We start from the raw sequence: 57,671 nt of genomic DNA on the forward strand, positions 1-57,671 counted from the left end.
CTCCGCCGGGCCCCCCCCCCCCGCCCCCCCCGCCCCGCGGGCCGGGGGCCGGCCCGCCGGGATGGTGGTGCGCGCCGCCTACTTGGCGGGGTCCACCTGGAAGGCCTTCGCCAGGTCGTCGAGGACCACGTCCGCGCCCTGGAGGGAGACCGAGGTCATCCAGATGGCGTCGTCGACCTCGTGGACCTGGTTCTTCTGGACCGCGTTCAGGCGCTGCCACAGCGGGTTGGCGACGAACTTCTTCTTGCGCTCCTCACCGCCCGAGAAGGAGGTCATGAAGATGTGGTCCGCATCGGCCTGCTGGATCTGCTCCTCGCTGATCTCGATGTTGAACTTCACCTCGTCGCGCTGGTTCTCCGGCCGCGTCAGACCCATGTCGTTCAGGATGATGCCGCTGAAGGTCTTGGGCAGGTAGATGCGCGTCGGACCGTCGACGAAGCGGACGACCGAGAAGGTGGGCTTGCCGTTGGCGCCGCCGCCCTTGGCGTTGATCGCGTCGCCGACCTTCTTGGCGCGGGTCTGGTACGCCGTCAGCTTGGCGGAGGCCTTGTCCTCCTGGCCCAGCGCCTGGCCGAGGAAGGTGATGTTCTCCTTCCAGATCGGGCCGGTGGTCTTGACGAACACGGTCGGCGCGATCTGGCTCAGCCGGTCGTAGAAGTCCGCGTGACGGACCGTCGCGGAGACGATGAGGTCGGGCTTGAGGGCCGCGATCGCCTCCAGGTTGGGGCTGTCGAGCGGGCCGACGTCCTTGGTCTCCTTCACCGCGTCACCGAGGTAGGGCGGGAAGCCCTTCTGGTCGCGGTACGACCCGATGCCGCCGACCAGCGGCGCGTCGAGGGCGACGACCGCCTCGACCAAGCTGTTGTCCAGCGCCACCACGCGCTTGGGCTTGGCCTTGATCCCGGTGGTGCCCTTGTCGTGGGTGATGGTGCGCGGGAAGCCCGCCGACTCGGCGGCGCCGGGCTTCGCCGACTCGGCAGCCGGCTTCTTGTCGTCGCCGGCGCCACCACAGGCGGCCAGCGAGAGGGCCAGGGCTGCCGTGAGAACGGCAGCGGCGATCCGGCCCGGCCGGCGACGCTGAGTGCAGGTGTTCATCAGTTTCGGTTCTCCATGGGAACATTCGTTCTTAGGTAAGGCTAGCCTGAGTAAGCGCATGGTGAACAGTAGCGGCTCTCCGTGGCCAAATCCAGACGGGGGCGGCGGGGTGATTCGGTTAGGCATCCCTTACCTTATGTAAGTGTCTCTTAAGCCCGTCACCGCCGGCGTCACCGCGGTCCCCGCGCCAACTGTCCCGCCACCCCGTCGAGTTCTCTCCCGCACCCTGGTGCTCACAGCCCTGCTCGCCACCGTGGCCGCCATGGTCTGCGCCTCTCTGGCGATCGGCACCAAGGCCGTACCCCTCTCCGACGTGCTGGCCGCGATAGCGGGCAGCGACGCGGGCGACGCCGTCGTGGTCCGCGAACTGCGCATGCCCCGCACCTTCCTGGGACTCCTGGTCGGCCTGTCGCTCGGCGCCGCGGGAGCAGTGGCCCAGGACATCACCCGCAACCCGCTCGGCGACCCCGGTCTGATCGGCATCAGCGCCGGCGGCTCGTTCGCGGTCGCCGCGAGCATCGGCATCCTGGGGCTGACCAGTTCGTACCAGTACATCTGGTTCGCCTTCCTGGGCGGGGCGTTGGCCGGACTCATCGCCTACGCCGTCGGCGGCACCGGCTACGGCGGCGCCACCCCCGCCAAACTCGCCCTGGCCGGCGCGGCCGTGACCGTACTGCTCGACGCGGGCACCAACACCCTCGTCCTGCTCGACGTGCGCACCCTCGACCAGTACCGCTTCTGGGCCGTGGGCTCACTGGCCGGCCGCGACGCGCAACTCGGCATGGAACTGCTTCCGTTCGTCGTCATCGGACTCGCCCTCGCCCTCGGCCTCAGCGGCCGGCTCAACGCCCTCGCCCTCGGCGACGACGTGGCCAGCTCACTCGGCACGCCGGTCAAGTCCACCCGCGCCCTGGGCGCGCTCGCGGTGGTCCTCCTCACCGGCGCGGCCGTCGCCGCGGCCGGTCCCGTGACCTTCATCGGCCTGGTGGTCCCCCACGTCGTACGGGCCTTCACCGGACCCGACGCGCGCTGGCTGGTGCCGTGTTCCGCGCTCGGCGGAGCATCGCTGATGCTCGCCGCCGACGTCGTGGGCCGCATGGTGGCCAGGCCCGGCGAACTGGAGGCGGGCGTGGTCACCGCGCTGCTCGGCGCACCGTTCCTGGCGCTCCTGGTCAAGCGCGGCAAGCTCAAGGAGCACACCCGATGACCATGACGAGCCCTCACAAGACCGAACGCCGACTGAGCTTCGAGGCCGGACCCGTCGGTGTGGCCGTACGGCCCCGGGTGGCACTCATGGTGCTCGCCCTCGTCCTGGCGGGCTTCGCGGGCCTGATCGCCTCCGTCTCGCTAGGCACGTACGCGATCCCGGTCGGCGAAGTACTGGGCGCGGTGCTGGGCACCGGCTCCGGCGCCGCAGACCTGATCGTCCACCAGCTCCGCCTGCCGCGCGCCCTGACCGCACTGCTGGTGGGAGCCGCGTTCGGACTGGCCGGCGCCGTGTTCCAGGCCGTCACCCGCAACCCGCTCGCCAGCCCGGACCTGATCGGCATCGCGGCCGGCTCCGGGGCCGGCGCCGTGAGCGCCATCCTCATCGGCGGAGTCACCGCCGCAGGCGCCGGCACCTTCGCGGCCGTCCCGTTCGGGGCCCTCGCCGGGGCCCTGCTGACCTCGGTGGCCATCTACCTGCTGGCGTACCGGGACGGCACCATCACCGGCTACCGCTTCGTCCTCGTCGGCCTCGCGGCGAACGGTGCGCTCATCGCGCTGACCCGCTGGATGCTGGCCCGCGCCGACATCGACCAGGCGTCCCGCGCCATGGTCTGGCTGACCGGCAGCCTCAACGGGCGCGGCTACGAACACGTCCAGTGGGCCGGACTCGCGCTGGCCGTGCTCCTACCGCTGACCCTGGCGCTCGCCCGCCCGTACCAACTGCTCCAGTACGACGACGACACGGCGCGCAGCCTCGGCATCCCGCTGAAGCACGCGCGGATCGCGCTGCTGGTCCTCGCCACCTGCCTCACCGCACTGGCGACGTCGGCGGCCGGGCCGATCGCCTTCATCGCCCTCGGGGCCCCGCAGATCGCGCGGCGGCTCACCGGCACCGCCGGCATCCCGCTGGTCACCAGCGCCCTGACGGGCGCCGTGCTGCTCATCCTCGCCGACCTCGGCGCGCGGCTCGTCCTCGCCCCGACCGAACTGCCCGTCGGCGTGCTCACCGGCGCCATCGGCGCTCCGTACCTGCTGCTACTCCTCGCCCGTACCAACCGGGCCGGAAAGGGAGGCTGACATGACCGCCCCGCTGACCGAGACCCAGCCCACCGGCCTCGCGCCCACCGCCATCCACGCGACCGCCCTGCGGCTCGGCTACGGCGACCGGATCGTCTCCGAGGACCTCGACCTCACCATTCCGGCCGGAAAGGTGACGGCGCTCGTCGGCCCGAACGCCTGCGGGAAGTCCACCGCCCTGCGGGCCCTGGCCCGGCTGCTCAAGCCCGCCGGCGGCGCCGTCCACCTGGACGGCGAGGACATCGCAGGCCTGTCCGCACGGGAGTTCGCCCTGCGGCTCGCCCTGCTCCCGCAGACCCCCAGCGCACCCGACGGAATCTCCGTACGCGACCTCGTGGCCCGCGGCCGCACCCCGCACCAGCGGTGGTGGCGCCAGTGGTCCTCCTCCGACGAGGCCGCGGTGGACGCCGCCCTCGCGGCCACGGGATCGGCGGATCTGGCGACCCGGTCCATCGACGAGCTGTCGGGCGGCCAGCGCCAGCGCGTGTGGATCGCGATGGCCCTGGCCCAGCACACGCCTGCCCTGCTGCTGGACGAGCCGACGACCTACCTCGATCTCGCCCACCAGGTCGACGTCCTCGAACTCGTCGCGGACCTCAACCGCAACGAGGGGCGCACCGTGGTGATGGTCCTGCACGAGCTCAACCTCGCCTGCCGCTACGCCGGCCACCTCATCGCCATGCGCGACGGCCGGGTGATCGCCGCCGGCCCGCCGTCCGAGATCGTCACCCCGGACCTCGTCCACGAGGTCTTCGGACTCCGAGCGGCCGTCATCGAATGCCCGGTGGCCGGCACCCCCCTGGTCATCCCGATGGGCGGCCGCCGCGGCGAGATCGCCTGACACCAGGGGAAGCCGGGGGCGCCGTGGCCAGGAGGAAGCTCCCCACGGTCCCCGCACCTCCCGGCCCGTCTCCGCCTCCGGGACCGCCCGGGGCGGAGCGGCTGCCCGCACGGAGACGGATCCCTCCGGTCGGGCAGCTCACGGCTCGCAGCTCTACGGGGACGGTTCCCACTCCTCGGGCCCCGCACCCCGCCACTCCACGAAGTCCGGATCGGTCAGATCCAGGTCCTCGACGTCGTCCAGCCCGGCCGCGGCGAGGAAGACCCGGATGTCCGCGGGCCGGTGCGCGACTCCGATGGCGACGCCGTCGTAGCGGATCCGACGCCAGCCGTTCTCATCGGGCGGGTACACGACCAGCTTCGGATGGGGGGTCATGAGCCCAGCCTCGGGCCGTCCCCCCGCTTCCGCACCTCGCACCACCCGTCCGTGTGGATCCGCAGCCGCGCGGCAGTACGTCGCCGTCGGTGCGGTGCGGGAGGCGCTGGTCCGGGCGGGGGGTCTCCTGTGTGTCCGTTCCCGGAATCGGGGTCTTCCTCGGCGGGGGCTCCATGGTGGTCTTCGTGACCGGCTGGTGCCGGGTGCCCGTACGCCACGGTGGAGGAGACGTACATGGATGCGATCGTGCTGCTGCGCGAGGACCACAAGACGGTCGAGAAGCTGTTCAAACGGTTCGAGAAGACCGGTGACGACGACCTCACCGAGCGGCGGGCGATCGCCGACGAGGTGATCGAAGAGTTGACCGTGCATGCCTGGATCGAGGAGCAGGTCTTCTACCCCGCCGCTCGCGAGGCTGCTCCCGAGACCACCGATCACATCCTCGAAAGCATCGAGGAGCACCATGCCGTCGTGTGGATGCTCTCCGAACTCAAGAACATGGATCCCTCGGACGAACGCTTCAAAGCCAAGATGAGCGTCTTGACCGAGAACGTGCGCCACCACGTCGAGGAGGAGGAGCAGGAGTGGTTCCCCGACGTCCGCAAAGCCATGGGGCGCAAGCGGCTCACCGAGCTCGGCGAGCAGCTCGAAGCGGAGAAGGAGAACGCTCCGCGTGATCCTCTTGCCGTACCGAGCGCGGCCGGCCGGTGACAGACGCCCTCCGGTTCCGGATCCGGCTCCGCAGGCTCCGTCCACGAGCGAACCGAGGTCTTGCGTGAGCAGCCCGATCAGCCTCGCGGAGGGCTGCCTCGATGCCCTCCAACACTTCAGGGAGACGCGGGAGATCAATACCGTGATCCTCCGTTTCGCGGATTCCCCCGGAGTCCTGGTGCCGGAGGTGGAAGGCAACCTGACCCATGACGAGCTCGTTCGCGCCCTGCCCGCGGACGAGGCGCGCCTGGTCGTCTACGAGCTCCCCTTCGCCACCCCGGAAGGTGCCCGCAGGCACCAGCAACTGCTGATCCTCTGGACGCCGCCGGGCGCCGGCGGCCAGGAAGAGGCCTACACGGCCGGCTACAGCGCCCTCCAGGAGCACCTGTCGGACGTCCACGTCCACGTCAAGGCCGGACAGGCGGATCAGCTGGAGTACCAAAGGCTCGTCGCCCTCGCCGGGTGAGGGCCCGGAAGGACACGCACCGGCCGCCGGCCGTAGCCGGCGGCCGGTCACTGCCCCGTCCTCGTGCCTCGCCCCGCGGCCGCGCCCGGCACCTCCTCCCGCCCCGCCGGACCGGTTGCGCGTGGCATGATCACGTCGGATCATGATCGTTGCCGAGGGGGAGAACATGACCGAACAGCCGAAGACCGCCCGCAGGTCCCTGCTCACCGGGGCCGTGGCCGGACTGGCCGCCGGCGCCGCCGTGATGACCACCGGGGGGACCGCCGCCGCGGCGGCCGCGGGCGCACCCGACTGGTTCGACGTGAAGGCGTACGGGGCGATCGGCGACGGCGCGGCGGACGACGCCCCCGCGATCCAGCGGGCACTGGACGCCGCGGCCGCCGCGGGTGGCGGCACCGTCTACTTCCCCGTCGGGAAGTACCTGGTCAAGCCCGCCGCCGGGCAGCCCGCCCTGGCCGTCAAGGCCGACGGCATCCGCCTCGCCGGCGCCGGCGCCAAGGCATCCACCCTGATCAAGGGCGGCGACGGCATCCTGCTGCGGATGTCCGGCACCGGAACCTCCGGTTCTACGGGCTCCACCCACCGCCGATACTGCGCGGTGGAGAACCTCGGCTTCAACGGCAACCGCAAGACCGGCCTGCTGCTGGAGCTCTACTACAACAACAACTCCTACTTCCGGGACGTCTTCATGTCGTCCAACAACGACACGTGCATCGACGCCGTCGAATTCTGGGACTCCCGCTTCTACAACCTCGTCATCGAGGACAGCACGGGCACCACGGGCAGCACCGCCCAGCCCAACATCTGGCTGCGCAACGCCTCCTCCGCCACCGCGGGCGCCTGGGGCTACAGCCAGGACAACATCAACCAGATCCACTTCACCGGCTGCCGCATCGAGGCCTTCGGCACCGGCGCGCTGTGGATCGGGCAGGGCGCCGTCACGTCCAACAACCCCAACGGCGTCTACATCACGGACTGCAAGTTCGAGACCTCCCGGATGCAAGGAGGCCCGCACCTGAAGACCGACGCCGGCTGCAAGCACGTCTACGCGACGAACATCTACTGCTTCGCCGGCGACTTCGCGGCCGGCACCCCGGCCACCGCACGCAACATCATCAGCTGGGCGGCGAGTTCCAGCGCCCTGGAGAACGTGGTCATCGCCAACAAGGCGGGCAAGGCCACCGTCAACGCGGGCGTTTCCCTCTACTCGGGCCCCGGCTCGACGGCGGTGCTGCGCAACGTCGTGGGCCTGTACGGCACCGCGCCGACCGGCACCCACATCTACTACGAGCAGTCGTCCACCGGCGACTTCCGGGTGGAGAACAGCTACGGCAGCAGCGGCGCCCAGGCGACGGGCACGATCCCGGTCAAGAACGCCCCGAACCCGCCGCTGCGGCTGGTCCCGGGCCCCGTCAACGACGCCTCCTTCACCCGCCCGCCGCTGGACGGTACGACGGCCGTGGACTCGGTCAACAAGCGGCTGTACGTCCGGGTCGGCGGCCAGTGGCTCTGGTCGGCCCTCAACAGCTGATCGTCCAGCCGGTCGCTCCGGCAGACGGACCGGCCGCTCACACCGGCCGCTCACACGGGCCGCTCACACCGGCCGCTCACACCGGCCGACACCTCGCCGGGCGCACCGGCCCGATCACCGGTCGGTGCGCCCGGAGCCGCGGGGCCTCCGGGGGGATTTCGGGCCGGTGGCCGCCGCCGCACCGGCGAGTACGACGGCAGGACGACTCCCCGTCGTAGGCTGGATCCGCACGCGAGGGAGATGAGGCTGAGGTGGCCGAGACGATGGTGGCCGAGGTGCTGGCCGAGCTGGCCGAGCTCGAGGACCCGAAGGCACGCGCGGTGAACGAGAGACACGGTGACGATCACGGTGTGAACCTCACCAAGCTGCGCGCGCTCGCCAAGCGGCTGAAGACGCAGCACGAACTCGCGTGCCGGCTCTGGGAGACGAAAGACACCGCGGCGCGGCTCCTGGCGATCCTGATCTGCCGCCCGAAGGCCTTCACGCGTGACGAGTTGGACGGCATGCTGCGCGATGCGCGCACCCCGAAGGTGCACGACTGGCTCGTGAACTACGTGGTGAAGAAGAGCCCGCACTCCGAGGAACTGCGCCTGGCCTGGTCCGCCGATCCGGATCCGGTGGTCGCGAGCGCCGGCTGGGCGCTCACCACCGAGCGCGTGGCGAAGAAGCCCGAGGGACTCGACCTCCCCGGACTGCTCGACGTCATCGAGGCGGAGATGAAGGACGCCCCGGACCGCCTGCAGTGGGCGATGAACCACTGCCTGGCCCAGATCGGGATCGAGCACGCGGAGCACCGTACCCGTGCTGTCGACATCGGTGAGCGACTGCGGGTGCTCGAGGACTACCCGACCCCTCCGGGCTGCACGTCTCCGTTCGCGCCCCTCTGGATCGCCGAGATGGTGCGCCGACAGCACGACCGGTAGGAAGGTTGGCGCTCGCGCTGGCGCTCGCGCCTGTGCCGCTACCTCCGCCGGACCGGGCTGCACCCCAGGCGGCTGGTAACCGGCCCGCCGTGCCCGGTGGGGTCGGCGCGGGTTGCCAGGACACCTCGGAGTCGCGGGACTAGCCTGAAAGAGGAACCCTCCTCGTGAAAGGTGGCGGGGCTCATGAAGATGCGGCGCAGCGGTGTGCTGGTGGCCGCGACGGCGGTGCTCGGGGCACTGGCCGGCCCGGCGGCCTCCGCGGACGACATCGATCCCAGGAAGATCTACGAACGGGCGGCGCCGGCGACCGTTCTCGTCACGGGGAAGTACGCGGAGGGAACCGGCTTCGTGTACGACGCGGACAAGGGACTCATCGCCACCGCGGCCCACGTGGTGCAGGGCGAGCCCTCTTTGAAGGTGGCGGTCGGGGACCAGCCGCCGGCACCCGCCCGTCTGGTCGGGATCGACCCCTGCGAGGACCTGGCCGTACTGGCCTTCACTTCCGTGCCGCCCGATCTCAAGGCCCTGGAGTTCGCCGAGAGCAAGGACGTCCAGACGGCCGACACCGTCATCGCGCTCGGCTACCCGGCAGCGCTCGGCGACGCCAGTCACAAGGTCGTCTACACGGCCGGCTCGGTGCAGAACTCGAACGTCGTGAACTCCGAACCGTCGACATCGCTGCCTCGCTACCCCGCCACGATCCAGCATTCCGCGACCGTGAACCCCGGCAACTCGGGCGGCCCGCTGCTCAACAGCGACGGCAAGGTCGTCGGGATCAACGCGCTGGCCTCCGTCGGCGAGACGCAGGGGCAGTTCTACGCCATCACCAGCGACCACGCCCGGCCGTTGCTCGACACCCTCGACGACGGCGTGGCGCAGAACGACCCCGGCTGGAACCTCATAGGGCTGGACGACCCGGAACTCAGCTCCTACTTCCTCAAGGAGAAGGACCAGGCGGAGGCGGCGACGGCCCAGAAGAAGCTGCTCGACGACGGGGTGACCGGGGTGTTCGTCGTCGAGTCCCGGACGAACTCGCCGGCGTCGAAGGCCAAGCTGGGCACCGGGGACGTGGTGACCGCCATGAAGGACACTCCGGTGACCTCGGTGGCCGACGTCTGCGACATCCTCCAGTCCTCCTCCGCGGGTGAGAAGATCCCGCTGGAGGGCGTGTACTCCCTCAACGCCGACGGAACCGAGACCAAGTTCGGTGCAGCCTGGTCGGCCGACCTCCTCCTGGACAAGGCCACCAGCGCCCCCGGCGGGTAAGGGCGGCTGCCCGCGCGCTGGCCCTGCGGTGCCCGCGCCTGGGCCGAGCAGACCCGCGCGGAACTGCGCGCCACCGGTCAGGCACCCGCCCCGGAACCGGCGGCCGCCGCGCTGGCCGGCCTGACACCGCAACAACTGCGCATCGCACGGTGCGTGTCCGAGGGCGCCGCCAACCAGGTGGCCCTGCGCCTCTGTGTCAGCCCCCGCACCGTCGACCACCACCTGCGCAACGTCTTCGCCCTGCTCGGGGTCCGCTCCCGAACGGAGCTCTCCCTGCTGGTCCACCGCACGGACCGCGCCGACACACGGCCCTGAGCCGCCAAGGACCGTACCGCCGGGCATGACAGCCCCGCCGAGGCGTCCTCTAAAGTAGGCCCACCGACTGATCCGCGAGGTCCGAACGGGCGGACAACGGCCAGGGAGGCAGGGGGAATCGGTGGAGTCGTTGCGGCCCGGTGACCCGCCGGAGATCGGCGGGTACCGCCTGCTGGCACGGCTGGGCGAGGGAGGCATGGGCGAGGTCTTCCTGGCCCGGACGGCATCCGGCCGGCCGCTGGCCCTCAAGACCGTGCACCGGGACCTGAGCCGGGATCCGCAGTTCGCCGACCGCTTCGCGCGGGAGATACGCGCCAACGACCGTGTGCGTTCCGCGTGGACGGTCTCGGTCGTGGATTTCAGTGCTCCGGGAGCGTCCCCGCAGTGGCTGGCGACGGAGTACGTCGCCGCGCCGTCGCTGGGCGACTGGGTGCACCGGCAGGGACCGCTGGCCGCGCCGGCCCTGTGGTGCCTGGCGCGGGAGCTGTCGGCCGCGCTCGTGGCGGTACGGGCGGCGGGTGTGGTCCACCGCGACATCAAGCCCGCGAACGTCCTGCTCGGCCGTGAGCGGCCCTTCCTCATCGACTTCGGCATCGCCCGTGCCGTGCGCGACCCTCGCCACACCCGGACGGGCGCGGTCATCGGCACGCCCGGCTTCCTCGCGCCGGAGCAGGCGACCGGTGCCGTGGCCGCGGCGCCGGCGGACGTGTTCTCGCTCGCCGCGGTACTCGTGTACGCGGCGACCGGCCGCAGTCCCTTCCTGGCCCGCGGCGAGGAACTGGGGCTTCCGGGCCTCCTGTACCGGATCGTTCACGACGAGCCCCTCCTCGACGGGGTTCCGGAGGGGCTCCTTTCCCTGGTGGGGGAGTGCCTCGCCAAGGAACCGGACCGCCGCCCGACCGCCGAGGAGGTGCTGGCGCGGGTCGGCGCCGAGGGCGGGGAGTGGAGCGGGGCGCTGCCGCCGGCCCTGATGGACGAGGTGGGCCGCCGGGAGGCCGAACTGCGCCGGACCTGTGCCGCGTCCCAGCCGCCCGCCCGACCCGTAGCCCCGCCGTGGCCGCCCGCCGCGCCGGCTCCCACGGCGCCGACGCCTCCTCAGGCGGCTCCGGGGACGGCGCTGCCCCGCCCCGTGCCGGCCGGGCGGCGACGTACCCCCCTGGTGGTGGGCGCGGCCGCCGCCGTCCTCGCCACTGCCGTCACGCTCGCGATCAAGCTTCCCGGAGGTGGATCCGAGGGCGGTGCGGGGGACCGGACCGCTGCCCCGTCCGCGCCGTCGCTGCCGGAGGCGTGGGTCGGTACGTGGACCGGCGTCGGGCCCGGGACGCCGGGCGCGGACGGCGTGACGCGGGCCAGGACGGGCGAGTTCTCCGTCACGGTCACGCTGACGGCAGGATCGGTCGGCGACCTCGTCGGCCGGCAGGTCAGCGAGGTGAAGGAGGTCGCCGGCGGGCGGAACCTGGGGTGCACGGAGGCCCTCGAACTCCGGCAGATGAGCGGGGGCAGAGCGGTCTTCGCGGCGGTGACCAGCCATCCGACCGACCGCGAGGCCACCTTCGACTGCCCGCAGGGCAACCTCTACGTGCTGACCATGGCGCAGTCGGACCGGCTGGCGCTGGAGACGGAGGGGGCCCAGTCGGCGGGCGCCCCCGAGGCCCTGACCCGCAGTCGCTGAGCTCCGGCCGGCCGCCCGGGGAGCCCCGGCCCAGCCGCCCGGCCGGCCGGACGACCCGCGGCGGTGGAGCCCGAACACCTCGCGCGCAGGAACCGCGCCGCGTGAGCCGCGTCTCAACCCGGCGGTGGCGCTTGTCTATGCAACGAGTTGCATAGAAGGATCGGGGCATGGCACTAGAGCACGCGATCCTCGTCTCTCTCCTGGAGAAGCCGGGCTCCGGCTATGAGCTGGCCCGGCGGTTCGACCGGTCCATCGGCTACTTCTGGACCGCGACCCACCAGCAGATCTACCGCGTGCTCAAGCGGATGGAGGGCGACGGCTGGGTGGACGTCCTCGAAGTGGCGCAGCAGGCGAGGCCGGACAAGAAGGAGTACTCCGTCGCCCCGGCCGGCCGCTCCGCGCTCTCCGCGTGGCTCCACGAGCCGATCCAGCCCGACAGCGTCCGGCACGAGCTCGCCGTGAAGATCCGCGGCGCGGCCTTCGACGACGCGGCCGCGCTCATCCTCGAGGTGGAGCGGCACCACCGGGCGCACGCGGACCGGCTCGCGCACTATCTGGCGGGCGAACTGCGCGACTTCACCGGTGTGGACGCTCCCGTGGCGGACGACGCCGGCCGCGAGCTCCAGCACGTGGTGCTCCGCGGCGGCATCGCCTACGAGCGGATGACGCTCGCCTGGCTCCAGGACGTGCTCGACACGCTCCACCGGCTCGCCGAGCGCTGAACCGGCGGATCCCGGGCCGGACGGGGTGCCGGGCCGCCCCGCCACCGCCCCGGGGTCGACGCCGGCGTACGCGGCGGCGCACGCACGCACGCCTCGACCCTCCAGCCCCCCCACGCCTCCTCCTTCCCCCACACCTCCTCCCCGACCCGAACCGCACTTCGAAAGGCGAGCCCCATGACCGACCCCCTGCTCTTCAACCCGCGCACCTACGACCCCGCGCACTTCGACCCCGAGACCCGCAGGCTGCTGCGCGCCACCGTCGACTGGTTCGAGGACCGGGGCAAGCGCAGGCTGCTGGAGGACTACCGTTCCCGGGCCTGGCTCGCGGACTTCCTCGCGTTCTCCGCGAAGGAGGGGCTCTTCGCCACCTTCCTGACCCCGGTCTCCGCGGCCGGCCAGGACGAGCCGGACAAGCGCTGGGACACCGCGCGGATCGCCGCCCTGAACGAGATCTTCGGGTTCTACGGCCTGGACTACTGGTACGCGTGGCAGGTCACGGTCCTCGGACTCGGTCCCGTCTGGCAGAGCGACAACGCGGCCGCCCGCGACCGCGCCGCCGAACTCCTCGCCGAGGGAGAGGTGTTCGCGTTCGGCCTGTCCGAGAAGACCCACGGCGCGGACATCTACTCGACCGACATGCTGCTGGAGCCCGACGGCGACGGCGGCTTCCGGGCCACCGGCTCCAAGTACTACATCGGAAACGGCAACGCCGCCGGACTCGTCTCCGTCTTCGGCCGCCGCACCGACGTCGAGGGCCCCGACGGATACGTGTTCTTCGCGGCCGACAGCCGCCACCCCGCGTACGGGCTGGTGAAGAACGTCGTCGACTCGTCCAAGTACGTGAGCGAGTTCCGCCTCACCGACTACCCGGTGACCGCCGCCGACGTGCTGCACACCGGCCGCGCCGCCTTCGACGCCGCCCTCAACACCGTCAACGTCGGCAAGTTCAACCTCTGCACCGCGTCGATCGGCATCTGCGAGCACGCGATGTACGAGGCCGTCACCCACGCGCAGAACCGCATCCTCTACGGCCGTCCCGTCACCGCCTTCCCGCACGTGCGCCGCGAGCTGACCGACGCCTACGTACGCCTGGTCGGAATGAAGCTGTTCAGCGACCGCGCCGTCGACTACTTCCGCTCCGCCGGCCCCGACGACCGCCGCTACCTGCTGTTCAACCCGATGACCAAGATGAAGGTGACCACGGAGGGCGAGAAGGTCATCGACCTCATGTGGGACGTCATCGCGGCCAAGGGCTTCGAGAAGGACACCTACTTCGCACAGGCGGCCGTCGAGATCCGAGGGCTGCCGAAGCTGGAGGGCACCGTCCACGTCAATCTCGCCCTGATCCTCAAGTTCATGCAGAACCACCTGCTGGAGCCGGTCGAGTACGCACCCGTCCCGACCCGACTCGACGCGGCCGACGACGCCTTCCTCTTCCGCCAGGGCCCGGCCCGCGGTCTGGGCTCCGTACGGTTCCACGACTGGCGCACCGCCTACGACGCCTACGCCGCCGTGCCGAACGTGGGACGCTTCCGCGAACAGGCCGACGCCCTGTGCGAGTTCGTCGCCACGGCTGCCCCGGACGAGGCACAGAGCCGCGACCTCGACCTCCTGCTGGCCGTGGGCCAGTTGTTCGCGCTCGTCGTCCACGGCCAGCTCATCCTGGAGCAGGCCCGCCTGTCCGGCCTGGACGAGGACGTGCTCGACGAACTCTTCGGTGCCCTCGTCCGCGACTTCTCCGCGCACGCGGTCGAGCTCCACGGAAAGGACTCCGCCACCGCCGTCCAGCAGGACTGGGCGCTCGGCGCCGTTCGCCGGCCGGTCGTCGACACCGAGCGCGCGGCCCGCGTCTGGTCGCGGGTGGAGGCCCTGGCCGGAGCCTACGAGATGGCGCCCTGAGCGTCAGAGCGGTGACGCGGTGACGCGGTGACGTGCGCCCCACTGCCGTGGGGCCGCGCATCATCCGGCCGTGACGGGCCAGAAGCCCACTCATGAGACGAAGTTGCGGTTCCTCGGTGCGCGGAGCCCGGCCGCTCCTGCTCCTGCTCCTTCCCGCCCAGGCGGCCCTCATGGTCTGCCTGGGCGGGCTGGTCACGGGGCCGGCCGCCCGGCTCTGGCCGCTGTCGGCGGAGGGCGCGGCCGGCCGGGCCCTGGTGGAGCGCCGCGGCGCGGCCGCCACCGACATCACACAGTGGCTCTCCGTACTGGCCGGCACGGAGGTGGTCGTCGGCGTGACCCTGGTCTGCGTCACGGCCCTGCTCGTGCTTCCCCGCGTCCCACTGCGGACCGAGGCGCTGTTCCTCGCGACCACGGTCGCCGCGCAGTCGGCGGTGTTCCTGGTGGTCACGGCCATCGTGGACCGTCCGCGCCCCGGTGTTCCCCGCCTGGACGCCGCGCCGCCCACATCCAGCTTCCCCTCCGGGCACGTCGGGGCGTCCCTCGCGCTCTACGGAGGACTGGCCGTCATCGCCGTGCTGCGCATGCGCGGCCCCTGGCGCTACGCCGTCGCCGGATCCCTGCTGCTGATCCCGCCGGTCGTCGCACTGTCGCGGATGTACCGGGGCATGCACTACCCCAGCGACGTGGCAGGCGGTCTGCTCAACGGCGCGGCGACCCTGCTGATCACCGGGTTCGCGCTGCTCTGCACCCGGGAATCCGCTCCGGAACCCGCCCGCACGGAGCGGCCCGGCCGGGCGCCCGCCTCCCGCACCCACGGGCCGGCCATCGTGGTGCGCCACCCGCACGGATGCCCGGACGAACTCGCCGACCGGCTCCGGGCCGTGCTCCGCGACCACGGCCACCTGGACCTCCGGTGGATCCTTACCTCCGCCGAACGCCCCTGCGGCACCCTGGCCGAGGAGCTCCCCACCGTCCGCCCCGCCCTCGTGGTGGTGTGCGGAGGCGACGGCACCCTGCGCGCCTGCGCCGACGTCCTGGCCGGCACCCGCGTCCCCCTGGCCGTCGTGCCCTGCGGCACGGGGAACCTCCTCGCCCGGAACCTGGGTCTTCCCATGGACCCGGCCGCCGCCCTGGACGAGTCCCTGGCCGGCGACTGCTTCGGGATCGACGTCGGCCGGATCCGCGGCGACGGCCTCCCGCCGACGCGCTTCACCGTCATGGCGGGCGCCGGATTCGACGCCGCGATGGTCCGGGACACCTCTCCGCGGCTCAAGTCGCGCATGGGGTGGGCCGCCTACGTCCTGTCCGCCCTGCGACACCTGCGCGATCCCGGGGTACGGCTGACGGTCCGCGTCGACGGGGGCCGCCCCCGGCGGCGCCGTGCCCGCATGGTCGTCATCGGGAACGTCGGCGCCCTCCAGGGCGGCCTGCCGCTCCTGCCCGCGGCCCGGCCGGACAGCGGACGCCTGGAAGTGGTGCTGTTCGATCCGCGCGGCGCCGCCGGATGGCTCGCCGCGGCCGGGCACCTTGCCGCACGCCTGCTGTCCCGCCGCACGCCGACCGCGTCCGAGCCGGCCGCCTCCGCCGGGGCCGGGGCCTCGGCCGCGCGCAGCGAAGCGGGTGGCGTCCTGGAGTACTTCAGCGTCACGCGCGTCGACATCCGCTGCGCCGTCGCGCAGCCGCGCGAGCTCGACGGTGATGCCGTGAGCGACGGTGTCCGCCTCATCGCGGAGATCGAACCGGGCGCTCTGCGGGTCCGCCTGCCCCGCGCGCCCGGAGCACCCGACGCCCCCCGGCCGGCAGGTGCACCCGCAGAGCGCACCGCGCGCCTCCCGGCGGCTGACGGCCCGGCTTCCTGAGACACGGCCCGGCACCGCTTTCGGCACGTCGGCCGACACCGAACGCTTCGTAGGATCCACCAGAAGGCAGGAACACGATGGGCACCGCGCGACGGGTACCGCAACGGCACGACGTGCGCGGCGGGGAGCTCTCCGCCGACGAGGCGTGGACCGCGCTGCGCCGCTACGGCGGCTGGAGCCTGGCGCGCGACTCCTTCGTGCGCTTCCGCTACGCCGACGGTTTCAGCCACGCCCGCGCGCTCGCCCTGCAGACGGTCCTGTCCATCGTCCCGCTGGCCATCGCCGCCGTCGGCCTGTCCGGCGTCCTGCACACCGAGGACGTGGGTCGCGTGGCCGAGCTCACCATCCGCGGGCTCACCAGCGGCCCCGGCCAGGCCGTCGTGGACGACGCCCTGAGCGAGAGCAGACGCCACGCCGGCGACGGCGGCCAGGCCGCCCTGTGGCTCGGCCTGCTGTTCGCCCTCGTCAACGTCATCACCGGCCTCTGCCAGGTCGAACGGGGCGCCAACCGCATCTACGGCAACGAACGCGACCGGCCCTTCCTCGCCAAGTACACCCGCGGCCTGGTGATGGCGGCCCTCGCGGGATTCCCGCTGGGACTCAGCTTCACCCTCACCGTGCTGGGCACCCACCTGACCCGCGCGCTGGCCGAGGTGTACCAACTCTCCGCCACTACCGTACGGACCTGGGAAATCCTGCGCTGGCCCGTCGGAGTGCTGTTCGCCGTCCTCGCCACGAGCGCGATCTTCCGGCTCTCCCCGCGCAGGCGCCAACCCGGCTACACCTGGCTGGCCTTCGGGGCCGTCGTCCACCTGGTGCTGTGGAACCTCGCGACCTGGGGACTGAGCCTGTACATCGGCGAGAGCAGCTCGTTCACCAGCGTCTACGGGCCGCTCAGCGCGATCGTGTCGCTGCTGCTCTGGTCCTACCTCACCTCGATGGCGCTCTTCCTGGGCCTATCGTTCGCCGCGCAACTGGAGGCCGTGAGGGCCGGAGTGAGGGAGCCGGTCACGGACGACCCCGGCGTCTGACCGCCCGGCCCGGGCTCCTCGGCCCCGGCGGCCCGGTGCCCGACACCGCACACGAAGGGAAAACGCACCATGGCACGGCCCACGCAAGGCCATCGGCACCCTCCGGAAGGTCCGCGGGGCCGCCTACGGTGCCTGCTGCCGCGGCACTTCGGACCCGACGCCACCTTCGGCGCGAGACTCGTGCTCGCCGCGGGCGCGACGGCCGTGACATCCGTGCCCTTCGCCCTCGCCCTCGTCCTCGTGGAGTCCCAGTGGGCTCCGCTGCGGCACCTGGACCGGACCGCGGCCGACAGCCTCCACAGCACCGCGCTCGCCCACCCGGACTGGGTGCGCTTCCTCGACGTCCTCTCGAGCTTCGTGTGGGATCCGGTGACCATGCGCCTCCTGGTGGCCGTGCTCGTGGCCTGGCTCGCGAGCCGTCGCGCCTGGCGCCTGGCGGCCTGGGCCTGCGCCACGGCGGTCGCGGGCGGACTGATCGGGCTCCTGGCCAAGAGCGCGGTCGAGCGGGCGCGCCCCCATCTGCCGGACCCCGTGGCCCACGCGCCCGGCTTCTCCTTCCCCTCAGGCCACGCGATGACGGCGACCACCTCGTGCGCCGTCCTGCTGCTGGTCCTGCTGCCCGTGGTGCCGCGGGCGTGGCGCCCGCTGCCGTGGGCGCTCGCGCTCGTCACGGTGGTGGGTGTCGGCTACACCCGGGTCGCCTTGGGGGTCCACTGGGTCAGCGACGTCGTGGGCGGCTGGCTGCTGGGCCTCGCGGTGGTCACCGCGACGACGCTGGCCTTCGAGGCCTGGCGGGCCGACACCGGACGGCGCCGCACGACGGTGAGCGAGGGCCTCGAACCGGAACTCACCGAACCCGAGCCCGAAGCGCCTCCGGCCGGCGCCGGGGAAGCGGCGGATCCCCGGGCGCGCGGCCGGACCGGCTCCGGGGGAGGGGCATGAGCCCCGCAGGCGGGTCCCGCCCCGAGCACGGCCCCCCGGCCTCGAACCCGGCCGTTTCCCGTTGCCCGTCGGCCAGGTACCGGTGAAATCGAGCCGATGGCGGCGGCATCGCGTCCCGGCGGGGGAGGACCGCCGCATCAGGGGCAGGCGCGTCCAGGGCCTCGCGGGGCGCGGTCGCGGCCGAAGGGCCGGTGCGCCCTCCTCGCGGGCAAAGACCCGACGTACGACTTCCGACTTCCGAAGGAGAAACGTCATGCTGATCACCGTCAGTCGCTCGGGGGGCTTCGCCGGCGTGGACAAGGTGCAGAAGATCGACACCTCCGCGCGGCGGGACGCCGAACAGTGGGAGGACCTCGCGCGGCGCGTCCTGCCGCCGGTCGCGGACGGCTACCACTACCGGATCACGGTCGACGACCACGTACTCGAACTCGACGAGACGAACCTGACCGGTGCCCAGCGGGAACTGGTCCGCGCGGTCCTCGGCGAAGGAGGCTGACCCCCCGGACCGCCGCGCGACGAGGCCACCACCGGCCACGCCGGGTGGTCGCGGGGGCCCTGCCCGACGGCGCACGGGCGTCCACGGGCCCTCCGTGGAAAATGTGCTCCGGGACCGTTTGAGTCGCCGGAGAACGGCCATACGAGTGACGTGGGGATCCGCGACGGTGAGCGGCGCGGGGTCCCCCAGCGGCCCCGAGCCGCGTGGTGGCATCCCCCCGCCATCACGCGGCCGGGACTCGCGGCACGCCCTTGGCGGCCGGGTACGGGAAGGTCACGCGGACGGGACCCCATCTGCCGCTGCCGCTCTCAGCAGCGGCGGCGGTCCTGCGTGAGCGTCCCCTGCACGGTCGCCACCGTGCGGTCGTAGCACCCGCCCGGCACCCCGCGGTAGCGGGCGGAGGTCGTGGCGACCGCGTGCCGCTGGTCGCGCGGGACGTTCGCCGTGTAGCTCGCGTCACCCCCCAAACGCCCTCACTCGCGAACCCGCAGGTCGGACCCCCAGACCGGGGGCACCCGTGGGGTTCCTCTGGTACGTCACCCCCGGCCCCCGCGCCTTCGACGTCCAGCCGATCCGCTACGACCTCACCCCGTACGCCGCCCTCCTCAACGACGGGCGGCCCCACAGCATCGAGGTCGCCGTCGCCGGCGTACCGGCAGGGCAGACCGGCTGGAGCACCCGCGCCAATCTGCTGCTCTGGCAGGACGCGGCCCGAGAGGTCGTCACCGGCTCCCTCACCCGCCACGAGCAGAGCGATCCGGCCGACTCCTCGCACTGGACGCCCGCCGCACCCGGCGCCGAACACCGACTGGACACCGAGGGCGGCCACCGGCTGAGTGTCGCGGGATACCTCGACACCTCGCACGGTCGGGTCACCACCACCGTCACCCGCGCCGTGCACAACACCTCCGTCCACCGCTGGACCGAAGAGGAGGACCGTGACGGACTGACCGCCACCTGGACCGACGAGGAGAACGTGACCGCCCGGGACTTGGAACTCCCGACGTTTCCGCAGGTGGCCCGGGGTTTCCCGGCAGTGAGGTGGGGCTCATGTGCCCCAGCCTGCCCGATACCCGACGAGGCGTCAGTTTCTCGGGATCTGCGTCTGTGGGTGTTCCCGCGCCCGCAGCCGCGCTGTCCCCGGTTGCCCGGACGCAAGAAGTCCGACCACCCCCGAAACAGGGCGTGCCCGCCATCACGGGCCGCGGTCGGACCTTCTTTGCGATGAGTGACCCCACCAGGCACCTCTCACCCTTCCCCGGGTTTGAAGTGCTGCCTGCGCCGAGTCTCACCTCCTGCGGGACCGCCCACCGGAGCACGACCTCCCGTGGAGTTGAGCTCTCAGACCGCTATGCCGCCATCGTCGGGGACCAGTGCAGGGACGGAGAGCGGACTGGCCGCCAGTCCGGTGGCCAGTCCGTCGCAGTTCCGGTCGACCCGTCTCTGCCCCTCGGGTCAGTCAGCGATGTCGACGCCGTATCCGCGTGCCATGACGGCGAGGTCGTGGTCGTAGCCCTGGCCGACGGCTCGGAAGCGCCAGACCGGGCCTCGTCGGTAGAGCTCGGCGAGGATCATCGTCCCTTCCGTGGTGGCGGCGTCCAGGGTCGCCTGTGCCAGGCGCGTGGCGTCGGCTCCCGGTGCCAAGGTGATCTGGACCGGCCCGATATCGCCGAAGGTCGCGGCGCCGTCCATGGCGGCGGCTACGACCACCTTCCGGGCCACCGGCGGCATGGCGGCGAGATCGATGGCGATGGTCTGCTCAGTGGGCCCGTCGCTGAGGAGCTTGACCGCGCCGTCGGGACTCTCCGGAGCGCCCCAGAAGAGGAAGTCCTCGTCGCGCGCTACTTGTTCGTCGCCGTCGGTGATGAATGCGACGAGGTCGATTTCGCAGCTCGTCTGCTGCGCCCAGGTGGCCGACACGTTCCACTGGGCCGGCGGGGTGCCGTTGGTGCTGGGGAGGTCGACGACACCGCCCCGCGGTAGCACTCGGGGCATCGAAGCCACGTGGGTCTCGGATGTGGCTGGTGCCGCGCCTGTAGGGGCGGTCAGCCAGGGGGCTTGGTGGACGGGCAGGCGCAGTGAAGTGATCCGAGGCATGCGCCGGTCCTGCTCGCCGTCGGCGAGCAGGACGACGTCGGTGACACTGGCGGAGAGGTTGACGGCAGCGGCTCCGCCCAGAGCCACGACACGCGTCCTGGCCTCGGAGGCGTCGTGGTGCGTACCACCCAGGAGCAGGACCCGCCGTCCGGTCAGCCAACGGCCCTGAGGGGCGGGACCGTCTTGACCTGGGGCCGAAGACTCCGGATCGATCTGGGCCGGAACGGAGTTGGGTGCGGAGGCGGAGGCGGAGGCGGCGGCCGGCCGGGTGGCCGCGCCTTCGGCGTCGTGGGGGAGGCCCGGCCGTACATCGTTCAGCAGGGTGAGGAAGGCCTTCTCGTCGAGGAGCGGGACGCCCGCCTCGACTGCTCGTCGTGCCTTCACGGACGCGGACACCTGATCGTTGGTCACGAGCGCGCTCGTGGGGCGCCTCCCGGTTGATGCGTCGGCTCGGTTTCTCCCCGCAGGTGCCCGCGCGGCGGGTCGCCGAACGCGGCGAGCAGGCTGTGACCGTGTGGAAGGAGGCGACCTGGGCGGAGGTAAAAAACCCCGGGCGGCCTGCGGGGGCTACATCTGCTTCGAGGATGAAGCCGACTTCACCCGACGGCCGCCGCGGGGACGGACCTGGGGCCGGCGAGGACGCACCCCGGTCGTGACCGTCAGTGGACGGCGCTCGGGACGGCTCTCGGTGGCCGGCCTGATCGCGATGCGACCAGGCTTCCGGACCCGGCTCTGCCACCGTCTGCGAACTCATCCCGCGGGCAAAGGCAAGCGTCGCAGCATGGGCGAGCGGGACTTCATCGCTCTGATCGACGGCGTCCACCAACTCGTCAGGGCACCGATCGTGCTGGTCTGGGACCGGCTCAACACCCATGCTTCGCGCAGGATGCGGGACCTCGTGGCCGAGCGTGAGTGTCTGACGGTGTTCCTGCTGCCCGCCTACTCACCCGACGTGAACCCCGTCGAGCGGGTATGGGCCCACGTCAAACGCAGCCTGGCCAACCTCACCGTCATAGCACTCGACCGACTCGAAACCCTCGTCCGCAACCGCCTCAAACGCCTCCAGTACCGACCCCACACCATCGACGGCTTCATAGCCGGCACCGGCCTGACCCTCGATACACCCGCATCACACTGACAAGCCGAAGTCGGTAGGCAGTTCAACCGCGACAACCAGGTCAATGACCATGCCCACCAGAACTCTGTTCCGCCGACGGGACAGAGGAGACCTACACCTACTTCGACGGTGTCATCCGGGCGGTACACGCCGACGGAACCCGCTGCCCCCGCACCGGCAAAGGCTGCCACACCCAGCGCCCGCCAGACCCACGCCGTCCGGGACGCACGGAGTACGTGGCGACCTGCCGCCGCTGCAAGTGGGAGAGCTAGTGTCTTTCGTACGCCAAGCCGCGGGCGGAATCGATGGCGCATGCCCGGGAGTGCGACGACCCCCAGCCGTACAGGATGACCGCACAGGACGTCGACGCATACGTCAGGATGCGGTGCGATCCCCACATGACGGCTGACCTCGGCGGACCGCTGCCACGCGAGGGCATGGCGGAGAAGGTCCGGCGAGACGTCCGCAGAGCGGCGGCGGACCGCGACTGGATTAAGATGATCAGGCCTGATCCAGCCACGCCCGAAGTCGTGGCGGGAACAGTAACCCTGTGGTCCCACGAAGCCGAGGACGGGTGCCGGTCGCACCCCGAACCTGCGCCTGTTCGCGCTGTACGCCGACGTGCTGGACACATGACGAGCTCGGCCGCCAGGGAGCGCTCGGTCCCGGGCGGGCCAGGGCAGCAGAGGGACCGGTTCCGTGGCGGGAGTTCGTTCAGAAGGGGATTGCTCGTGACTGAGGTGTATGACGGCCCGGAGCAGTGCGTGGACAGGTCGCCGTTCGTCGGGAGGACCGCAGAGCTCGGTCGGCTCTACTCGGTGCTGGAGCGGCTGGGGGAGGGCGGTCCGGCGGTGGTCGATGTCACGGGTGAGGCCGGTATCGGCAAGAGCCGGCTGCTGGCGGAGTTCTGCGCGCGGGCCCGCCGCCGTGGGGTGACCGTGCTGCGTGGCCGGGCTACGGAGTACGAGCGGCACAGCCCCTTCCGGCCGTTCGCCGATGCCTTCGCCGACCTGGATGAGCGAGCCCTGCGGGCTTTTCCGGTACTGGCCGAGCTCTCCCCGGCCCTGCGAGGCGTGATGGAAGGGCCGGGCGGGCCGGATGCCGGTGACCGGTTCGGCCTGTACCAGGCGACGGCGGCCGTGCTGGGCCGTCTCGGCGGCGCGGGGCTGGTGGTGGTGCTGGACGACTTGCACTGGGCGGACCCGGCGTCGCTGGAGCTTGTGGACCATCTGGTTCGGCACCCGGCCCCGGCGCCGTTACTCTTCGTCATTTCACGCCGTAACCGTCAGGCGTCACCCTCGCTCGCCACCGCGCTGGCCCGTGGCATGGACACCGGGACGGTGCTGCGGCTCGCTCTGGGGCCGCTCGGCGAACGCGACTGCGTCGATGGACTGGCCTCTGACCTGCCCGGGCAGCAGGCAGCCGAGCTCTACTCGGCGAGCGAGGGCAACCCGCTGTACTTCCTCGCTCTCCTCCAGGCGCATCGCGGAGCCCGGATGCCTCGGACGCACTGCGCATCGCAGGCATCTGTCGCGTTCGGCGGACCGGATGGCCTGCCTGCCGATCTCAAAGCGCTGCTGCTCGACGAACTCTCGCCGCTGAGCCCACTGGAGCGCCGGACCGTCGAGGCGGCAGCCGTCCTTGGCGACCACACCACTCCCGAGCTGATCAGCGCGCTCACCGGTTTCGAGGTCGGCGACATCGTCGCGGCCCTGCGCGAGGTGATGCGGCGCGACCTGGTGCGGCCGGGGCAGGGGGGAGGCGGGCTGGTGCTGCGTCACCCGCTGATCCGGGCGCTGGTCCACGAGAGCATCGACCCGTGGCGGCGCCAGGAGTTCCACCGCCGGACGGCGGCGGAGCTGGAACGGGCCGGTGCGTCCGCCGTCGAGCGGGCACACCACCTCGAACAGTCGCTGACCCGCTGGGACCCGCAGGCGGCCGCCGTGCTGATCACCGCCGCCCAGCAGACCGCCGCGACCGCTCCGGCGATCTCCGCCTACTGGCTGCAGGTCGTGCTGCGACTCCTGCCGGACACCCCGAAACAGAGGTCCAGGCGCCGCGAACTGATGCTGCTGCGCGCCCAGGCGCTCGGCGAGACCGGTGAACTCGGAGAAAGCCGGAACCTGCTGCATCAGGTGCTGGACCTCCCAGGTCCGGACACCGACGCCGTCCGCACGTCCGCCGTGGCGCTCTGCGCCCTGATGGAGTGCCGACTCGGACGCTACCCGGAGAGCGACGCGCTGCTGCGCCGCGAACTCGCCCGGGCGCCGGGACGCCCGGTGGCCCAGACGGTCGAACTGCGCCTGCAACTGGTCTACTGCGCTTTGGCCGCCGCCCGCTTTCCCGAGGTGCGCGCGGAGATCAGCCAGGCTCTGGCGACGGCACGTTCCCTCGGCGACGACACCCGCGAGATGCGAGCCCTGGCGCTGGCCGCCATGGGCGAGGCGTACGAGGGCGGCATGGCCGCGGCCCGCACGTTCGCCGAACCCGCGGCCCGACTGGCGGACGCGATGACCGACAACGACCTCGCGGGCCTGTGCGAATCCCTGTCCAGGCTGGCCTGGACGGAAGTGTTTCTGGAGAACTACACCAACGCGGAACGGCACGCCGACCGGGGACTGGAGATCGCCCGGCGCACCGGTCAGCTCTACCTGTTGCCACAGTTGTTGCTGTGCAAGGCCCACGTCCACCTCAACACCTGCCGGGTCACGACCGCGTTGGAACTGGCCGACGAGGCCGAGCCCATCACACGGGCCCTGGGCAGCAGCGAACTGCTCGCCTTCACCTTGGCGTTCAGATCCCAGATCCTGCTGCAGGCGCGCCCTCCGGGCGATCGGGACGCATTGGCCGTCGCCGAGGAAGCCGTGGCCGCGGCCGGAACGAGCGACAGCTGGTGGGCATCACTGGCCTGGTCCATGCTCGCCCAGGCCGCGTATCTCGCCGGTGATCCGCAGCGGGTACGGAAAGTCCTGCTGCACGCGGGCGTTTGCGGAAGGGACCTGCGTCGGCTCCAGCCCTCGGTACGGTGCTACTTCCTGGAACTGCTCACCGCCGCCGCCCTCGCCACCGGCGACGTGGAAGAAGCCGAACACTGGGCTGAGCGCGCCCACGAGGAAGCCGAACGGCTCGGCCTTCCGGCCCAGCGCGGAGCAGCGTCGCGCAGCCACGCCCAGATCGCGGCACACCGAGATGACAAGGCCATGGCGGCCCGGCTGTTCGCCGAAGCCGCGGCGCACAGCGCCCGGTCCGGGGCGGCGCTCCGGGAGGCGCAATCCCTGTTGCTCGGTGCTCCCTTCATGAAGGCCTCCGGAGACGGCCCGCGCGCGGCCGCCATGTGGCACCGGGGCTCCCACCTGGCCTCGGCGGGCGGAGCACGATTGTTGGCCGGCCTGGCAGAACTGGTACGCCCGGCGGTGTTCGAGGGCCCGACCGCACTGGCGGCACCGGTCGACGTGCTGGCCACGTTGACCCCGCGCGAGCGGGAGATCGCCGAGCTGGTCGCCAAAGGCCTCACCAGCCAGGCGATCGCCAGCGAGCTCTACCTCAGCCGGCGCACGGTCGAGAGCCACCTCGCCCGGATCTACCGCAAGACGGCAGTGTCGTCCCGCGCCGCGCTGGCATCCCTGACGGCCCGCGGCAGGCGGTCGGACAACACGCCGGTTCAGCCAACCGCCTGATTGCGTATGCATGTTGCGTAGTACTACCGATGTACCCGGCAACCGGGGTCGGGAGACTTCTGGATGTCCGCATCCGTGGCGATGCGGTGCCCTCTACTCGGAAAGAGCACTCCTCATGCGCGTTCCGTTGCGATTGTCCAGGTGCACGGCCGCCTGTCTGGTGGGCAGGGTCCGAGAGGTGTCCGTCAGAGCAGGCGCGCCCAGGTGAGCAGCAGAAGGGGCTACATGGCTTCCATGCCGCGTCCGGTGGCCCCGCCGGCAGACCGGGAGCGGGAGTCGCAACGTCTGCGGAGCGCGGTCCAGGCCTGTGTCGAGGGCCGGTCGACGGTCGTCGAAGTCACCGGCGACCCCGGACTGGGCAAGACCAGGCTCCTGGCGGAACTTGCCGCGCGAGCACGGGAGAGCGGGCTGGCCGTGCTGTCCGGCCGGGCCTCGGAATACGAGCGGGACTACCCCTTCGGGGTCGTGGCCGAGGCGTTGCGTTCCCGTCTCGAAGCCCCGGAGCGGCTCGCCGAGGCGGCTGTGGACGACCGGACGCGGGAATTGCTGGAGTTGGCGTTCGCCCATCCCTCGAAACGCGACCCCTCCTGCGGCTCGGTGCCGCCTGTCGTCGAACGGTTCCGGCTGTTCGGCGCGGTGGCCCGGCTGCTGGAGGGCACAAGCCGGGCCGGGGGTGTTCTCCTGTGCCTCGACGATCTTCACTGGGCCGACGAGGGCTCGCTGGAGCTGCTGCGCCATCTGCTGCGGTATCCTCCTCAGGTCCCCGTGATCCTGGCCTGTGCCTACCGGCCGCGCCAGGCACGGCCGAGGCTGCTGACGTGCCTGTCGCAGACCGCTGACGGCTACCGCGCCGAACGACTGCGGCTCACACCGCTCGACCGGAGGGCGGCAGACGAACTGCTCGGCACGTCAATGCCACAGCAACGGCGAGCCGCGCTGTACGCCGCCAGCGGCGGCAACCCCCTCTACCTGGAAGTACTCGCCCGGTTGACGGTGCGGCCCCAGGAAGGGGACGCGGCGCGCTTCGCCGACCTGCCGCGCTCGCTGCGGGCCGCGCTGGTGAGGGAAGTGGCCCTGCTCACGCCACCACAGCTCACCGTGCTCAGGGCGGCCGCCGTACTCGGCGACCCGTTCCAGCCGGCGCTGCTCGCGACGGTCGCGGACCTGCCGCCGGTGACGGCTCTGGCGGCACTGGACACCCTTGCCCGGATGGACCTCGTCCGCCCCGGCGGATCAGGCCGGATGCTGGAGTTCCGGCACCCGCTCCTGCGGGAGGTGATATCCGGTGACTCGCCGCCGGGCTGGTGGCTGGCGGCACAGGGCAGAGCAGACCGGGCGCTGCGCGTCGCAGGGGCCGGCCCGGTGGAGCGGGCGCCCCACGTCGTGCGGTCGGCCGAGCCTGGCGACCTGGACGCGGTCCGGCTGCTGTGCGAGGCGTCCGAGCACGTCATGTACTCCGTCCCCGCGACCGCCGCGTCCTGGCTGCGGGCCGCGCTTCAGCTGCTGAAACCCACCGCCACATCGGGTGAGCCGAGGTTCGACGTACTGCTGGCGCTGGCGCGGGCCCTGGGGCTCACCGGCGATCTCGCCGGCTTCCGGGAGGCACTCGGTGAGGCGATGGAGCTGCTGCCGTCCGGCCGGCGCGGGCGACGGGTGGAAGTGGTCGTCCTGCAGGCGCAGATGGAACGCATCCTGGGCAGTGTCGGCGAGGCCCGCGCCGTGCTGGAGGCGGAGCTGTCGGCGTGGCCCGAGACCAGTGCCGTCGCCAACCCCCTGCGGCTGGAGCTGGCCACCGTACGGATGATCCAGCGCGCGTACGACGAGTCTGCCGCGCACCTGGACACGGCGTCACACCACGCTGCGCGCACCGGTGACCGCGGGACTCGCACCGCCGCAGCCGCGTGCCGGGCCCTGGGCGCGGCCTACGGCGGCGAGACCGTGGCTCTGTTGGCGCATGCCACCCGGGCCGCGACGGCTGTGGACGCGATGGAGGACGAGGAACTGACCGCTCTCCTCGACCCGCTGAGCCAGCTCGGCTGGGCCGAACTGCTCGCCGGGCGCTACGACGACAGCGTCCGCCACATCGGCCGCGGTGTCCGGATCGCCCGGCGTACCGGGCAGAGCCATGTCCTGCCGTACCTCCTGCTCGGTCACACGTGGGCGGTCCGTGAGGTGGGCCAACTCACGGAGGCGGTCGAATCGGCGGAGGCAGCCGAGGAGATGGCGCACCTGCTGGGGAAGCCCGACCTGGTCGGCTACGCGGTGGGGTTGCGCGCGAAAGCGATCATGCTGCGGGACGATCCGGCGTCCGCCGCACCGCTCGCCGAGCGCGCCCTGCGGACCGTCCGGGCCCGCGGCCGTCTGTGGGCGCTGACCGCCGGAGTGCTCGCCACCATACGTTTCGAGCAGGGGCGGCTGGACGACTGCGTCACGCTGATGCAGGACGTCGTGGACCGGCCCCTGCACTGCGGGCCGACGCACTCCGTGAAGGCGGGTTGGTACAGCACCGCCGCACAGGCCGAGGCCGCGCGCGGCCGATCGGCGGCCGCGCACGCCTGGGCGCAACGAGCCGAGGAAGCAGCCGGGGCCGTGGGGCTGCGAGGGCAGCTGGGACACGCGGCGGTCGCCCGGGCGTGCGCCCTGGGTACGGGCGGCGTGGATGCCGCCGTGGAGCTCCTCGTCTCCGCGTCGGCGGACTTCCACTCCACCGGACAGGTCCTGGAAGAGGTCCGGGTCAGGCTGTCGCTCACCCATGTGCTGTCCCTGGCGGGAAGCCTGGACGAAGCGGTGGAGAACGCCGGGCGTGCCAAGCAGACCGCGGCGCAGTACGGCGCCCGTCACCTGTACACGCAGGCGGTCAACGCCCAGCGACGGATCGGTGCGCTGGGCCCGCGCGCGCGGGCCGCTGCGACCTCCGTGCTCTCGCGGCGGGAGCGCGCGGTCGCCGAGATGGCTGGCCGGGGCCTGTCGAACCGGGACATCGCGGAGCTGATGTTCGTGTCGGTCAAGACGGTCGAGGCCCACCTGACCCGTGCCTTCCGCAAACTCGAGGTCGGCAACAGGTGGGCACTGTCCCAGGTCTTCGGCACCGCGGGCGCCGCTCAGGACGGACCGACAGCAGCTACGCCCGCGTCCAGTCAGAGCGGGCCACGACCAGCGGCGGTCACTTCGGCCACACCTACGCCAAAGGCTTCCACCAGAACACGGGGCTCGGCAACGTTTCCGTCCGGCACGAGCTGAACGAGTCGCCCCCCGCTGGAGTCGAGGTCATTTCTGAGGCCGTCATGGTGGCGGTCCGCTCTCCGGGGCGCCCATTCATGGCGGGCACACCCATACCCGACCCCCTTCCCCGACGTCTGGCGTGCGGCCATCCACCCATCGACGCACGGAGGTCGTTCATGGCCCTGCCCAGGACAACACCGCCACGCAGGCGGACTCGCTCGCCGCACTGGCCCTGGGCGCATCGCCGGCCCTGCTGCTGGAGAACCACCCCGAGTTGTACGACGGAGGAGTCGACGGGGAAGGGACGCTGTGGAGCGCGGCGGGCCCGAACCTGTTCACCTTCCTGCCGCCCGCCCTGCGCCACTCCCCGGTCTACGCGGGGGCGGGCCCGCCGCCGACCACGCGCGTGACGCGATGCACCGTGCGGGCTTCCCCGCCGGCACGGAGTTCCTGTGGCCGTTCCACCACCAGGTCTACTGGGACCTCACCCAGCGCATCTACCGCGAGGAGCTCGATCCCGGCTTCGACGGCCCGGCAGAAGCCGGCACGCCCTTCTGCGCACCGGGTACGCCTGCCTGCGACACCGACTACGACTACGCCGCCCGCCCCGCCGAAGTCCGCCGGGACGTGCAGCGCATCGCGCTGACCGGCCGTATCGGCAAGCCTCCGACGTCTACGCCCGCACGGTCCAGGCAGCGGGGCGCGGCAGCTTGTACCGCTACTACCGCATCGAGGACGGCACCCACACTGACGCCCTCGTCGACAGCTTCCCCGACCACCTCCGCCCTCTCCTGCCGTGCCGCCGCTCGGCCTTCACCGCCCCGGAGGGCCGGCTCACCGGCCACCGCCCGCCCGCGAACCACACCGTGACCAGGTCCGAAGAAGCCGATCCCGCAGCCCTGCTCACCCGCTGCGGCCTCGTACGGCTCCTGCGGAGGGCGCCCGTACCAGCTCCAGCGGATCGGCGGTGATGCCGAAGCGCCGGCGCAGTACCTGCCTCGCGGCGTACAGCCCGCACATGCCGTGGACGGCTGGGCCCGGTGGGGTCGACGCCGAGCACAGGTACACCCCGGGGAGCGGGGTGGCGTACGGATCCCGGCCCGGAACCGGGCGCATCGCCGTCTGCCACAGGGACAGCGCACCTCCTGTGATGTCACCGCCGACGTAGTTGGGGTTGTGCTCCGCCAGTCCGGCGGCGGGGAGGACCTGGCGGGCGAGCACGAGGTCCCGGAATCCCGGCGCGAAACGTTCCAGCTGCGCGGTCACCGCTTCCCCCATGTCCAGGCGTGATCCGTGCGGAACGTGCGCGTAGGTATAGAGGGTGTGGCGGCCGGCCGGTGCACGCGTCGGGTCGACGACGCCGGGCTGGACGGCGAGCACGTAGGGACGCTCGGGGTGTCGGCCCGCGGCGACCTCGCGTTCGACGGCGACCGCCTCCTCGCGGGTGCCCACCAGGTGCAGCGTGCCCGCGAGCTCGCATCCGGACGCCTTCCACGGCACCGGTCCGGACAGCGCGAAGTCGACCTTGCACACGGCCGCGCCGTACCGGTATGCCTGCAGGCGGCGGGCGTACCGGCCGGGGAGCGCGTCCCCGGCGATGCGCAGCAGCCCGGCCGGGGTCAGGTCCAGCAGGACCGCGCGTGCCCGCGGCAGCTCGGAGAGGGACTCTATGTGCCGCCCGGTGACGATCCGCCCACCGCGGCGGCGCAGTTCGGCGGCCATCGCGTCCACGATGGTCTGGCTGCCGCCCAAGGGGATCGGCCAGCCCACCGCGTGTCCCAGGGCCGCCAGGACCAGCCCTACCCCCGCCGGCACGGGGGCGCGCGGTGGGGCTATGGCGTGCGCACTCACTCCGGTGAGCAGCGCGGGTGCGAGGGATCCGCCGAAGCGTGCCCCCCACAGGGGTGAGCCCTGCTCCGCGATGCGCAGGGCGAGACGGGCCGCCGTGACGAGGTCCGGCGGGGGGCTGCGCAGGTCCGACATGGCGGCGCCGGTCAGCCCCTGCCAGCGGTCCACCAGCGGTCCGAGGAGCGAACGCCAGGCCGGTCCGTCCCGTCCGAGCCCGTCGACCGTGCGCTCCAGGTCCCGCCAGGCGAGCCCCGCCCTGCCCCCGTCGAGCGGGTGGGCGTACGACACCGCGGGACTCAGCATCCGGACCCCGTGCGCCGCGAGGTCGAAGGCGCGGAAGAACGGCGAGGCCAGGCCCATGGGATGCGCGGCGGAGCACACATCGTGGCGGAAGCCGGGCAGAGTCAGCTCAGCGGTGCGGGCGCCGCCGCCGATGGTGGGCGCGGCCTCGTACACCATGACCTCCAGCCCGGCTCCAGCGAGGACGATGGCGGCGGCCAGGCCGTTGGGACCGGCGCCGACGACGACGGCGTCCACCTCCCCGTCGGACCCCTCCCAGGTCCGCCCCTCATACCGAGAGCTCACGCTCCCGCCGCCACGGTGCGGCCGTCCACGGAAGCAGCCCCCCCTGGGTCCCCGCCGTCGGAGCCGGCACCGGTACGCTCGAACGGCGAGAGGAACACGTAGTCCGGTTCGTGGGTCTGGTCATGCCCGGTGTGCCTGGCGATCAGGAACTGGAAGCCCTGCGGGGGCTCGTGGCCGGCGTGGGTGTCCCGCACGGTCAGCCCTACGAGGTCCCGCAGCACCCGGTACGCGGGGAACAACGTCAGATCCAGGTCCGGTTTGGACATCAGCGTGATCAGCTCGGAGCACACGTCGAAGAGCGCCTTCTCCCGGCGCCGTCGCGGGAACCACAGGAGCTGGGACCAGGCTCGCGGCGCGATCTGCGTGGTCTCTTCCCAGGGCGTCTGCGTGTCGTCCGCCGTCAGGACGCGGTGCAGGACGTGGAAGTCGTGCTGGGCGGGCTCGGGGGCGAAGAACTTCCAGTTCGGTATGAACAGTCCGCTCCTGTCATGGCTGCGTACGCGGTCGAATCCGCTGTGCGGATGCTGGCCCGCGGTGGTCGCACCGAGCCACACCGCGAGCCCGCCGAGTACCAGCAGGGTGAGAGCCCCGCGCGGCTCCGCCCGTACCGCACCGCTGTCAACTCGTACGGACATGGGAATCCCCCTTCTTCTCGGTCCTCGCAGCGTCCTCGCCGAGGTTCGCGACGAAGTCCGACACCAGCTTGACGACGTACTGGGCGGTGTCCCGGTCCGTGAGCACAGAGTCGTGGTCGGCGCCGTCGATGATGTGATGCGCGGCGTGCGGAGCCGCTTCGGCCAGCTCGGCGTGGAGCTCCGCCTGGACCGGGTCCTGGGCGGCTGTGTGTCCGGCCGTCATGACCAGCAGGGGGACACCGCAGTCCGGCACTGTCCCCTCGAAGGAATCGAACTCCTCCTGCACGGACCGCCATTCGCGGCGCCCTGCCACCCACATCCGCGAGTCGCGGTAGTGCGCCGTCAGCAGGATCCGTACCTCCTCCGGCAGTCGGTCGACCCAGCGGGGGTTGCTGAGCAGTCCACCCATGCCCAGCCTCAGCGAGGTGGCGACGGACGCGAGTGAGCCGCTGAACATCTCCTTGCCCTGTGCCTGGCGGGACGAGCGCTGCAGCGCGGCGGGATGGCTCGAGTCGAGCAGAGCGGCCCCCAGGAGCTGGTCCGGGAGCCGGCCGGCCGCCTTCAGTGCCAGGTAGCCGCCCAGTGAGTGGCCGGCCAGGACGACCGGGCGGTCACCTGCCGTGTGCCTCATCAGGTCGACGAGGTCGTCCACGGCGGTGTCGAGGCTGTACGCCTTGTCCTTGGGCCCGCTATAGGTGCTGCGGCCGTAGCCCGCCCGGTGGTAGGTCACGACGGTGAACTGCTCCGAGAGCCCCCGCACGATCCACTCCCAGTGCTCGGAGGTCGCGACGAGGCCGTTCTCAAGGATGACCACCGGTCGTGTGCCGTCGTCCGCCGCGGCGCTGTCCGGACCGGTGCGCCGGTACGAGAGCGTGTTGCCCGAACCGGCGGTGAACTCCTGCTCATCACCCCGGCCCCGCAGCACCCTGCGGCTCTGGCGGACCTTCTCCACTTGGAGGGCGCCCAGCGCGGCGGCCAGCAGCCCGAGCGCGAGCACCGGGAGGGCGTCGTCGCGCCGCTCCACCCGGCCGTCCGCCGCGGTGCGCTCACGCGGCCCGGCGGCGTACAGCACGGCCGGGTGCATGGAGACGAACGACCACAGGAACCGGCCGAGCCCCATCACCCGGGCGTTGGCGAGGTGAAAGACAGCCGCCGAGCCCAGCATCAGCGGCGCCGCCCGCCCCTTCGCGAGGAACACGGCCGGGAAGGCACACTCCAGGGCAAGCACACCGGCACACAGGGCGTGCGCGGCACGCGGGTGACGGCGCACCAGTTCCCAGGCGGTGCGGTCTCCGTAGGTCAGGGTCCGCATCACCCCGGGCAGTGCCCGGCCGCTGCGCCAGTTGGCACTGGTCATCTTGACCCAGCCGGACACGGCATAGGAAAGCGTCGACTGCAGGGCGACGAACCACAGACAGGCGTCCACGAGCTGCGGGTTCCGCTCGCCCGCCCGGGCGACCGTAGCGACGGACTGGACCAGGAAGGACACCTGGTCGGAACCGTCGGTCCCGTAGTGGTTGAGCGGGTACAGGACGAGGGAGGTACCCGACAGCACGGCGTTCGCCGCCACGCGTGCCGGGCGGGGCGACGGGGCCAGCAGCGTCGCCGCCGCGCCCACCCTGACGACATGCAGAGCGCGGGTGACGTGCGGACGGGCGGCCAGGTCGAGCACCTTGCGGAGCACCGGCGACCACGTCGAGAAGGAGGCCTCCCGGTTGACCTCCCAGTTGTTCAGCCCGCCGCGTCTGCGGTCCCGCTCCGTCGTCAGATACTCCAGGCTCGCCACGAGGTGCGTCGCCGCGCTCAGCCGCTCGCTGAGCGACAGGGCCGTGGCCCGGCTCACGGACGGCGGCGACAGGACGGCACGCATCAGCTTCGGCCATCGCGTCATGAGGGGAGTCCTTTCTTTCTCGGTCTTCTTCGTGTCTCACGGAAGCCGTGCGCGCTCCCCGGCTCCCGCCTCACCGGCAGCGCGACGGTGTGCGTCGGGACGGTGATGGCGTCGGGACGGTGGGGCCGGGTGCGCACACGGCTCCCGGTCTGAGGCTGTGGACCTCAGCCGAGCAGTTGGTGCGAGACGAGTTCGGCGTACAGGGAGTCGTCGCGCATCAGCGCGGCATGGGTGCCGACGGACCGCAGACAGCCGTCCTGGATCACGGCGATGCGGGCGGCCGAGCGCACGGTCGACAGACGATGGGCGACGACGACCACCGTCGTCCGGGCGGACAGCTCAGCGATCACCTCGCGCAGTGCCGCCTCGTTGACGGCGTCGAGCTGTGAGGTTGCCTCATCGAGGAGAAGCAGGCGCGGGCGGCGCAGCAGAGCCCTGGCGATGGCGATGCGCTGGCGTTCGCCGCCGGACAGTGAGCTGCCGTGGTGGTCGATCTTGGCGTCGAGGTTGCCGCCGAGGCGTTCGAACAGCGGCAGGAGCCTCGTGGTCTTCAGAGCCGAGCGCAGCTCCTCGTCGGTCGCGGCGGGGGCGGCGTAGGCGAGGTTGTCGCGCAGCGTGCCCGCCATCACCGGGGCGTCCTGCTCCACATAGCCGATGCCGGCGCGCAGGGCGTTCAGGTTCCAGTCGCGCAGGTCGCACCCGTCGAGCAGGACGCGGCCCCGGTCCGGTTCGTAGAAGCGCTCCATGAGGCTCAGCGCGGTGGTCTTGCCGGCTCCGGAAGGGCCCACGAGGGCGGTGAGGCCGGTGGCGGGGATCCTGAGGGAGAAGCGGTCCAGAGCGGGGGTCGTCCGGCCGGGGTAGGTGAACGACACGTTCTCGAAGACCAGGGAGGCTGCGCCATCGTCGGCGTACGCCGGTGAAAGCGCCTCGTCCACGGGCTCGGTGGGCAGCTGGGTGACCTCGGCCAAGCGCTGCACGGCGGCGCGGGCGGCCTGGAAGTAGGTGCCGACGTTGGTCAGCGACATGACCGGCTGGGCGAGGTAGAGCACGTACAGCAGGAAAGCGGTGAGCGTGGCGACGGAGATGGCGCCGCTGCTGACCCGCGCCCCGCCCACGCCGAGCACGACGAGGAAGGCCACCTGCATCGCAAGCCCGGCGGCGGTGCCCGCCACGGAGCCCCAGCGTGCGAGCAAGACACCCTCGTCGTACGCGTCCCGCGCCGCCATGTCGACACGCTCCGCCTCGACCTCCTCCGCCCCGGAAGCCTTGACCGTCGTGAAAGCGCTCAGCGCACGCTCCAGGGCCGCGCCCATCAGGCCGACCGACTCCTGCGCTCGCAGCGCGGCGCGCCGGATGATGGGCAGGATGACGCCGACCACGGCTCCGAGCAGCACGATCACACCCACGGTGACGGCGAGCAGCACGGCGTCGACGATCGCCATCATCACCAGCGTGCCGATGATCATCACTACACCGGTGAGGGCCTGCACCAGGGTCTGCGTGACGACCTGCCGCAGCAGCGAGGTGTCGCCCGCTGCCCGGGCGAGCAGATCACCCGGCGCCTGGCCGCTCATGGCCCGCATGGGCAGGCGCAGTATGTGACGCACCAGCCCACGGCGCCCGGCCAGCACCACGCGCTCGGCGGCACGCAACAGCAGGAAGTTGCCGAGGGCCAGAGCCACCGAGGCCACCAGTACCAAGGCGGTCAGCTTCAGCAACCCGGGCGCCACCTGACTGCCCCGCGCGTACGCGGTGAGTACGTCCCTCACCTCCAGCGGCTGGAGCAGGCCGAGTACCCCCGCCCCCACCAGCAGGAGACTCGCGAGCGCGATCTCCCGCCAGTGCGGGCGCACGTATCCCCGGAAGGCCATGAGCGTCTCCCGCAAGGACAGCTCGTCGCCCTGATCGGCGACGCCGGCGGAGGCTTCCGCGCCCGTCTCCGGCTCGTCCGTGATCGTCTCCGTGTTCGAAACCTCGGTGCTCAGCGAAGTACTTGCCATGGTGGCGTCCTCACCGCTCTTGTTCTGAGGTCGCGGAACCGGCCTGGCCGCCCGCGCGCCGGTACACACAGACGGTCATGGGCTCGGCGCCGGTGAAGGGTGACCCCTGCCAGTCCCCGTAGCGCGCCTCCAGGCGCAGTCCCGCGCGTCGGGCGTACGCGTCGATCTCTTCCGGTGTCGTCAGTCTGCTGGTCTCGGACGCGAGCCGGGTGCGGCCGTCCTCGTGCCAGATGTGCGACAGGTGCCAGATCCGCTGCGCGGGGATGATCAGGGAGTACGACTGGAGGCCGGCGTCCTCCCCGCAGGGGATGAAGAAGTTCTCGCGGAGGCGCCCTTCGTGCATCCCGTCCACGAAGGCCGGGTTGTGCGTCTCGATGACCACGGCACCGCCGGGGGCCAGGGCCTCCGAGCACGTCTCCAGCACCTGCTGCTGCTCCGCGGGGTCGAGGAGCATCGACAGTGTTCCGCAGACGCAGAACACCAGTCCGTGCTTCCGCTCGCTCCTGTAGGTCCGGATGTCGCCGTGCACCGCGGTGACCGGCCTGGGCTCGCGCGCCAGGACGCTGCGCAGCACCTCCAGCATCTCCGGGGAGGAGTCGACACCGACCACCTCACCGGCGTGGTCCGCCAGCGGCAGGGCGATTCGTCCTGTGCCGACGCCGAGTTCCAGCGCCGGCGTACCGTCTCCGGGGTGGAGGCCGGCGAGCCATTTCGCCGTGTCGTCGCCCGGCGGAAAAATCCGGTCGTAGAAATCAGCGAACTGCCGCCCGTAACCGAGGTCCTGAATGTCGCTCATACCGCCCGCTCGATAGACGATTGTGGAGATCGCGCAGCAGGGCGAACTCCTTCTGTTGACGAACACGGGAAGACACACCAGCAGTGGTGCGCCTTCCCGTCGCACTTCAGCGGTTCGCGGGGAGCTACGAGGGCTGGGTCCCGCCCACAGCCCGGGCCCCGACGGCGACACCGGCGGTGAACACGCCGACGAGCTGGGCCCCGACCGCCACTCCGGCGGCGACGGCAACCACGGTGGCGGGGGTCGCGAGGACCGGTGCCAGGTCACCCATCTGCCGGGCCCGGTCGGCCCTCAGCGGGAACTCGGCCAGTTCCCCACTGGAATTCACATGCTCGGTCAGTACAGACATGACAGCTCCAGACTTCGTGTCGTGGTGGTTCAAGAAACGGGCCGGGCCGCAGGGGGCAGCTCGACACTCGGTAGCACCTTCAGCGGTTCCCGGGGCCTATGAGGGTTGGGTCCCGCCCACGGCCCGGGCCCCGACGGCGACACCGGCGGTGAAGACGACGGCGCTGAGGGCCACCCCGGCAGCGACGGCGGCGGGGGTGGCCATGGCGGGAGCCAGCTCCGACAAATGGCGGCCCTCGTCCACTGCCGTCAACTCGCCGAACAGCGTCGGTGATTCGTCGTTGACGCGAACAGAGACATGGGTCATGGGGATGTCCTTTCCTGGGTGGGGTGGCTAGGGGATGCTCCGCTGCCTGATGGGCGTTGCACTCGCGCCCAGGCCGCTCGCGGGCCCCGTCGCGGTTCCGCCACGGGATCTCCCCTGCGCACGTCAGCAGTCTGCGTACCGCCGGACCACGGCAGCATTGGGGAAACCCCTAGGGTTCCTGCGACGAGGGGGGCCTGCCCGCCCGGCCGGCGTCCGTCGTGGGCCGGCCGTCCGTCGTGAGCCGGCGTCGCCTACCGGCATCCTTGAGGGCCACGTCCCGACATGTCGCGTCGACCCCCGCGGGCGGGCCGTGGCCCGGCAGCCGTTGCCAGGAGTTATTGCGGCCCACCGGGCCGAGCAGACCACGAACGTAATCCCGCATTCGGCCTCGCGGCTCGACACGCGAGCAGCGGTGCCCGAACTGCAGGAAGAGTTCTTCCAGTTCCTGGTCCCACTCGTTGGCGGGCACGTCATCAATCACACCGAGTGGCTGTCCAGCCCGATGTCACTACACACCGCGGCCACCCGTTCGCGGGACGGGGCCCACGCGAACCCGTCCCGCTTCCGGAACCACCCCGCTACACTCCCCACACCCAGGCCGTTGACCAGGCAAAACATCAAAGTCCGGCTGGAGTATTGGAACCGGGTGGTGTCTCCCGCGCGTAGTGGTGCCTGCCGTCGACTTCGATCACGATCCGAACACCGCCGGGCAGGAGAAGCAGGAAGTCCATTCGCTCCCGCGCCAGTCGGCGCGGCTTGTTGAGAGCCCGGCGCTGTCGCTCGGTGAGCGGGTCGAAGTGCAGGTACACCTTGGGCAGCAGAGCGGGCTGCTGCATGGCGGCCCGGTCCGCGTACCGACCGCTGAAGGCGTGGAAGAGGAAGCGCTCAGCGTCCGACCCCAGAGACGCCTTCAACCGCTCGTACAGCGACACGGCCACAGTGCGGTCGTCCGCTCCGGTCATGCCGTTCTGCTCACGCCACCAGTCGACGAGGTCGCCCCACGTCAGGCCGGCGTCTGTCAGCGGTCGGTCGTAAACCAAGCAGGTATCGCCGTGTTCCACGATCTCGATCGCGCCGTCGATGACCTGGCTCATCACGATCTGGGGCTTGAGTCCCGTGGACGCGAAGATGACGTTCCTCGGCTCGCCGTCCACACCACGGAAACCGACGGCGCCGGTCTCGGCCGCGTCCAGCTCGTCCAGGGCCAACCAGACGGGCTCCCAGCATCCCCGGAAAGTCCTGCGACGAGTACCCCATCGCCACCTCCCACCAGGGTCTCAACGCGGGAGGAACCCGGCGTACGCAGAGCGGATGCAGCTTCACGGGCATCCCGTCGGGCACGGGCCCCACAGGGGTGAGCGTCTGCATGATCGCGGAAGGCGACAACAACTCACAGGGCGGAACGAACACCCAGTTCTTCCGACGCGAACGGGTTCTGGAAAATGATCCCTTCCGCGTCGCCGTCAGGTAGATCGGCCAACTAGCACTGGGGGTGTGGCAGCTCTTCGCCTCATCTCCAGCGGTTGACCGGCCTCTCAAGTAACGTTCTCCCGTTGGAATCCGAGCACCGCCTTGGAGAGGGGAGCGGTCGATGACCTCGGCAGCCAGGATCTTCGTCAACGAAGGTAGCTTCGGCGTCCTTGACGCCGGCGAAGTGCCGATCGAAACCGCTGACTGGTCAGACGGCCTGCTCGCCCCTATGGTGCAAGGAGCCATCGTCCTGACGCATCCTGCGAAGAGACAGCCCGCGCGCTCCTCTGGGCACCGGCTGGCAGCCTTCGCGTCGAGTCACTCGTCCACGGCGCTCACGACGACCTCCCCGTCCTGAGCGCCGATGGTCCCGGGTGGTACGAGGTCCAGATCAGGGCGCGCGGGCGCAACCTGGAGAAGGACGGGGCCAATCTCGAATCCTCTGAGGTGTACCTGATCTCCGTCCGGCCATCTCCGGGCCCTCCTCAAGCCAAAGAGGCCACGACGCGCCCCGTCCGCGATCATGCTGCCGAGGCCGACAGCGTGCGGGAACGTCTACTCCGTGGAGGAAGCGGCTCATAGCCCCCACGGGCCCTCCTCAACCGGAAGATTAAGCGCGAGGCCCTGGTCCCCCTCGACGAGGAGGTTGAGGGCCAGATCAACGCCCAGCAGAACCGCGTCCTGGAACGCCGGCCCGACGGCAGCCGCCGACTGTTCCCGCCCCGCGGATGAACCCCGACGGCACCCGACCACTGACCGCACACTCCTGTCGCGGGCAGCTCGCCGTCTGGCTGGAACGGTGCGACGTCCGCGACGAGCAAGGCAGCGCGGTTCACCTGACACCCCATTAACGGCGCCACAACTTTGGAAACAGGCTGATCAACCGGGACGGCCCGCAAGAGGGCGTACGTGTCCTGCTTGATCACTCCTCCGGCGAGATGACCGCACACTATGCCCGGCTGCACGACACCACGGTCCGCCGGCACTGGGAGAAGGCTCGCAAGGTCAACATCAAGGGCGAGAGCGTCACCGTCGATTCCGACGGTCCCTTGGTCGAGGAGACTTCGGCCAAGCGGCGACTCGACCGCGCGACCCAGGCCCTGCCGAACGGCTACTGCGGTCGCCCTGTGCAGAAGACCTGCCCGGATGCCAGCGCCAAAGGCGATCCAGGCACTCCGAATGAGGGCTGGGTCGGTGCGGGGCGTGCTCGGCGTCTGGCGAACAGCGGCGGGGAGGACTCAAGCCCTTCGCCCAGGTCCCGCCTCGACACCGGGACACCCCCGCATCTGCGGGGAGGACCTGCTGGGCGGAAGGGCGCCGCGATGCCGGCGAGGCGGCCGTCGACGGAGATCCGGACTTCGCGGTACGGGCCGTCCGCCGCCTTGCACGAGTACGGGGCGGGGTCCGGGGCCGTCATGTACCAGTACTCCTCGCAGCCGCCGCCGGAGCCCGTGGCGTAGACCTCGGCGAGGAGCTGTTCGGAGTTGTGCGGCAGGGTGACGGCCGGGCTGGTGAGCGGGACGACGCGGTCCGGTGTGTGCCCGGGGCGGCTGGGGTCGGGGCGGCTGGGGCCGGGCCGTCCTTCGGCCGCGTAGAAGGTCGCGGTGACCTTGACGTCGATGACACCGGTGTAGGTGTCGTCGACGACGTTGCCGATGAGCATGTCGACGGGCTGCGGTCGGCTGAAGGTGTCGCGGTAGTGGGTGACGTCCTTCTCGACGGACCACGCGATGCCGTCCGGCGAGGGCTCGGGGGTGGAGGTGCGGAAGATCTCCGCGCCGCCGAGGGCGAGGTGGCCGAGGCGGTCGAACTGGCGGCCCTTGACCTTGCCGTCGAGCCGGAGCACCACCTTCGCCCAGTCGGCGGTTCCGCAGGCGGTGGGCGGTACGTAGCTGCCCTGGTAGGGGGTGAAGTCGCGGAACTGCGCCTCGACCAGGGTCACTTGGCAGGACCGCGTCGAGGGGCATGCCACGGTCGGCGCGGGGGTGAGCGGATCGTGCCAGTCCGTTCCGAACTCGGCGGGCGGGGGTTGTGTCCCGGGTAGGGCCGGGGCGGGGGCGGCCGTCGCGAGCGCCCAGCCCGGCTCGGCCGCGGCTGCCGGACCCGCGGTGGCCGGGGCGGCCGCGGCGAGGGTCAGCGCGCCGAGCGCGCCCATGATCCTGTGTCGTCTCATGGCGCCGCAGTCAAACGCGGCCCCGTGCGCGGACACCAGGGCGCTGCGTCCGCCCTGACCGGATCCGGGCCGTCCCTTGGCCCGCGACGTGCCTCGAGCGCAGCCGAAACGATACTGCCGCGGCGTTGGAGTGAACGACCGTTCCCGTCGGTTCGGTCCGACTGTTGAACCGGCCGACGCACCCATCCACCGGCGCGTCGTTCCGTAGATCCTTAGGGGAATTCCATGCGCATGCGTTCTGCTGTGACCGCCTCCGTCCTCGCCGCCGGCATCCTGCTGGGTGGCGCCGGCGCCGCCCTGGCCAACGACGGTGTCGACATCGACTACTTCTCGGGCGGTCACAAGGCCTTCTCGTCCCACTGCTCCTCCGCGGCCGCGGTCCCGGCGTCGTTCGGGCCCGTCTACACCTCGTCCTGCGCGAAGGGAGGCGAAGCGGAGTGGGTCAAGGGCGCCCACCTCGGCGCCAACTGAGGACGACCGGTCCGGGCCGGCGCGCGCGGGGGCGGACGGACAGCGATGTCCGCCGCCCCCGCGGCGTTGGCGCGACCTAGGGCCTCGGGCGGTACCGGTCAGCAGGTGATGGTGCCCCTGCGGAGCGCGTGGCCGCTCGTGTTGCTGTCGTCGGACCAGTAGACGGGCTTGGTGCCGGCGACGCATTCGGTGGCAGGGGCGATCGAGAAGCCCTCGTTGTTGAGGTCGGACATGCCGCTGGGACGGTTGAAGACGGCGGTGGTGGCGAAGGTTCCGGAGGCGCCGACCCGCAGAGTGCGGTGCTGACCGGAGCAGGTGTCGTCGCAGACGGCCCACAGGCGGTCGGCCTGCGGCTCCCACCGCAGTTCCATGACCCCGGCCATGCCGCTGCTGAAGGAGGCGACGCGGGTGTACGTGCCCGAGTCCGCGAGGACGTAGCCGTGGATCGTGCCGGTGCCCTCGACGCCGACGAAGAACACCCCGCCGGTGTGGGCGCCGTATCGGGCCGGATCGTACGCCGCCCCGGTCGACGCGTCCTTGAAGCCGGCGCCGGTCAGGTAGCCGTCGGGCACCCAGGTGAGCGCCTCGAGGCCGAGGTTGGAGCCGACGGCGGGGAGGTCGGAGGTCAGGTTCCACTCCTTGCCCGCGGTGAGGGTGGTGGCCGTACCGCTCACGTCGTAGCGCAGGACGGACAGCCGGCTGGTGCCGGAGGAGCCGGCGTCGCGCTCGCTGGAGACGTACACCCCGGCCGGGGCGCCCGCACCCGTGACGGTGACGCCCTCGCTGTCGGGAGTGCCGGAGCCGCCGGGGAAGCGCAGCGTCTTTCCGGCCGACCAGCCTCCGGCGGTGTCAGGGGTCCAGCCTCCCGAGCCGTCCTTGACGAGGCGCCAGAGCTTGCCGGAGTTCTGGGCGCCCCACATCACGGAGCCGTCCTGGTGGAGGCCGCTGAGGTCCTGGCCGAAGACGTTCGGGGCGTCGGCGGTGGATACGGAGGAGCCGCCGGGCCAGGCGACGGGGGAGGTTCCGCCGTCGCCGGGGCCGCTGCCGCAGTCGTTGGCGGCGCCGAGGGTGAGTGCGGCGGTTTTGAAGGCGCCCGTGCCGTCGGGGCAGCGCGACCAAGAGGGCGCGGAGTGCTTGCTCCAGGTGAAACTGTCGACGAGCGTGCTGCCGTCCGGGAGGTACAGGCGCGCCTTGTCGGAGGAGCCGAGGCCGAAGGAGGAGTGGACGTCGAAGGCCCGGAAGGCGCCGGGGGCGAGGGTGGTGCCGGAGGCGATCTTGTACTTCGAGCTGCTGCTGTCGTCCTTGAGGATCCAGCCGGAGAGGTCGACGGGGCCGGTGCCCTTGTTGTACAGCTCGATCGAGTCGTCGACGTCGCCGGTGGTCACCACCTCGTTGACGCGGACGTCGTCGGCCGGCGCGGCGTGGGCGGGCGCGGCCGTCAGGGCGGCGAGGACGGCCAAGGCCGGGGCGGCGGCGGTCCGGAGGGCGAGGGTGCGGGCGGGGCGCGGGCGGGGGGTGCGTCGCGATGCGGTCACGGTGTACTTCCCGGGGATCGTCGTGGTCGGGGCCGCCTGAGAGTGGCGGCCCGGTCCGAATGCGCGCCCTCCGGGAGATGGGCGGGTCGTGAACGGCGGCGGAACGCGACGCGTGCCGCGCGGGGCGGTGCCCTGCGAGATCCGAAAGAGACGGCCCGGCGGCTGCCGCCGGGGTCCGCGGCCCGGGAACGGCGGTCCGAGCGCCGTCGCCGGGGGCTTGCCGGGTGTGCGGTCCGTGCCCCGGCCGGGGAGGAGGCCGGGGCCTTGGACGCCCGGGTGCCGCGCGGATCCCGAACGGCAGTCGGTTGGTGCCGGCGGCCCGGGCCGCGCCGGCGATCGTGCCGCTGCGCCGCTCGGGCCGGGGAGCCCCGCCAAGGTTCGGCCGTGAGCTCCTCTGTCCACGCGTGTGACCCGACCCGGGCGGGACAAACGTGGTGCGGATGGATTTCTCCCGTTCAACTCCGGAAGCCGGGCCCGTGGTTGGCCTGACGCCATGGAGGCCTTCGGGCGGGCCCGGTCACCGGTGCGTTGCCGGAAGGGCTGCCGCCCGGCGTGTTCCCGTACGTGGCGGCGACAGCCGGTCATGATCCTGTGCGTGTCAGGTGTGCGGGCGGCTCGGTCGTCCGCCGATGCCTGACGTTGACGGCCGAAGCCCTGGCCAGGGACAGGAGGTTCAGAAAACGCGGCGGCCCGATCAGGCGGGACGCGAAGAGGTGCATGTGCCGCGCCGACGAGGCGTCACGCGCCGCCGCGGAGAACATCAGGCGCTCCACGGGATCGAACGGACGGGCCTTGGCGAAGTCGGCGGCCAGGTACTGGTGGCCGCGCAGCCGGCGCCGGTGCAGGCGGGCGTACCTCGCGAGCGACCTGTCGAGGTCGCCCCGGCCGTTCGCGGGTCGAGGCGACCGCCTCGGCCAGCCATTGAGCGGACTGCAGGGCCCACCCGCATCCCACTCCCCACAGGGGATCGCCGGTCAGGGCGGCGTCGCCGATGAGCGCGAGGCCCGGTGAGGCCGGTTTGCGGCTGTGGAGCGGGTAGTTGACGGCGCCGGTGATCTTCGTGATGCGCTCGGCTCGGCAGCGTCGATGGGCGGCGCCTCGGGCAGGGTGCGGACGAACGCGGAGAAACTGCCCTCCAGGTCTTCCCGGAAGGCGGGCAGGCGCTTCTTGTCCGGGAGCACCGCGATGACCGTCACCCCGTCGTCGTCGGGAAACGCGTACGCCATGTCGGGTTCGAGGAACCACGTCTGGCCGATCCCGCCGTGCAGCGGAAGGCCGCGGTAGCGCGCGAGATAGCCGAACCGCGCGTTCTCGTGCAGCCGGGCGGGCACCCCGGCGAACTTCGCCACGGCCGAGTCCTTGCCGTCGGCGCCGACCGACCCGGGGCGGCCGGCCCGGAATGCTTCTATACGCTGGCCCGATGGCCAGTACGAGTGAGCGGAAGTCCGGCGGAGGCACCCCGGACGGGGACGGCGAGGTGGGCCTCCAGGCGTTCGCGGTACAGCTGAGGCGGCTGAACGGCGAGATCAACCGCGTGGTCCACGGCTTCGCGCACGGACAGGGGCTGCACCCGACGGACGTACAAGCCCTCTCCGCCATCCTCGACAGCGCCGACCCCCTCACGCCGGGAATGCTGCGCGAGCACCTGGGCCTCACCTCGGGCGCCGTCACCGCCTGCCTGGACCGGCTGGAGCGCGCCGGACACGTCACCCGGACCCGGGACGCCGCGGACCGCCGCGTCGTGCACGTGCGGTACGCCGCCGACGCCCGGGCGGCGGCGCGCTCGTACTTCATGCCGCTGGCCGCAGCGACCGACACGGCCTTGGGGCAGTTCAGCCAGGAGGAGCTGGCGATCGCCCTGCGGTTCCTGGCCGCCGTCAGCACCGAGCTCGGCGGCGTACGTCCCCCTCGGCGCTGAATCCCCCGGATCCGCCCCGGACCCGCGGCCCGGAAGTCCCCGGAAGTCCCCGGGTGGGCATCCGGGTGCATCCGATCGCCGCCCCGGAGATGAAGGACGGGGTACGCCCCTTCCCCCTCAGGTGAGGGCGGGGCGGGGAGCCCTCCACCGGCCGATGGGCACCGCGCCGACCGCGATTCCGCCGTGATCTAATCTCTTTCAATTATTGAGATTCTTCATCATCGAGATGAGTCCTAGTCCACAGGAGCGTCATGTCCGCACCCTCACCACGGCTCACCCGGTGGCTCGTTCCCGTCGTCCTGCTGATCGCCTGGCTCTTGGTCGGAGGCGGCCTGGGACCGTACGCCGGGAAACTCGGCGAGGTCTCCACGAACGACCAGGCCGCGTTCCTGCCCCGCAGCGCCGAGTCCACCCAGGTCGTCGAGGCACTGGGGGCCTTCCGGCAGAACGAGAGCCTGCCCGCCGTCGTCGTCTGGACGGCCGAGCACCCCGGTGACGTGCTGGGGCCCCCACAGCAGGAGAAGGCCACGCGCGCACTGGCCGGCCTCGACGGCACGGGTTCCGTGACGGGCCCGTCCTCTCCCGCCGTGCTCTCCGCCGACGGCCGCGCGCTGCAGGGCGTCGTCCAGCTGAAGCCCGACCTCGGCGAGGAGCTGCCCGGCGCCCTGAAGGCGGTGGCGGCCGCTGCCGGCCAGGTGCCCGGAAGCACCGTGCAACTGGCCGGACCCGCCGCGACGCAAGCCGACCTCACGGACGCCTTCGCCGGCATCGACGGCCTCCTGCTCGCGGTGGCCCTGGTCGCCGTCCTGCTGATCCTGCTCCTGGTCTACCGCAGCGTCCTGCTTCCCCTGGTGATCATCACCGGCGCCGTGTTCTCCCTCGCGCTCGCCTGCGCCATCGTCTACGTGCTGGCCGACCACGACATCGTCCGCGTCGACGGGCAAGTGCAGGGCATCCTGTCGATCCTCGTCATCGGCGCGGCCACCGACTACGCCCTGCTGCTCACCGCTCGCTTCCGTGAGGAACTACAAGCCCGGGAGGACCGGTTCGCGGCCGTACGCGCGGCACTGCGCCGGTCCGCCGGCCCCATCACGGCGAGCGCGGCGACCGTGGCGCTCGGCCTGCTCGCCCTGCTGCTGAGCGACCTCACCAACAACCGCGCACTCGGCCCCGTCGGCGCCATCGGCATCCTGTGCGCGGTCATGAGCACCCTCACCTTCCTGCCCGCCGCCCTCGTCCTGCTCGGCCGCGGCGCCTACTGGCCCGCGAGGCTGGACCACGGCCGGGGCAAGGGCACCGGCCACGGAATCTGGGAGACCATCGCGGCCACCGTGGACCGACGGGCGCGCACGGTGTGGGCGGTCAGCCTGGCGGCGCTCCTGGCCTGCGCCGCGTTCGCCCCCACGCTCAACGCGAAGGGTGTCCCGCTCGACGAGATCTTCGTGAACGACGCCCCGTCGGTCGCCGCCCAGCAGGTCCTGGGCAGGCACTTCCCCGGAGGGTCCGGCAACCCCGCGGTGGTGATCGCCAACGAGGAGCAGCTCGCCGAGGTCGTACGAGCGGCCGAGCGGACCGAAGGCATCGCGGGCGTCGCGCCGGTCACCGAGCCGGGCCCGCCCGGAGGAGCCCCGCTGGTCGCCGACGGGCGCGTCCGCCTCGACGCCACCCTCGATGCCACCGCCGACAGCAATGCCGCCCAGCAGGCCGTCGTCCGCCTGCGCCAAGCCGTCCACGCCGTACCCGACGCCGACGCCATCGTCGGCGGGTACACCGCGCAGCAGTACGACACCCAGCGCACGGCCGAGCACGACCGAACCCTCATCATCCCGGTCGTCCTCCTCATCATCCTGGTCATCCTCGTCGGGCTGCTGCGCTCACTGCTGATGCCCGTGCTCCTCGTCGCCACCGTCGCCCTGAGCTTTGTGGCCACCTTGGGGGTCTCCGCGGTCGTGTTCCAGCAGCTCCTCGGGTTCAGCGGAACCGACTCCTCCGTACCCCTGTACGGCTTCGTCTTCCTCGTGGCACTCGGCGTCGACTACAACATCTTCCTGATGTCCCGCGTGCGTGAGGAGTCACTGCGCCACGGCACCCGCCAGGGCGTGCTGCGCGGGCTGGTCGCCACCGGCGGCGTGATCACCTCCGCGGGCGTCGTCCTGGCCGCCACGTTCGCGGCGCTCGGAGTCATTCCGCTGGCGTTCATGCTGCAGATCGCCTTCATCGTCGCCTTCGGCGTCCTCCTGGACACCCTCGTCGTCCGCTCCCTCCTGGTGCCGGCGCTCGTCCGGGACATCGGCCCGGCCGCCTGGTGGCCCGGCAGCCTCAGCCGCGTCCCGGACGGCATCCGGCACGAGGCGGACTGACGGACCGACTGCCGCCCGCCGCACCGAGGGCGGCGGCGCTTGCTGCACCCATCGGGTGGATCGGCGGGCCGCGCTGTCTGAGCCGCCCGCCCCGCGGGGGACGCATAGCTGGCGGGGGCATGGGAACGCGGCCGAGTGCATCCGTCCGCCCTGTGAGCGCGAAACAGGCGGCAGACGCCACTTCACGACACGGAGGACCGAATGCACACGGAGCCGGTGACGCGACATCCCGCCACCACCCCCGGACGCGAGGGCGCGGATGCGCCCCCAGCCGTCTCCGTGACCGCCGTCGATACCGACGTGACCGGCGCCGTCAACCGCGAACTGGAGTCGTACTGCGAGGAGTTCGTCGCACTCGGCCGTTCGCTCGACCCCGTCTTCGCCGCCGACGTCGCGCAGCGGCTCGCCGCGTACACCCTCGGCGGCGGCTCACGGATCCGGCCCCGGTTCCTCTGGTGGGCCATGCGGGCGTGCGGCGGCACGGACCCGCAAGCGCCCGCGGCCCTGCGCATCGCAGCCGCCCTCGAACTGATCCAGAGCTGCGCCCTGATCCACGACGACGTCATGGACCGATCGGCGGTACGCCGCGGCAGGCCCTCCTTCCACGCACAGATCGCGCTCCAGTACCCCGCGACCGCCCGAGAATCCGGTGCGTCGGCCTTCGCGCAGTCGACCGCCGTCCTCGCCGGGGACCTCGCGCTGTCGTGGGCGGACGACCTGGTCGCCGGAGCCGACCTCGAAGCGGCGGTACGCGCGGAGGTCCTGCGGATCTGGCGGGCCATGCGGACGGAGATGATCGCCGGGCAGTACCTGGACCTCCACGGCCAGGCGACCTCCTCCCGCTCGGCCGTCCGGGCCATTCGCACCGTCTGCCTGAAGACGGCCCGCTACACCGTGGAACGGCCCCTGGCCCTGGGCGCCGCCCTGGCCGGCGGCGACGACGCCACCGTCCGTGCCCTGACCGCCGCCGGCCGGTGCGCCGGCATCGCCTTCCAACTGCGCGACGACCTCCTCGGCGTGTTCGGCGATCCCGAGGTCACCGGTAAGCCCTCGGGGGACGACATCCGCTCCGGCAAGGCGACGTACCTCCTAGCCCTGGCCCACTCGCGGGCCCGCGCCACCGGCGCCACCGCCGTCATCGACCTCCTGCGGGACTGCCGGGGGAGTACCGACCTCTCCCGCTCCGCCCTGTCCGAGGCCCGCGAAGCCCTGCGGGCCACCGGCGCCCCGGCCCGGGTCGAACGGCGCATCGAGCGCCTGGCACGCGAAGCCGAGCGCCACCTCACCGCGGCACGCCTGCGCGGCCCCGCCGCCGAGCGCCTCGCCGAACTGCTCCACCAAGTCGCCTCGCCCCCGCGACAGCAAGCCGCCACCGGCGCGACGGCCGACCGCCCGGGAGGCGCCCGATGAGAACGGTCAGCGGGAGGACCGATCACGTCGTGGTCGTCGGAGCCGGCCTGGCGGGCCTCTCCGCCGCCCTCCACCTCCTCGGCGCGGGCCGCCGCGTCACCCTCGTCGAACGCGAGCCCCGGCCCGGCGGGCGGGCCGGCCTCATCGAGCGCGGCGGCTACCGCTTCGACACCGGCCCCACCGTCCTCACCATGCCGCACCTGCTGGAGGAGGCCTTCGCCGCGGTCGGCCAGAAGATGACCGACCGGCTCACCCTGCACCCGCTCCACCCCGCCTACCGCGCCCGGTTCGCGGACGGCAGCAGCCTCGACGTCCACACGGACGCCCAGGCCATGGAGGCGGAGATCGAACGCTTCGCCGGAGGCCGGGAAGCGGCCGGCTACCGACGACTGCGCCCATGGCTGCACGACCTCTACCGGGCGCAGATGAGCCGCTTCATCGAGGCCAACTTCGACTCGCCCCTCTCACTCCTGCACCCGGACCTGGCCCGGCTCGCCGCCCTGGGCGGATTCGGCCGTCTCCAGCCGAAGATCGGCCGTTTCATCACCGACGAACGGCTCCAGCGCGTCTTCACCTTCCAGGCCCTCTACGCAGGCGTCCCACCGGCCCGCGCCCTCGCCGCCTACGCCGTCATCGCCTACATGGACACCGTCGCCGGGGTGTACTTCCCCGAAGGCGGCATGCACGCCGTACCCGCCGCGCTGTCCGCGGCGGCGGCCGACGCGGGCGCCACCCTCCTCCACGGGCAGACGGTCACCCGCCTGGAGCGCACCGGCGACCGGATCACCGCGGTCGTCACCGACGAGCAGCGCATCCCCTGCGACGCGGTCGTCCTCACTCCCGACCTGCCCGTCGCCTACCGGCTGCTCGGCGTCCGCCCGCGCCGTCCGCTCGCCCTGCGACACTCCCCGTCGGCCGTCGTCCTGCACGCCGGCACCGACCGAACCTGGCCCGAACTGGGTCACCACACGATCTCCTTCGGAACCGCCTGGAAGCAGACCTTCCACGAACTCACCCGCACCGGACGGCTGATGAGCGACCCGTCCCTGCTCCTCACCCGGCCCACCGCCACCGACCCGAGCCTCGCCCCTCCCGGCCGGCACACCCACTACGTGCTCGCGCCCTGTCCCAACACCGAGGTCGGCCCCTCGGCCGCCGCCTGGAGCGACCTCGGCCCCCGCTACCGCGACAGCCTGCTGCGCGAGCTCGAGCGGCGCGGCCTGACCGGCTTCGAGGACGCCATCGACACGGAGGTCCTCGTCACCCCCGCCGACTGGACCGCGCAAGGCCACGCCGCCGGGACTCCCTTCTCCGTCGCCCACACCTTCCCCCAGACCGGCCCCTTCCGTCCCCGCAACCTCGTGCGCGGCACCGCCAACGCCGTTCTCGCCGGATGCGGCACCACCCCGGGAGTCGGCGTCCCCACCGTCCTGATCTCCGGCCGCCTCGCCGCCGCCCGCGTCACCGGTCTGCCCGGCGTCCGTCACCGGGCCGCGCGGACCCTCTCCGCAGCGACGAAGGACGGCCCCGCGTGACCCGACGTGAGCTCGACGCCGCCGCCATCACCGATCCCGCCCTGCGCGCCGCCTTCGAGCGGTGCCGCCGCCTCAACGCCCGGCACGGCAAGACGTACTTCCTCGCCACGCGCCTGCTGCCCGCCGCACGCCGTCCCGCCGTGCACGCCCTCTACGCGTTCGCCCGGCTCGCCGACGACATCGTCGACGACCTGACGGCCCCCGCCGGCCCCGCGGACCGCGCCCTGCGCCTCCAGGCCCTCTCGCACGACCTCCGCACGGCGATGAACGGCGGCCCGGGCTGCCGGCCCGTCGTCACGGCCGTCGCCCACACCGCGCGCCGCTACCGCATCCCCCACCGCCACTTCGACGACTTCCTCACCTCCATGCGCAGCGACCTCACCGTCACGGACTACGACACGCTGGAGGCGCTGCGCGCGTACATGCACGGCTCCGCCGCCGTCATCGGCCTCCAGATGCTCCCCGTACTGGGCCACACCACCCCGCTGGGCGAGGCCGCTCCGTACGCCGGCGCGCTCGGCGAGGCGTTCCAGCTCACCAACTTCATCCGCGACGTCGGCGAAGACCTCGACCGCGACCGCGTCTACCTGCCCGCCGACCTCCTCGCCGCCGACGGCGTGGACCGGGAACTGCTGCTCTGGAGCAGACGCACCGGCCGGCCCGACCCCCGCATCACCCGCGCCCTGCACTGCGCCGCGGACCTCGCCCGGCGCTTCTACACGGCGGCACGCCCAGGTCTGGACATGCTCGAACCCGTCTCGCGGCCCTGCGTCCGCACCGCCTTCGTCCTCTACGGGGAGATCCTCGACGCCGTAGCCCGCGACGGCTACGCCAGCGTCCACCACCGCTCCTCGGTCCCCCTCACCCGCCGGGCGGCCGTCGCGGCGGCGGGCCTCGCCAAGATCGCGAAAGCCCGCCTGACGACGCGCCCGGCCCGGGGAACCTCCGTCCCGCCCGTCTTCGAGGAGCCGTCCCCATGAGCCCGCGCACCCCTCGCCGCCGTCGCCTCCCGCTCAGCCTGCGCCGCGACCCGGTGGCCTGGCACCGGCAGGAACCGACGTGGCAGGCGGCCTCACCCCGGCTCATCGACGCCGCCCTCAAACGCGCGCAGGCCCGTCCCTCCGGCAACTGGTACGTCCTCGGTCCCAGCGCCGACGTCCGACCGGACGCCGGCAGCGGCCACACCGTCGAAGGCACCGAGATCGTGGCCTGGCGCGACGGCGACGGCGCGTTCGTCGCCGGCCCGGGCGCCTGCCCGCACCTGGGTGCCGCGCTGGCCCGGGCCCCCGTCCGCTGCGGCACCCTGGTCTGTCCCTGGCACGGACTCGCCCTCCGGGGCACCCCTTTCGCCGGCTGGAACCCCTACCCGGCGCATGACGACGGCGTCCTCACCTGGGTACGCCTCGACGACCTCGGCGGCGAGGAACCCCTCGACGCCCCCGCCGTACCAGACCGTCCACCCGCAGCCGTCTCCCTGACCGCCGTCTACAGCGGCACCGGAGTCTGCGAGCCGCAGGACATCGTCGCCAACCGCCTCGACCCCTGGCACGGCGCCTGGTTCCACCCGTACTCCTTCGTCGACCTCACCGTCCTCGACGACGGCGCCGAGAGCGACGTCCTGGCCGTGCGGGTGTCCTTCAAGCTGACCCGGCGCGCCGTCGTGCCCGTCATCGCCGAGTTCACCGCGCCCGGCCCCCGCACCGTCGTCATGCGCATCACCGACGGCGAGGGCACGGGCTCCGTCGTCGAAACCCACGCCACCCCCCTGGGGACCGGCCCCGACGGCCGTCCCCGCACCCGTGTCACCGAAGCCGTCATCGCCGCCTCCGACCGCCCCGGCTTCGCCCTCGCCCGCACCGCGGCCCCCTTGCTGCGCCCCCTCGTGCGGCGTGCGGCGGGCCGACTCTGGCAGGACGACCTCGCCTACGCCGAGCGCCGCTGGGCGCTGCGCAGCACCGGCCGCTTCCCCGGATGAGCCACCGAGCCCGCTGAGGCGACTGAGCCCACTGAGACCGCTGAGGCGACTGAGCCCTCCGAGCGGGCTGAGGCGACCGAAACGGCGCCCGGCGGGGATCAGCGCCGGCCCAGCCCCGCCAGTGCCCGGGCCGCGGCGGACCGGCCGCGCTCCGGCACCGTCCACAGCGTCTCGCCCCGCACGCCCCACCGCTCCAGTTGGGCGTTGGCGGCGAGGAACCCGCTGGTGGCCGCCCGTTCCATCAGCGCGACCGGCAACCCCGTACGCACCAGGTCGCCGGCGACCACCACGCGCGCGTCACCCGTACGCACCCCCGGGCGGTCCCGGTAGCCGCCGACGGTGAACAGCGGGCAGTCCGCGCGCCACTCGTGCCGGGTGTCGACGACCTCCGCGTCCGCCGTCTCCGGGTACACCTCCCGCAGCCGGCGCACCAGCCGCTCCTCCACGTCCGGGCGCCGCTCCGCCGGATCGACCGCGTAGCCGTGCAACTCCACCACCGAGCCCCCGGTCCGCAGGGCCCAGCGGTGCGCCTCGCCCTCCCACCGGTCCAGGACGCTCACGTTGTCGAGGCCGTCGTAGCCGCTGGTGCCGAGGAACCCGTGCCGTGCGCCCGCGACCCGCCGCGACAGCCACAGCCGCGACACCAGGAACGCGGGAGCCGTGCACAGCCCGGCGATCCGCGCGCGCCACGCCGGGTCCACCAGCTCGGGGGACGAGGCGACCACTGCTCGCAGCCCGCCCGTGTCCAGGGCCAGCACGACCCCGTCATAGTGTTCGCCGCCCGCTCCCGCGACGACCGTCACCCGCTCCTCGCCGACGGGGCGCACCTCGCCCACGGCCGAACCCGTACGGATCTCCACGCCCAGGCCGTCCAGGTACCGGGCCAGCGGGTCCCACAGGGCCTGCGGGAACGGCTCGCGCGGCACGTCGAACAGCAACCCCTCGCTGGAGCCGAGGAAGTAGATGTGGAACATCAGGACCAGCTCCGCCGCCGACAGCGTCGCCGGGTCGGCGAAGAAGCTGCGCGAGAACACCTCGAAGGCCAGATGGTGCGCCGCCTCGGGGAAGCGGATCGCGGCCAGGAACTCGCGGGCGCTGACCCCGTCGAGCTGCTCGTACACACCAGGAACACCGACGTCCAACAGCGGCAGGGCGGCCCGCGGGTTCATCCGCCCCAGATCCCGCCAGCCGAAGGACGGGCTCCGGGCGACGAATCCGAGGGCGCTCAGCGGAGGCGTGCGGGGAACCCGCGCGAAACTGTCCTGACCGCCGTCCCGGTGGCGCAGCGGATAGTCCGGCAGACCCGTCAGGCCGTGCAGGCCCGGATCGGTGCGACGCAGCAGTGCGCGCAGGTTGTAGTACTGCCGGAAGAACGCATGGAAGCCCCGGCTCATCGTGGCCTCGGACCCGTCGGCCAGCCGCGTCCGCCACCCCGCCAGCCGGCCGCCGAGCTGCGCGTCCCGCTCGTACAGAGTGACGCGCACACCGCGCTCGGCAAGCACCGTGGCCGCCGACAGACCGGCGATGCCCCCGCCCACCACGGCCACGTGCGGCCCGTCCCCGTCGAGGCGTGCCCGCCCGCCCCCGGCATCGACGCGCCGGGCCCTGCGGTCCCGGCCCGGATAGGGCCCCCTCACGCGGCGACCCGCCCGACGAACGTGTGGGTGATCCCCGTCTGCCACCCCGGCATCGGCAACACGCGCACCTCCGAGAAGCCTGCGGCGCGCATCCGCGCCGCGAACTCCTCGGCGGTGTCGAAGTCGAGCACGCTGCGCCACAGGTGTTCGTACAGCCCCGCGTCCCCGCCGGCCCGGCCCAGGGGCATGATCACCGTCCGGCACACGGCCGTCCACACGGCACGGTGCACCGGCCTGCCACTGAGCGCGTACTCGTGCACGGCGATGCGGGCGCCCGGCGCCATCGCGGCGCGCACCGCCGACAGCGTCAGACCGGGATCGGTGACGTTGCGGAAGAGGTACGCGGCGAAGACGGCGTCGAACGGCCCCTCGACACCGGCCGCCCGGAGCCGGTCCGCCGAAGCCCGGACGAAACGGACGCTGCTGGGCCACTTCTTGCTCGCCGCCCGCGCGAGCATGCCCTGTGAGGCGTCCACCGCCGTGATGTCGGCCCCACCCGCGGCCGACAGCAACGCGGCCGTCGAAGCACCGGTGCCGCAGCCGAGGTCCAGGACGCGGGTGCCGCGGCCCGCGTCCGGCAGACCCAGCCGGCGGGCCGAGCGGCGCAGATGCCCGTGGTAGCCGGGACTCGCCGCGACCAGCAGGTCGTAACGTCCGGCGGCATGATCGAAGGCGTTCGACAGGTCGTCGTCGCGCAACACGGACATGGCAGGCAGCCTTTCATCCGTGCCCCGGCCGGTGGGCCGGGACGGATCGGGGAAGCAGCGGCAGTTCCAGCAGTGACCGCAGCATGGGGATGACGGGCGTGCGCAGACCGATGCCGAAGTCCTCCCAGGGCGACGTCGCGCCGTCCAGGAACCGCAGGACCCGCTCGGCCGGCACCGACGAGAAGAGGCGCGCGAAGAACTGCCCGCCGTCCACGCGACCGGTGTCCAGGGCGCGCAGCAGCACCGCGTCCATCGCCCGTGCCCTGCGCCCGTGCACGGCGGGCACCCGGGCGGGCGAGCGCCCCGCCCGCACCGCTTCGGCGAAGTGACGGCTCTGGCGCTGGATCGCGGCGAAGGTGTAGCCGGTCGACGGGCGGGTGGCCCCGCCGGCGGCCCCGATGAGGAAGACGCGGTCACCGGTGCGGCGGGGGAAGCGTCCGTCGCTCATCGCGATGACCCCCTGTTCCCGCTCCCGCACCGTGTAGTCGCCGAGCGAGAGGACGGACGCGCAGTAGTGGCTCAGGGCACGCTCGTAGGCCGCCTGGTCGAGGGCGGCAGGGGAGAACTCCGTGTACTCGACCAATGCCTCGTACCGGCTCGACGGCAGCACGTAGCCGAAGGCCAGCCCGCGGGGCGGCTGCGGGAGGCGAAAGTCCATCAGGACCGCCGCGCCGGGGTCGAAGGCCGGTCGGGCGGTGCGCACGAACCACCCCCGGAAGTGCTGGAGCAGCGTGGTCCTGGCGGCCGGCAGCTCCTGGAGCGGCCGCGAGTCGAAGACCAGCCCCGACCGGAGCGCCGCGGGCGCCCCCGACGCGTCGCTCCCGCGGACGACCGCCTCGTCACCGGCGTCGCGTGCCGACTCCACCGTCAACCGTCGTACGTCGACCCCGTACGCGTCGAGCCGCCGCGACATGGCCTCCTCGAACCGGTGCGACCTGAGCATTTTGTACCGCAGCGGCCCCAGAGATCCGTCGATCACCGCGCCGTCCCGCGCGTACACGCGCAGCCGGTTCCAACTCGCCGTGAGCAGACCGTCGTACGGTCCCTCGCCCGCCTCCCAGTAGCACCAGGTCCGGTCGGGTGAACGCAGTGGACCGGGCGGAGCCTCGACCACGACCACGCGCGGCGCGGGCCTCCTCCCGGGCCGGGGCTCCGCGAGCCCGGCCGCCAGCGACAGTCCGGCCGCCCCGGCCCCGACCACCGTCACGTCAGCGTCCCAGCCCACCCCGCGGCCCACCTCCCTGCGCACTGCGCGCCGGCCGTCCGCGTCCGCACCCGGACATCCCGAAGGGTGCAGTTAAACAGCCTGCCGTGGCGTCTGCCCGTCGACGTGCCGGTACCCCTGTTCGGGAGCACCGTGGAGGTAGCCGTTCGACAGAGGTGAAGGCAATGGTGATCCCTCCTGGTCAACAACCCCCTCCCGGTGGAGGCTGGCGGCCCCCGCCGCCGCGGCCAGGGCCGTCGGGCGAGCGCCTCGCCGAAGCCTCCACCGCCGTCTCCCGCCTGGCCCCCGCGCAGGTCGCCCGCGACCGGGCCCAGAGCTGACGCAGGTCGACGCCCCCGTCACGTGCCGGATCACCGACGTGACCCGCTTCGCCTCCTGACGCCGAAGCCCGGGAGCCGCTCGGGTTCCGTCGGCCGTCCGCTTCGGGGCCGGGTGGGGCTTGGCTTCAGTGTGTCTGGAGTCGGTGGCGCAGGCGTATGAGCACGGGAAGGTCGGCGACGGTCGTGAGGCGGTGGACGAGCAGGTTGATGCGGCGGTCGTCGCCGCGGCGGACCGCGGAGACGATCGATTCGATCAGGTCGTCTGGATCTTCCGGCATGACGGAAGCCTTGACCGTCGGGCCGTCGTTCATGCGGATGCCGTGCGAAGTGGGCGCGGGCGGGTGAAGGGGCCCCGGATGTGCGGGGATGTGGATTCGGCTCCCCCTCACAGGGGCAGGGCAGTGCCTGTGCCGACGGATCACACGGCCCGCGGCGGGGCCACCGGTCGACGGCGGCGGGGCCCGAGAGGAGCATGGGAAGGGGGCTCTCGCACGTGTCGGACGGTGAAGGAGTGGCCATGTTGGAAGGCGCCAAGGCATTCAGCGGATTCTCGGTCGACGACCTGGGCAGGGCCAAGGAGTTCTACGGCGAAACGCTCGGTCTTCGCGTCTCCGAGGACAAGGGCATGCTGTTCCTGCACCTCGCGGGGGACACCACGGTCCTGATCTACCCGAAGGACGATCACCAGCCCGCCGGCTTCACCCTCCTCAACTTCCCCGTGGACGACATCGAGGCGGCCGTCGACCAGCTCACGACGCGTGGCGTCCGGTTCGAGCGGTACGAGGGCTTCGAAACGAACGAGAAGGGCATCGTCGTCAGCGAGGAGGACGGCATGCCGTCCATCGCGTGGTTCAAGGACCCCGCGGGCAACGTCCTCTCCGTGCTCGAGGAACCAGCGCCGAGCTGACACCGGCGACCGCGTCGAAGAGGCCTCACGTCTGGCACTGTTTCGTGGACGCGGTGGACCAGCCGCTCCAGGCAGCGCCGTCGGCCCGAGCGTGCACTCGGATCTCGACCTTCACAGGGCCGCACACTCGGGTCGTGCTTCCCACTTCGACAGGGCCGGCGGCCTCGCCCGCCCGGACGTAAGTGCGACCGCTGCCGATCTTCTCCCAGTGGCCACCCTTGACGACACGGAAGAACGCCTCGTAGGAGACGTTGAGTCCTCGTGAGCCCGTATTGCGGGCCTTGATGTGCGCCGTGATGTCACGAGTGGGGAACCGGCCCGCAGACCCCCGCTGGGCACTGATGCACCCATTGACGGCGACACGGCCGGTCGACGTCCCCCCACCGCAAGCGACGGCCGCGGCGTGAGCGTCGGCCGGGATGGTCAGCATGCTCAGAGCGGCTGTGCCCAGAATCGTTCCGATACGCCTCAAAAGCACTGGTGCGGTCCCTTCGTGAGTCACGGTCCTTGCGGAGACCATGGCTCGCCCCGGGGTGCGTCGAGTGGACAATCATGAAGTTTTCACCCGCACAGGTGTAATCGGCGATGCGCTCACCCCCGGCAGGCAGTGGCCGTCTCCTGACGGGGGCCGGTCCTGGCGCCCGTGCTACCTGAGGGCTTCGAAGGAGGCGACGAGGTCGGTGGGGGAGGGGAGTGAGGTGATGTCGGTCTGGACGGTCGTGGCGGCCTTGCGGAGGTCGTCGTCGGTCAGGAGGCGGTCGAGCAGGGCGGCGTCCACGTCGGCTCCACTCGCGCGGAGCGCGAAGCCGAGGCCCGTCGCGGCATCGACGTTGATGAAGTGGTCGGCGCCCTGCGGGAGGATCAGCTGGGGGACGCCCCGTGCGGCAGCGGTGAGCATGGTCCCGGAGCCGCCGTGGTGCACGATCGCGTCGGAGGTGTCCAGCAGCTGGGCCAGTGGCACCCAGGGCAGGGAACGGACATTGGCGGGAAGGGTGCCGAGCGGGCTCAGGTCGGTGTCCCCGACGGCGAGCAGGAAATCGGCGTCCACGGAGGCGGCCTCGGCGATCACCCGGGC

The 57,671-nt window shown here is 72.1% G+C and carries 47 protein-coding genes and 4 pseudogenes (1 of these 51 running past the window's edge); 31 read left to right on the forward strand and 20 right to left on the reverse strand.

Annotation, left to right across the window (positions count from 1 at the left end; genetic code table 11):
- Positions 1-78: 78 nt before the first annotated feature.
- Positions 79-1,095 carry an ABC transporter substrate-binding protein gene (locus ACFWBY_RS34945; RefSeq protein ID WP_385335004.1) on the reverse strand — a complete coding sequence of 339 codons (1,017 nt, stop codon included), beginning with the start codon at positions 1,093-1,095 and terminating at the stop codon, positions 79-81.
- A 142-nt stretch (positions 1,096-1,237) separates the two neighbouring features.
- On the opposite strand from ACFWBY_RS34945, the gene ACFWBY_RS34950 reads away from it, so the two are divergent.
- From ACFWBY_RS34950 to ACFWBY_RS34960, 3 genes are read left to right on the forward strand one after another with little or no spacing between them, the layout of a single operon-like run.
- Positions 1,238-2,302 (forward strand): FecCD family ABC transporter permease, encoded by a 1,065-nt coding sequence (locus ACFWBY_RS34950; RefSeq protein ID WP_385335002.1) that lies wholly within the window; start codon positions 1,238-1,240, stop codon positions 2,300-2,302.
- Positions 2,299-3,381, forward strand: coding sequence for a FecCD family ABC transporter permease (locus ACFWBY_RS34955; RefSeq protein WP_385335000.1), 1,083 nt, complete (start codon positions 2,299-2,301; stop codon positions 3,379-3,381). Before ACFWBY_RS34950 ends, ACFWBY_RS34955 begins: the two co-directional genes overlap by 4 nt.
- 1 nt (position 3,382) lies before the next feature.
- Positions 3,383-4,222 (forward strand): ABC transporter ATP-binding protein, encoded by an 840-nt coding sequence (locus tag ACFWBY_RS34960; protein WP_385334998.1) that lies wholly within the window; start codon positions 3,383-3,385, stop codon positions 4,220-4,222.
- 153 nt (positions 4,223-4,375) lie between these two features.
- Here the strand turns inward: ACFWBY_RS34960 and ACFWBY_RS34965 are convergent, their stop codons facing one another.
- Positions 4,376-4,597 carry a hypothetical protein gene (locus ACFWBY_RS34965; protein WP_385334996.1) on the reverse strand — a complete coding sequence of 74 codons (222 nt, stop codon included), beginning with the start codon at positions 4,595-4,597 and terminating at the stop codon, positions 4,376-4,378.
- Between the two features lie 234 nt (positions 4,598-4,831).
- On the opposite strand from ACFWBY_RS34965, the gene ACFWBY_RS34970 reads away from it, so the two are divergent.
- From ACFWBY_RS34970 to ACFWBY_RS35030, 13 genes and pseudogenes are all read left to right on the forward strand, one after another.
- Complete coding sequence (locus ACFWBY_RS34970) at positions 4,832-5,308, forward strand: hemerythrin domain-containing protein (RefSeq protein ID WP_385334994.1); 477 nt, start codon at positions 4,832-4,834, stop codon at positions 5,306-5,308.
- 64 nt (positions 5,309-5,372) lie between these two features.
- Positions 5,373-5,774 carry a cofilin family protein gene (locus tag ACFWBY_RS34975; RefSeq protein ID WP_385334992.1) on the forward strand — a complete coding sequence of 134 codons (402 nt, stop codon included), beginning with the start codon at positions 5,373-5,375 and terminating at the stop codon, positions 5,772-5,774.
- A gap of 166 nt (positions 5,775-5,940) precedes the next feature.
- Positions 5,941-7,305, forward strand: coding sequence for a glycosyl hydrolase family 28-related protein (locus tag ACFWBY_RS34980; protein ID WP_385334990.1), 1,365 nt, complete (start codon positions 5,941-5,943; stop codon positions 7,303-7,305).
- A gap of 263 nt (positions 7,306-7,568) precedes the next feature.
- Positions 7,569-8,228 carry a DNA alkylation repair protein gene (locus ACFWBY_RS34985; RefSeq protein WP_385335010.1) on the forward strand — a complete coding sequence of 220 codons (660 nt, stop codon included), beginning with the start codon at positions 7,569-7,571 and terminating at the stop codon, positions 8,226-8,228.
- Positions 8,229-8,411: 183 nt separating this feature from the next.
- The gene (locus tag ACFWBY_RS34990) at positions 8,412-9,494 is read left to right on the forward strand and encodes a S1C family serine protease (protein WP_385334988.1); all 1,083 of its coding nucleotides are present in this window, start codon (positions 8,412-8,414) and stop codon (positions 9,492-9,494) included.
- A gap of 24 nt (positions 9,495-9,518) precedes the next feature.
- A pseudogene (locus tag ACFWBY_RS34995) lies at positions 9,519-9,809 on the forward strand (helix-turn-helix transcriptional regulator); the annotation flags it as partial.
- Between the two features lie 121 nt (positions 9,810-9,930).
- Positions 9,931-11,481 carry a serine/threonine-protein kinase gene (locus ACFWBY_RS35000; protein WP_385334986.1) on the forward strand — a complete coding sequence of 517 codons (1,551 nt, stop codon included), beginning with the start codon at positions 9,931-9,933 and terminating at the stop codon, positions 11,479-11,481.
- Positions 11,482-11,648: 167 nt separating this feature from the next.
- On the forward strand, positions 11,649-12,203 hold the full coding sequence (locus ACFWBY_RS35005; protein WP_385334984.1) for a PadR family transcriptional regulator: 555 nt from the start codon (positions 11,649-11,651) through the stop codon (positions 12,201-12,203).
- A gap of 174 nt (positions 12,204-12,377) precedes the next feature.
- Positions 12,378-14,102: an acyl-CoA dehydrogenase family protein gene (locus ACFWBY_RS35010; protein WP_385334982.1), complete on the forward strand. Its 1,725-nt coding sequence runs from the start codon at positions 12,378-12,380 to the stop codon at positions 14,100-14,102.
- A gap of 92 nt (positions 14,103-14,194) precedes the next feature.
- Positions 14,195-15,961: a diacylglycerol kinase family protein gene (locus tag ACFWBY_RS35015; protein WP_385334980.1), complete on the forward strand. Its 1,767-nt coding sequence runs from the start codon at positions 14,195-14,197 to the stop codon at positions 15,959-15,961.
- 77 nt (positions 15,962-16,038) lie between these two features.
- A complete protein-coding gene (locus tag ACFWBY_RS35020; RefSeq protein ID WP_385334978.1) occupies positions 16,039-16,992 on the forward strand; it encodes a YihY/virulence factor BrkB family protein in 954 nt (317 codons plus the stop codon).
- A 204-nt stretch (positions 16,993-17,196) separates the two neighbouring features.
- Positions 17,197-17,934 carry a phosphatase PAP2 family protein gene (locus ACFWBY_RS35025; protein WP_385334976.1) on the forward strand — a complete coding sequence of 246 codons (738 nt, stop codon included), beginning with the start codon at positions 17,197-17,199 and terminating at the stop codon, positions 17,932-17,934.
- 253 nt (positions 17,935-18,187) lie between these two features.
- Complete coding sequence (locus ACFWBY_RS35030; RefSeq protein WP_385334974.1) at positions 18,188-18,430, forward strand: protealysin inhibitor emfourin; 243 nt, start codon at positions 18,188-18,190, stop codon at positions 18,428-18,430.
- A 308-nt stretch (positions 18,431-18,738) separates the two neighbouring features.
- Here the strand turns inward: ACFWBY_RS35030 and ACFWBY_RS35035 are convergent, their stop codons facing one another.
- A complete protein-coding gene (locus tag ACFWBY_RS35035; protein ID WP_385335011.1) occupies positions 18,739-18,897 on the reverse strand; it encodes a hypothetical protein in 159 nt (52 codons plus the stop codon).
- A 56-nt stretch (positions 18,898-18,953) separates the two neighbouring features.
- Here ACFWBY_RS35035 and ACFWBY_RS35040 point away from each other — a divergent pair.
- Positions 18,954-19,412, forward strand: a pseudogene (locus tag ACFWBY_RS35040) (peptide-N4-asparagine amidase); the annotation flags it as partial.
- A 473-nt stretch (positions 19,413-19,885) separates the two neighbouring features.
- Here ACFWBY_RS35040 and ACFWBY_RS35045 read toward each other — a convergent pair.
- Complete coding sequence (locus ACFWBY_RS35045) at positions 19,886-20,938, reverse strand: TerD family protein (protein WP_385334972.1); 1,053 nt, start codon at positions 20,936-20,938, stop codon at positions 19,886-19,888.
- Here ACFWBY_RS35045 and ACFWBY_RS35050 point away from each other — a divergent pair.
- The 5 genes and pseudogenes from ACFWBY_RS35050 to ACFWBY_RS35070 all read left to right on the forward strand — a co-directional run.
- Positions 20,902-21,183, forward strand: coding sequence for a winged helix-turn-helix domain-containing protein (locus tag ACFWBY_RS35050; protein WP_385334970.1), 282 nt, complete (start codon positions 20,902-20,904; stop codon positions 21,181-21,183). The two genes, ACFWBY_RS35045 and ACFWBY_RS35050, sit on opposite strands and share 37 nt — an antisense overlap.
- Positions 21,099-21,665, forward strand: coding sequence for a transposase (locus tag ACFWBY_RS35055; RefSeq protein ID WP_385335008.1), 567 nt, complete (start codon positions 21,099-21,101; stop codon positions 21,663-21,665). Before ACFWBY_RS35050 ends, ACFWBY_RS35055 begins: the two co-directional genes overlap by 85 nt.
- A 710-nt stretch (positions 21,666-22,375) precedes the next feature.
- Positions 22,376-25,321, forward strand: a complete 2,946-nt coding sequence (locus tag ACFWBY_RS35060; RefSeq protein ID WP_385334968.1) for an AAA family ATPase — start codon at positions 22,376-22,378, stop codon at positions 25,319-25,321.
- 225 nt (positions 25,322-25,546) lie between these two features.
- Complete coding sequence (locus ACFWBY_RS35065) at positions 25,547-28,561, forward strand: ATP-binding protein (RefSeq protein ID WP_385334966.1); 3,015 nt, start codon at positions 25,547-25,549, stop codon at positions 28,559-28,561.
- A 238-nt stretch (positions 28,562-28,799) separates the two neighbouring features.
- Positions 28,800-29,514, forward strand: a pseudogene (locus ACFWBY_RS35070) (tannase/feruloyl esterase family alpha/beta hydrolase); the annotation flags it as partial.
- On the opposite strand, the gene ACFWBY_RS35075 reads toward ACFWBY_RS35070, so the two are convergent.
- From ACFWBY_RS35075 to ACFWBY_RS35110, 8 genes are all read right to left on the reverse strand, one after another.
- Positions 29,447-30,976 carry a phytoene desaturase family protein gene (locus ACFWBY_RS35075; RefSeq protein WP_385334964.1) on the reverse strand — a complete coding sequence of 510 codons (1,530 nt, stop codon included), beginning with the start codon at positions 30,974-30,976 and terminating at the stop codon, positions 29,447-29,449. The pseudogene ACFWBY_RS35070 and the gene ACFWBY_RS35075 overlap by 68 nt on opposite strands.
- A complete protein-coding gene (locus ACFWBY_RS35080) occupies positions 30,973-31,611 on the reverse strand; it encodes a hypothetical protein (protein WP_385334962.1) in 639 nt (212 codons plus the stop codon). Before ACFWBY_RS35080 ends, ACFWBY_RS35075 begins: the two co-directional genes overlap by 4 nt.
- The gene (locus ACFWBY_RS35085; protein ID WP_385334960.1) at positions 31,595-33,502 is read right to left on the reverse strand and encodes an alpha/beta fold hydrolase; all 1,908 of its coding nucleotides are present in this window, start codon (positions 33,500-33,502) and stop codon (positions 31,595-31,597) included. The genes ACFWBY_RS35080 and ACFWBY_RS35085 overlap by 17 nt, the downstream gene beginning before the upstream one ends.
- 164 nt (positions 33,503-33,666) lie before the next feature.
- Positions 33,667-35,502, reverse strand: coding sequence for an ABC transporter ATP-binding protein (locus ACFWBY_RS35090; RefSeq protein ID WP_385334958.1), 1,836 nt, complete (start codon positions 35,500-35,502; stop codon positions 33,667-33,669).
- Between the two features lie 10 nt (positions 35,503-35,512).
- A complete protein-coding gene (locus ACFWBY_RS35095; RefSeq protein WP_385334956.1) occupies positions 35,513-36,298 on the reverse strand; it encodes a class I SAM-dependent DNA methyltransferase in 786 nt (261 codons plus the stop codon).
- A gap of 124 nt (positions 36,299-36,422) precedes the next feature.
- A complete protein-coding gene (locus ACFWBY_RS35100) occupies positions 36,423-36,647 on the reverse strand; it encodes a hypothetical protein (protein WP_385334954.1) in 225 nt (74 codons plus the stop codon).
- Positions 36,648-36,743: 96 nt separating this feature from the next.
- Positions 36,744-36,953, reverse strand: a complete 210-nt coding sequence (locus ACFWBY_RS35105; protein WP_385334952.1) for a hypothetical protein — start codon at positions 36,951-36,953, stop codon at positions 36,744-36,746.
- Between the two features lie 617 nt (positions 36,954-37,570).
- The gene (locus ACFWBY_RS35110; RefSeq protein ID WP_385334950.1) at positions 37,571-38,161 is read right to left on the reverse strand and encodes a hypothetical protein; all 591 of its coding nucleotides are present in this window, start codon (positions 38,159-38,161) and stop codon (positions 37,571-37,573) included.
- A gap of 383 nt (positions 38,162-38,544) precedes the next feature.
- On the opposite strand from ACFWBY_RS35110, the gene ACFWBY_RS35115 reads away from it, so the two are divergent.
- Entirely contained in the window at positions 38,545-38,781 is a 237-nt protein-coding gene (locus ACFWBY_RS35115) for a hypothetical protein (protein ID WP_385334948.1), read from the forward strand.
- Positions 38,782-39,732: 951 nt separating this feature from the next.
- Here the strand turns inward: ACFWBY_RS35115 and ACFWBY_RS35120 are convergent.
- Positions 39,733-40,596: pseudogene (locus tag ACFWBY_RS35120) on the reverse strand (peptide-N4-asparagine amidase); the annotation flags it as partial.
- 231 nt (positions 40,597-40,827) lie between these two features.
- Between ACFWBY_RS35120 and ACFWBY_RS35125 the strand changes: the two are divergent.
- A complete protein-coding gene (locus ACFWBY_RS35125) occupies positions 40,828-41,067 on the forward strand; it encodes a hypothetical protein (protein ID WP_385334946.1) in 240 nt (79 codons plus the stop codon).
- A gap of 98 nt (positions 41,068-41,165) precedes the next feature.
- Here ACFWBY_RS35125 and ACFWBY_RS35130 read toward each other — a convergent pair whose 3' ends face one another.
- Together ACFWBY_RS35130 and ACFWBY_RS35135 are read right to left on the reverse strand one after the other, a co-directional pair.
- On the reverse strand, positions 41,166-42,602 hold the full coding sequence (locus ACFWBY_RS35130; protein WP_385334944.1) for a lamin tail domain-containing protein: 1,437 nt from the start codon (positions 42,600-42,602) through the stop codon (positions 41,166-41,168).
- A 974-nt stretch (positions 42,603-43,576) separates the two neighbouring features.
- Entirely contained in the window at positions 43,577-43,951 is a 375-nt protein-coding gene (locus ACFWBY_RS35135; protein WP_385334942.1) for a hypothetical protein, read from the reverse strand.
- Between the two features lie 71 nt (positions 43,952-44,022).
- Between ACFWBY_RS35135 and ACFWBY_RS35140 the strand changes: the two genes are divergently transcribed.
- From ACFWBY_RS35140 to ACFWBY_RS35165, 6 genes are all read left to right on the forward strand, one after another.
- Positions 44,023-44,520 carry a MarR family winged helix-turn-helix transcriptional regulator gene (locus ACFWBY_RS35140; RefSeq protein ID WP_385334940.1) on the forward strand — a complete coding sequence of 166 codons (498 nt, stop codon included), beginning with the start codon at positions 44,023-44,025 and terminating at the stop codon, positions 44,518-44,520.
- 251 nt (positions 44,521-44,771) lie between these two features.
- On the forward strand, positions 44,772-46,880 hold the full coding sequence (locus tag ACFWBY_RS35145; protein ID WP_385334938.1) for an MMPL family transporter: 2,109 nt from the start codon (positions 44,772-44,774) through the stop codon (positions 46,878-46,880).
- A 216-nt stretch (positions 46,881-47,096) separates the two neighbouring features.
- Complete coding sequence (locus ACFWBY_RS35150; protein WP_385334936.1) at positions 47,097-48,290, forward strand: polyprenyl synthetase family protein; 1,194 nt, start codon at positions 47,097-47,099, stop codon at positions 48,288-48,290.
- Entirely contained in the window at positions 48,287-49,825 is a 1,539-nt protein-coding gene (locus tag ACFWBY_RS35155) for a phytoene desaturase (RefSeq protein ID WP_385334934.1), read from the forward strand. The genes ACFWBY_RS35150 and ACFWBY_RS35155 overlap by 4 nt, the downstream gene beginning before the upstream one ends.
- Positions 49,822-50,805, forward strand: a complete 984-nt coding sequence (locus tag ACFWBY_RS35160; protein WP_385334932.1) for a phytoene/squalene synthase family protein — start codon at positions 49,822-49,824, stop codon at positions 50,803-50,805. Before ACFWBY_RS35155 ends, ACFWBY_RS35160 begins: the two co-directional genes overlap by 4 nt.
- Entirely contained in the window at positions 50,802-51,800 is a 999-nt protein-coding gene (locus tag ACFWBY_RS35165; protein WP_385334930.1) for a DUF5914 domain-containing protein, read from the forward strand. The genes ACFWBY_RS35160 and ACFWBY_RS35165 overlap by 4 nt, the downstream gene beginning before the upstream one ends.
- Before the next feature lie 98 nt (positions 51,801-51,898).
- On the opposite strand, the gene ACFWBY_RS35170 is transcribed toward ACFWBY_RS35165, so the two are convergent.
- From ACFWBY_RS35170 to ACFWBY_RS35185, 4 genes are all read right to left on the reverse strand, one after another.
- On the reverse strand, positions 51,899-53,437 hold the full coding sequence (locus ACFWBY_RS35170; protein WP_385334928.1) for an FAD-dependent oxidoreductase: 1,539 nt from the start codon (positions 53,435-53,437) through the stop codon (positions 51,899-51,901).
- Positions 53,434-54,144 carry a class I SAM-dependent methyltransferase gene (locus tag ACFWBY_RS35175; protein ID WP_385334926.1) on the reverse strand — a complete coding sequence of 237 codons (711 nt, stop codon included), beginning with the start codon at positions 54,142-54,144 and terminating at the stop codon, positions 53,434-53,436. The genes ACFWBY_RS35170 and ACFWBY_RS35175 overlap by 4 nt, the downstream gene beginning before the upstream one ends.
- A 13-nt stretch (positions 54,145-54,157) precedes the next feature.
- Positions 54,158-55,369: a lycopene cyclase family protein gene (locus ACFWBY_RS35180; RefSeq protein WP_385334924.1), complete on the reverse strand. Its 1,212-nt coding sequence runs from the start codon at positions 55,367-55,369 to the stop codon at positions 54,158-54,160.
- A gap of 445 nt (positions 55,370-55,814) precedes the next feature.
- On the reverse strand, positions 55,815-55,967 hold the full coding sequence (locus tag ACFWBY_RS35185; protein ID WP_385334922.1) for a hypothetical protein: 153 nt from the start codon (positions 55,965-55,967) through the stop codon (positions 55,815-55,817).
- 239 nt (positions 55,968-56,206) lie between these two features.
- On the opposite strand from ACFWBY_RS35185, the gene ACFWBY_RS35190 reads away from it, so the two are divergent.
- Positions 56,207-56,596 (forward strand): VOC family protein, encoded by a 390-nt coding sequence (locus tag ACFWBY_RS35190; RefSeq protein WP_385334920.1) that lies wholly within the window; start codon positions 56,207-56,209, stop codon positions 56,594-56,596.
- A gap of 646 nt (positions 56,597-57,242) precedes the next feature.
- On the opposite strand, the gene ACFWBY_RS35195 is transcribed toward ACFWBY_RS35190, so the two are convergent.
- Positions 57,243-57,671, reverse strand: partial view of a glycosyltransferase gene (locus tag ACFWBY_RS35195; protein ID WP_385334918.1) — the 3' portion only. 690 nt of this gene lie beyond the right edge of the window; the window shows 429 of its 1,119 coding nt (coding positions 691-1,119); the start codon falls outside the window, past its right edge; it ends in the stop codon at positions 57,243-57,245.

Source organism: Streptomyces sp. NPDC060049 (assembly GCF_042736715.1).
Lineage (GTDB): Bacteria > Actinomycetota > Actinomycetes > Streptomycetales > Streptomycetaceae > Streptomyces.

Bases quoted from the DNA above. Each gene is read 5' to 3' on its own strand.
- ACFWBY_RS34945 (WP_385335004.1), bottom strand. From the start codon at position 1,095: ATGAACACCTGCACTCAGCGTCGCCGGCCGGGCCGGATCGCCGCTGCC.
- ACFWBY_RS34955 (WP_385335000.1), top strand. From the start codon at position 2,299: ATGACCATGACGAGCCCTCACAAGACCGAACGCCGACTGAGCTTCGAG.
- ACFWBY_RS34960 (WP_385334998.1), top strand. From the start codon at position 3,383: ATGACCGCCCCGCTGACCGAGACCCAGCCCACCGGCCTCGCGCCCACC.
- ACFWBY_RS34965 (WP_385334996.1), bottom strand. From the start codon at position 4,597: ATGACCCCCCATCCGAAGCTGGTCGTGTACCCGCCCGATGAGAACGGC.
- ACFWBY_RS34970 (WP_385334994.1), top strand. From the start codon at position 4,832: ATGGATGCGATCGTGCTGCTGCGCGAGGACCACAAGACGGTCGAGAAG.
- ACFWBY_RS34980 (WP_385334990.1), top strand. From the start codon at position 5,941: ATGACCGAACAGCCGAAGACCGCCCGCAGGTCCCTGCTCACCGGGGCC.
- ACFWBY_RS34985 (WP_385335010.1), top strand. From the start codon at position 7,569: ATGGTGGCCGAGGTGCTGGCCGAGCTGGCCGAGCTCGAGGACCCGAAG.
- ACFWBY_RS34990 (WP_385334988.1), top strand. From the start codon at position 8,412: ATGAAGATGCGGCGCAGCGGTGTGCTGGTGGCCGCGACGGCGGTGCTC.
- ACFWBY_RS35005 (WP_385334984.1), top strand. From the start codon at position 11,649: ATGGCACTAGAGCACGCGATCCTCGTCTCTCTCCTGGAGAAGCCGGGC.
- ACFWBY_RS35010 (WP_385334982.1), top strand. From the start codon at position 12,378: ATGACCGACCCCCTGCTCTTCAACCCGCGCACCTACGACCCCGCGCAC.
- ACFWBY_RS35015 (WP_385334980.1), top strand. From the start codon at position 14,195: ATGAGACGAAGTTGCGGTTCCTCGGTGCGCGGAGCCCGGCCGCTCCTG.
- ACFWBY_RS35020 (WP_385334978.1), top strand. From the start codon at position 16,039: ATGGGCACCGCGCGACGGGTACCGCAACGGCACGACGTGCGCGGCGGG.
- ACFWBY_RS35030 (WP_385334974.1), top strand. From the start codon at position 18,188: ATGCTGATCACCGTCAGTCGCTCGGGGGGCTTCGCCGGCGTGGACAAG.
- ACFWBY_RS35065 (WP_385334966.1), top strand. From the start codon at position 25,547: ATGGCTTCCATGCCGCGTCCGGTGGCCCCGCCGGCAGACCGGGAGCGG.
- ACFWBY_RS35080 (WP_385334962.1), bottom strand. From the start codon at position 31,611: ATGTCCGTACGAGTTGACAGCGGTGCGGTACGGGCGGAGCCGCGCGGG.
- ACFWBY_RS35085 (WP_385334960.1), bottom strand. From the start codon at position 33,502: ATGACGCGATGGCCGAAGCTGATGCGTGCCGTCCTGTCGCCGCCGTCC.
- ACFWBY_RS35090 (WP_385334958.1), bottom strand. From the start codon at position 35,502: ATGGCAAGTACTTCGCTGAGCACCGAGGTTTCGAACACGGAGACGATC.
- ACFWBY_RS35095 (WP_385334956.1), bottom strand. From the start codon at position 36,298: ATGAGCGACATTCAGGACCTCGGTTACGGGCGGCAGTTCGCTGATTTC.
- ACFWBY_RS35100 (WP_385334954.1), bottom strand. From the start codon at position 36,647: ATGTCTGTACTGACCGAGCATGTGAATTCCAGTGGGGAACTGGCCGAG.
- ACFWBY_RS35105 (WP_385334952.1), bottom strand. From the start codon at position 36,953: ATGACCCATGTCTCTGTTCGCGTCAACGACGAATCACCGACGCTGTTC.
- ACFWBY_RS35115 (WP_385334948.1), top strand. From the start codon at position 38,545: ATGACCTCGGCAGCCAGGATCTTCGTCAACGAAGGTAGCTTCGGCGTC.
- ACFWBY_RS35125 (WP_385334946.1), top strand. From the start codon at position 40,828: ATGCGTTCTGCTGTGACCGCCTCCGTCCTCGCCGCCGGCATCCTGCTG.
- ACFWBY_RS35140 (WP_385334940.1), top strand. From the start codon at position 44,023: ATGGCCAGTACGAGTGAGCGGAAGTCCGGCGGAGGCACCCCGGACGGG.
- ACFWBY_RS35145 (WP_385334938.1), top strand. From the start codon at position 44,772: ATGTCCGCACCCTCACCACGGCTCACCCGGTGGCTCGTTCCCGTCGTC.
- ACFWBY_RS35155 (WP_385334934.1), top strand. From the start codon at position 48,287: ATGAGAACGGTCAGCGGGAGGACCGATCACGTCGTGGTCGTCGGAGCC.
- ACFWBY_RS35165 (WP_385334930.1), top strand. From the start codon at position 50,802: ATGAGCCCGCGCACCCCTCGCCGCCGTCGCCTCCCGCTCAGCCTGCGC.
- ACFWBY_RS35175 (WP_385334926.1), bottom strand. From the start codon at position 54,144: ATGTCCGTGTTGCGCGACGACGACCTGTCGAACGCCTTCGATCATGCC.
- ACFWBY_RS35185 (WP_385334922.1), bottom strand. From the start codon at position 55,967: ATGCCGGAAGATCCAGACGACCTGATCGAATCGATCGTCTCCGCGGTC.
- ACFWBY_RS35190 (WP_385334920.1), top strand. From the start codon at position 56,207: ATGTTGGAAGGCGCCAAGGCATTCAGCGGATTCTCGGTCGACGACCTG.